Below are 57048 nucleotides of genomic sequence, written 5' to 3' on the forward strand. Positions count from 1 at the left end.
GCTCCTCCAAGACACCGGTGCCGTAAAACAGGATGTTGCCTTCCGGCCGCGTCAGCAGATAGGCGTGCGAGGTGACGCCGTGGAACGGATGTTCCGTCTGCGTCTGCCAGAGGTCAGGGAAGAGCTGCTGCATGGTTCAAGTTTCCGAAGTCAAGATCGTCGCCCCGCGTCGCGGCGTCGCGTGGGCCGCAGCGAGCGCGTCTGTCGCTTGCGCGAAAGCGAACTCGCGGAATTCGGCAAAGTTCTGCGGCGCCCGGCGCGCCAGTTCGAACAGGTCGGCGATGTCGGACGCACGTTGCGCAGGCGTGCTCGCAAGCCAGCTATAGACGTTCAAACCCCTCAACGTCAGTTGCCGAACCGCCAGCGTGATCGTGGTGATCGCCGACGGGCGCGGGTCGAGGCCACCATAGTTCAGCAAGGTGCCGCCATCGGCGAGCACGTTCAGCAGCTGGGCGCTCATCTCGCCGCCGATCGGATCGATCGCCACGGCCGGCGCCTGCCCGCCTGCGGCGGTCACCTTGGCCGCCCATCCGTCGTGCTCCGAGCTGACGACGACAACGCCGGGAACGCTGGGCGCCAGGATCGCTGCACCGGCGTCGCTGCGCACCAGCGCAATGGCCTGGGCACCGTGCATCTGCGCCAGCGCGATCAGGTTGCGGCCGACGCCGGAGCCGGCGGCCGTGACCAGCAACGGCGCACCGCCGGAGGCAGCCAGTGCCGCACGCATGAGCACGATTGCGGTGATGCCGTTGATGGCAATCTGGCACGCGGTCGTATCGCTGACATCATCCGGGACGGGAATGACGGCCATGGCGGGTGCAACCACGCGCTCCGACCACGTACCGTTCGCCGGGAAGAGCATCACTCGCTGACCCGGCTTGATGCGGGTGGCAGGATCGACGTCCGCGCCCACCTGTTCAACGACACCGACACCATCGCCGCCGGGAATAATTCCCTCGGCAGGGATCGGCGAGGGAATATAGCCGCGCACCATCAAGTCGTCGATCGGATGCACCATGCGCTTGGTGACGCGGACTATGACTTCATTGGGGCCAGGTTGTGCCGGGGCGGCGATGTCTTCGAAGCCGAGCACTTCGGTCGGCTCGCCGTTTCGGCGGTACACATGGGCTTTCATCGGGATTCCTTTGCGGTATTCAGAACGGCGATCACGCCTGGCACGACACCCGTCGTGCACGCAATGCAGTTTGGCGCGACGCGATCGGTCGCGGAAGGTGGATGCTCCCGGAAAATTGCCTAATCCTCCTGACCTTAGGCCAATCTTCTTGATGAAGGCAGAGCCTACTCTTACAGTGGGGCCCATGGACGACGACTTCGAGACAAATCGGCGCCGCTTGGCGGCGCGAATCGCGCGGTGGACTGGCGACGCGGAGCAGTACAGGCCCGCGATTGCAGGCCTGACCTTGCACCGGCACACACACGCCGATTCGCCCTTCGACTGCCTGATGGAACCCGCCATCGCGGTGCCGGTTCAGGGCGTGAAGCAAACGTGGCTGGGCTCCGATGCCTACGCCTACGACAGGCATCGCTTTTTGCTCACGTCGTTGGACTTGCCAGTGGCGATGCAGGTTGCGCAGGCTTCGCTCGACTTGCCGTTCCTGAGCGTGGTGTTGCGACTCGACTCGCGTGCGATCAGTAGCATAGTCGTGGAGACCGGCCTGCCGCCTCCTCGGGAGCGGGCGGCAAACGGTCCCGGCATCGTGTTGGGCAAGACGACGGCAGGGCTACTGTCTGCTTTGGATCGACTGATCGGGCTGTTGGACGAGCCCGAGTTATTGCCGGTACTAGCCCCACTGCTACAGCGCGAGATCGTTTATCGCCTACTTCGCAGCGACGTTAAGAACCACGTGTGGCAGATGGCTTCCACTGCCGATCAGAACCAGAGCATCGCTCGGGCCATCGACTGGCTGAAAAACCATTTTCGTGAGCCTCTGCGAATCGGTGAGCTAGCCTCCAGGGTGGGCATGAGCGTGTCCCGCTTCCACCACCACTTCAAGCGCCTCACATCGATGAGTCCGCTGCAGTTCCAGAAGTGGCTGCGTCTGACCGAGGCTCGAAGGTTGATGTTGGTCAAGGGCTTGAATGCGTCGACCGTTGCCTACGAGGTGGGCTATGAAAGTCCCTCCCAATTCAACCGGGAATATGCGAGGCAATTCGGCACGCCACCGCACCGCGATGGAATGAACCGATAGTTCGGCTTGCGCGGGGGATCGAGAGATATTCGCGAAGGATGCCGGTTAGCGCAGGGCGCGACAGATCGATGTTGCCAACGGACGCCCATCTGGGTGCGGCACTGCCCGCTTAGCGCAACACCGGATAGCCGTGCGCGCTCGCTTCATTCGCCATCTTTTCGATGTCCGCGTAGTCGTCGGCCGCCAGCCTGGCGAAGCCGCGGAGCCGCAGCGATTGCGAGCGACGCGGATCGATTGCGACCGCCTGGTCGAGTGCGTCGCGCAATGCGTGCAAGCGCGTTTTGTCCAGGGCATTCGAAGCGATGAATGGGGGCGCCGATGCGGCGGCCGTCATCCCAATGACCCGCACGCCGCGCATGAGTTCGGGGCAGCCGTCGCGCAATAGCGCGAACGTGACGCAATCGATCGCGGCGACGTCGGCACGTGCGTCGCACAACGCTTTTAACGATTCCGAATGCGAGCCGGTGAATAGGACCGAGGAGAAGAAGCGACCTTCGCACGCATGCGGCGCGACGGCATGGCGCAGCGCGTTCATTCCGCTGTGCGAATCGTCGCTGTTGCACGCGGCTCGCAGGCCGGAGCAAGCGGCCAGCTCCGTAGCACCGCGCGCCCATGCCGAGGTTGAAACGACGAGGACGCTCCGATAGCGCGGTCCGTCGCAGCCTTGCACGTCGAAGAGCGGGGTGGCGACGAGATGGACCGCATCGCGCAGACCCAACATGCGGTAGGGAAATCCGCATGTTTGCGACAGCAGCAGATCGTTGCGTCGCCAGAATGCCGGCAGCGGCTCGGGCGCTACCTCGAGCACGTCTACGTGTTTCGGCCCACCCGCGCGAGCGAAAGCGGCAAGCGTGTCGGCCAGCAGCGAACGCCATAGCCGACCGTGTTGCGGCGTCGCGTTGTACATCGGAAGGGCGGCGATCCAGCGGTTCATGGGCGCATTGTAGTCGTCAACCGCGAAACTGCGTGTGGGATCGGATGTCTTGCCGGCCCGATAAGCAAATTCGAATTTGTTGGTTCGCCGGGTAGGGCGCTTTCGGTATGGTGGGGTCGCGGCGTCGGTCCCGACCTGCCGCTCGAACCCGTTTTCGACGAACATGGCCCAATATTTCGATGCCGATCACGCCCGCGAGGTCGCCGCACTCCAAGCCGACTTCGCGGCGCGCACCGAGTGGCCCACCTGGATGCTGATTGCCGTCATCTACGGGGGTTGGTACAGCGTGTTGACGTCGCTGCGGGCAGGGTACCTGTCCATCGCCGTGGCAACGCCGTTGCTCGTTCTGCTCTGTACGTGGCATATGTCGTTGCAGCATGAACTCATACACGGACATCCGACCCGTCGCGCGAGGCTGAACATGCTGCTTGGCTGGCTGCCGCTCGCGGTGTGGTACCCCTACGCCCTCTATCGCGATAGCCATCTCGCGCATCATCGCGACGAGGCGCTGACAGTCCCCGGCATGGATCCGGAGACGAACTACGTGCGGGCCGAACACTGGGCGCGCCTGCCCGGCTGGAGAAGGTCGCTATGGCTTGCGCGCAAGACCTTGATCGGGCGCATCGTGCTTGGCCCGCCTACAAGCATCGTAGCGATGATCGCCGCGGAGGTAAGGGCGTTCGCTTGCGGCGATTGGCGTCGCGCGCCGATGTGGCTCGCGCATGGTACGGGCGTCGTGCTACTGCTGAGCTGGGTTCAGCGCTTCGCTGGCATGCCGTGGTGGTATTACCTCGTCATGGTCACATGGCCGGCGCTCGGGCTCGCCATGGTGCGCTCGCTGTACGAACATCGCGCAGCGCCGGATCCGAAGGCGCGCATTGCCATCAACGAGGCCGGGTTCGCCATGCGGCTATTGTTCCTGAACAATAACTTTCACCTCGTCCATCACGATCTGCCGGCGCTTCCCTGGTTTCACCTGCCGCGCGCCTACCGGATGCGCCGTCAAGCCTATCGAAAAAAGTGTCGGGGTTTCGTGATCGGCGGCTATGGCGCGCTCGTCCGGCAGTACGCGTGGCGTGCGACCGATGCGGCCGAGCATCCGTTTTCATGAAGCGCTACGACGATCGACGAGCTAGCCGGCAGCCAACCATGGCCGGCATAGTCCGGACCCCGGCTCGGAGCCGATCCGGACGTTCATGTCGCCGTCCGCAATTCATCGCTACTCCCTAGCAGCTAGGCTGCTGAAAAGTATGGTTTCGTCGAGGTATCCTTGCGCGGCAGCCCCATGATCTGGCGCGCTTCCGCAGGCGTCGCGATCTCATAGTCCATGTCTCGCAGAATCCGCACAGTGCGCTCTACCAGTTCGACATTGCGCGCGAGTTGCCCCTGGCGGTAATAGAGATTATCTTCAAGGCCCACGCGAATGATTTGTCCGCCGAGCAGCAGTGAGTTGACACCCGCAGGGAGTTGAGCAGGCCCGATGCCACTCACGCAGAAGATGCTGTCCTTCGGTAACAGATCGACCATGAACTGCAAGGACTTCGGGTTATAAGGCATCGCATTCTGAAAACCTCGATGCGCATTCATCACCAGATTGAATACATATGGTGGCTCGTCGAGCCCCATCTGGATCAAGGCGGTGGCGTCCTGAACGATATGCGTCGGGCTGAAAACTTCCCACTCGGGCTTGATTCCGCGCTTCTTCATTCCCTCGGCCAAGTACCGGCATCGCGACGGTGAGGTATTGAGCAGGACCTCCTTGCCCCCAAAGCTCGCCACGAATGTGCAGGCGTCGAGCGTACACATCTCGGCGCCGGCTTCCATGCCCTTTAGACGCTCCTCCCATACGGTATCCCACATCCCTCCGTCGATCTGCCGCACCATGTCGCCATGCACGCCACCGCCCGTCGAATTGTTGATCACGACGTCGCATTTGGCGCGAATCAATTCGTTGATGTTGCGATAGATGTCGGCGTTGCACGTCGCCGCGTCATCGGGCCGCCGTGCATGCACGGCCACGACGCTGGCGCCGGCGTTGTAGCAGTCGTACACGTCCCTTGCGATTTCGTCCGGCTGCGTAGGCAAGTATGGGTTCTGCGACTTGAATGCCATCCCTCCGGTCGGTGCGACGAGGACGATAACCTTGTTCGTAGCCATTTCAATGTCTCCGTGAAAAGTTGGATTGTTCCGGGTCGTCATGAGCCGCCGGTCGCGAGGCGTCCTTCGACTGCGTGGCCTCTTCACCCAGAAATAGCGAGAGGCGCTGGCGAAGATCATCTGGAATGGCGACCGATTCGCGCCGCTCGAGCGAGAACAGAACAATCGTCTGCCGGACGCGCACGCGTAGCGCGTCACCGGCGAATGCTGCGAGCGAAAGCACGATGGAACGCGTGCCGATCCGCTTCACGGCCAGCCGAAACTGCAGCGTGTCACCGATTTCGCTAGGCGCGACGAAGTCGACCTCCATGCGGACCGTCGGCACACCTAACTTCCGGATAGCGATGAAATCCGCGTAATTCACACGCAGTCCTTCGTTGAACCAGTCCTCGATCAGCTCGTGGAAAAGCACGAAGTACTGCGGATAGAAGACGATGCCAGCCGGGTCGCAATGTTGAAAGCGAACGAGCTTTGTCGATTCGAATGAGCGTGCGATGTTCATGTTGCTTTTCTCATCCGGCGCCCCCAACTCGCGAGGCGCCGGTTGTATGTCAGTCAAGTGCGCCTTCACGCTCGAGATCGCGTTCGAAATCGATCAGCGCTCGCTCGAGCCGTTCGACAAGATCGTCGATTTCCGGCTCCGTGATGATCAGCGGCGGCGCGATCAGCTGGATATCGCCGAACTGCCCGCGGTTGGCACGCCGGTTGTAAAGCGCGATGCCGTGCGCGAGCCCATAGTTCGTCAGGCGAGCCGGCGCATTCATCGCCGGCGGCAATTGACGTCGCGTCTCCTTGTCCGCAACGAGTTCGATCGCCATCAGCAAACCCTTGCCGCGCACGTCGCCGATGAGACGGCAGGTCTGCTGCAGATCGCGAAGTCGCCGCTCTAGATACTGTCCCATCGTCCCAGCGCGTTCGACGAGACCCTGTTCCACTACCTCGTCGATAACGGCTTCGGCAACGGCGCACGAAAACGGGTTCGAAAAGTAGGTGTGACCGTGAACAAAACCGCCTTGCGCGCCGATCGTCTCGACGATCCGGTTTGGCGCGAGCAGCGCTCCAAAAGGCGTATAGCCCGCGGCAAGACCTTTCGCCAACGTCACGATGTCCGGACGTGAGCCTTCCCAGTGGTGCGAGGACAGGAAAGCGCCCGTGCGCCCGGCACCGCACATGATCTCGTCGTGAATGAGCAGCACGCCGTGCCGGTCGCAGATCTCGCGCACCCGCCGGTAGTACGTCGGAGGCGACACGAGCGCACCGCTCGAGAGGCCGCCGACCGGTTCGATCATGAACGCGAGCACGGTGTCTGCGCCTTCCTCGACGATCCGTTGCTCGAGCGCTTCGGCACAAGCGGCGGCATGCGCCTCAGCCGTCACGCCGGGCGGCAACCGGTAGGCCAGCGGCGCGGGAATCTTGGGCATTTGCCGCATCATCGGGCCGTAGATCGACTCGGTGAACGAGTCGCCGGTGACGGCCATCGCGCCCAGTGTCGAACCGTGGTAGCTCGGATCGCGGGAGATCACCTTCCAGCGAGTGGCTTGCCCACGGGCCACGGCGTACTGCCTTGCAAGCTTCAGTGCTGCCTCGTTCGCCTCCGAGCCGCCCGAGACAAAGAACGCACGATCGAACCCCTCGCCGGCAAGCTCAGTGAGCTTACCGGCCAGCCGGACGTTCTGTTCGCTCTCGAAGAAGCGCGGATACGCAAAGGTGACGCGGTGTGCCTGTTCCGCCATCGCAGCGACGACGCGCCCATTGGCGTGCCCAAGGTTGCTCACGACCGCGCCCGAGGTGGCGTCGAGATAGCGGGTGCCATGCTCGTCGTAGAGGTGGATACCTTCGCCGCGCGCGATGCGCGGCGGTCGCGCCGCGCCTTTCGGGAGGTAGAAACTCATGACGCTTCCGCCGCGAGGCGTGTCTCCGACGAGACGTTTTTCAGCCGTATCTTCCATTCCAATGCTCCTTACCAAAACGCACTACCTTGTGCGGCGAAACCATTGCTTTCAGGCGAGGACGCTTGCATAGCGCTCGACGAACTCATTGAAGGCCGACAACAATCGCTCGATTTCCTTCTCGGCGATCGGCATGCTCAAAACGATGAAGCCACGGCGCGCGAGATAGATGCCGTGTTCGAGCATGTGAAAAAAGAAGAGATCTTTGACGCTATTGCCCTCTGGCAGCAGGTCTTCGATCGATCGAATGGCGTGCCTGCCGGCTTGCAGATTCATGAGGGACCCCCTTCCGGTGAATTGGAGAGGAACATTGCGCCGAACACAAATCGCGTTCAGTTGCTCGCGCAGGCGATCGCCGCGGGCGTTCATTTCCCGCGCGACGTTCGGGGTATATAGCCTCGACAGAGCTGCTATGCCGGCAGCCATACTCAGGACATTGTTGTTGAACGTGCCGGCATGCGGTGTCGCGCCGGGCTGGCGCGGATCGAATTGATCCATGATGGATGTCCGGCCGCCGAACGCACCGAAAGACATGCCGCCTCCGATGTACTTGCCGAGCGTCGTGAGGTCCGGCTCGATCGCCAACGCTTCCTGGAGCCCACCGGGTGCCAGCCGCGAAGTCATCACCTCGTCGAAAATCAGCAGCGCGCCGTGCTTCGACGCAAGCGAGCGCAACCCGGCCAGGAATTCGCGTTCGCCACAGATGCAACCGGCCGCGCCCTGCATCGGCTCGACAACGAGGGCGGCCACCTCGCCGGGATGCGATTCGCAAAGGCGCTGCGCGCTCCCCAGATCGTTGTATTCGGCGATCAACAGGTCGTGCGGGACGTTGACGGGGCTGTGGCCGTTCGCGAACGTCAGCACGCCGCCGTGGTACCCGCCCGCAAAGACGATGATCTTGTTACGGCGGGTATGGACCCGTGCAGCCGCGATCGCCATTAGATTCGCTTCCGTACCCGAGTTCGTGAACCGCACCGCGTCGACCGCCGGAAAGCGATCGCAAATCAGGCGCGCAAGCTCCGACTCCAGCAGGTTATGTCCGCTCAGATTGATGCCGGTATCGAGCGCACGATCGATGGCCTCCCGGATGACAGGGTTCGAGTGCCCATAGAGACCGGCCGTGAACTCCCCGATGAAGTCGATGTATTCGTGACCGTCCGCATCCCAGAGACGGCAGCCCTCGCCACGGGCGATGGCGAGCGGAAATGGCGTGTAAAAGAGCACCGACCGCGTATTGCCGCCAGGCATGACCCGGGCGGCCCGCTCGTGCTGAAGCGCGCTTCGTGGGTTGCGTTCGGTGAAACGCAGGGCCGCGCGATCGATCGCCTCGGCAAGCGTGGAAAGGGCTGATGTATTGGCGTGTTCCATCGAGATGTCCTCATACATGGCATCGCGGCCCCCGGGACGAAATCGAAATAGATCCGATTGGGACGACGAACTACAATTCATTGTACACCGTACAATTGAATGCGCAAGTTCCCCTATGTGTCGGGCGAAAACCGGGCAGTTAGGAGCCGCGCGCGCAAAAGGCGGCGGCTCGATTGCCCGGTCTACAATGACGCCTTGTTCAGCACACAACCGCATTCAGGCGACGAACCGGCAAATGACCACATCAGCTCGCAAGACGACCCGCGCGGAGAAAACGGGCACCGTCGGAAAGAGCCGCAGCACGGGCGAAGGTAATGGTCGAACTCGCGAGAGCGGGACTTCCCCGGCAGGGCGCACGCGCACGAAGAAAGAGGGGACTTCCGGTTCCGGGCTCAGCAAGGAAAGAATCGTGGCTGCCGCGATCGAGCAGATCGATCGCAACGGGCTCATGGGATTTAGCTTGCGCGATGTGGCGCGATCGCTGGGCGTCTATCCGTCCGCCGTGTATTGGCACGTTGCGACGCGCGACGACCTGCTCGCGTCGGTTGTCGAAGCCACGATGGCCGATGTTGCCCCCGAACCCGGCGACCTGTCGTGGCAAGACTGGCTCAGGCAGTTGTTTTCCCGGTGCCGCGAGGTGATCCGTCGACACCCGAACGTAGCGCCGCTGCTCGGCGGGCACCTCGTCGCGAACGCAAGCTTGAGCCCCGGCATGATCGACAGAATTCTTACGGTGCTTGTTACGGCTGGGTTCAAGGAGGATCGAATTGTCGATATGTATAACGTCGTTATCGCCACGATGGTCGGCTTTTCGACGCTCGAATTCGCAGCGATGCCGACGGACGATCCTGCGGGATGGGCGGCGCAGTTGCAGGAGAAGGTGAGTTCGATCCGGGCGCTCGAGTTTCCGACGCTGGCGAGGTACCTCCCGGCGATGGCCAACAGGGCGTTTATCGTTCGCTGGCAGAACGGCACGGACGCAGCGATGGACGCAAGCTTCAGGGCATACGTCGAAACTGCTATTGCTGGTATGGAGCGGGCGTTGGCGAGCGACTGATGAGTGCCAACCGGGCAAGCGCCTGAGGCTGGCGAGCGCTGGGGCCCGGGGGCGCACGCCCGGTGACGAGCGAAAGTGGAAATCCGTCTTGCATTATTCGATATTTCGAATATCATCGAAACATGGAAACGAAACACGTGGTCCGCGCGCTGAGCGCGTTGGCGCAAGAATCGAGGCTCGCCGTCTTCCGGCTCCTTGTTCAGGCGGGTCCCGCGGGGATGCCCGCCGGTCGAATTGCCGAGCAGTTGGGCATTGCGCCGTCCTCCTTGTCTTTTCACATGAAAGAACTCGCGCATGCCGAGCTGGTGACGGTTCTGCAGCAGGGCCGCTTCATGATCTATTCGGCAAATTACTCGGCGATGAACGAACTGCTGGGATTTCTGACCGAGAACTGCTGTGGCGGCCATCCATGTACTCCCGTGCGCGGCCGGGCTCGCAAGCAACTTCCGGAAAATCAATCTTGAAACGTCTGCCTGTCGATGCGGCCGTTGCGGATCTGGCCGCACGGGTTCGTCCGCGCTGAAGACACGGCTCGCTGTCGCACTTTTTCGAAACACAATGGATGCACCCGATTACATCATGACTAAGACCGTTCTCGTGCTCTGCACCGGCAACTCATGCCGCTCCCAGATGGGCCAGGCCATCCTCAACCACGAACTGAGCGGTCAGGTTCGAGCGATTTCGGCCGGGACTTCCCCCCAACCGAAAGTGGCCGACGGCGCGATCGAGGCACTGAAGCTGGCTGGCCTGCAAACCGAGGACCTCTTTCCCAAAACCGTCGACGCGGTGATCGACGAACCGATCGACTTGGTCGTCAGCGTGTGCGACAACGCGAAGGAAAGCTGTCCCGTCTTTCCGCGTCCGGTAAAGCGTATTCACGTCGCATTCCATGACCCGCACGGCGAATCGCTCGACAGTTTCATCGCCGTCCGAGACGATATCCGCGCGCGTTTAGTGCCGGCCGTTCGCGAAGCGCTTGGACTGTGAGGCGAGCGATGTCCGTTCAATGCGAAAACACCGGCAAGCAGGCCGCTAAAGCAACGATGAGCGTCTTCGAGCGTTATCTATCGGTTTGGGTGCTGATATGCATCGTCGCAGGTATCGTGGCCGGGCAAGCTGCGCCGGGCGTGTTTCATGTCGTAGGTCACATCGCCGTGGCACAGGTGAATCTGCCGGTCGGGCTACTCATCTGGGTGATGATTATCCCGATGCTCGTGAAGGTGGACTTCGGCGCGCTTCATGAAATCGGGCAACACGTGCGCGGCATCGGCGTAACCTTGTTCGTCAACTGGCTGGTGAAGCCGTTTTCCATGACGTTCCTCGGCTGGCTGTTCATCCGCCATGTATTTGCCCCGTTGCTGCCGGCCAATCAGCTCGACAGCTATGTCGCCGGGCTTATCCTGCTGGCCGCCGCGCCCTGTACCGCGATGGTGTTCGTCTGGAGCAAGCTGTCGAATGGCGACCCGCTGTTTACGCTATCGCAGGTGGCGTTGAACGACACGGTCATGGTGTTCGCGTTTGCGCCGCTCGTGGGCATGTTGCTGGGCGTATCGGCGATTTCGGTGCCCTGGGCGACGCTGGTCACATCGGTTGTGCTGTATATCGCGATCCCTGTGGCGCTCGCTCAGGTTTGGCGACGAACACTGCTATCGAAGGGGCAAGCGGCCTTCGATGCCGCGATGACAAAAATTGGCCCATGGTCGATCTCGGCACTGCTGGCCACTCTGGTGCTGCTATTTGCATTCCAGGGTGATGCCATTCTCAAGCAGCCGTTGGTCATCGCACTGCTTGCGGTGCCGATTCTGATTCAAGTGTTGTTCAATTCCGCGCTGGCGTACTGGCTCAATCGCACTGTCGGCGAGAAGCATAATGTAGCTTGCCCGTCGGCGTTGATCGGTGCGTCCAATTTCTTCGAACTGGCCGTGGCGGCCGCTATTAGCTTGTTCGGCTTCGAGTCCGGGGCGGCGTTGGCTACCGTAGTCGGCGTTCTCATCGAAGTGCCCGTCATGCTGCTGGTCGTGAAAATCGTCAATGCGTCCAAGGGGTGGTATGAACGAGGCTGACTGCACAATTCGACAGGCAACTGTCGCTGATTTCGGGGGTATCCGAGCCTTGCTGGCGGCCTGCGGGCTTCCCGCTAGCGACCTGACCGAGGGAAGTTTACGCGCGTTCCATGTCGCGATGGAGGGCGGTGAGATCGTGGGCGTTGCCGGCCTAGAACTGGTTGGCGATATGGCGCTACTGCGTTCGGTCGCGGTTCATCCGCGATTACGCGGATCGGGGTTGGGTTCCCGTCTTGTCGACACGTCGCTGGCGCTAGCGCAAAGTCGGTCCGTCCGGGCACTGTATCTCATTCCCAACGATGAATCGGCGTATGTTTTTTTTGCGCGCCGTGGGTTCACTGATATCGAGCGGAGCCGTGTTCCCCAATCGATGCGCAGTCTGCCGGAATTGACGCATCTCTGTCCGCAAACGCATCCGTGCTTGTGGCGATCCCTGGCTACTGCTGGATCTCGCGAGAAATAGGACGCGTGCAAGCGAAGCAGAAAAAAAGGCCGGCAGCGCGGTCGCAATTGGGCTCCGCTCAAGGGGGCTTGCCTGTTCGCCATGTCCGCGTCGCTAATTGGTGCCCTCTATGGAGCGGCGGCAGCCATGCAGTGGCTCCCGACTATCCGGACAGTGACGACACCGGTCCTGAACTATGCGGCTGCGCATACGTGGCCAGGGCTCGGTGCTAACCGATTCTTCGCTGAACTGGCAAACTCGACGCCGTCGCCAAGTGCGTCGGCCGGCGCGGAATCGCCAGCCGATACTCGCCGGGCCGTACAACGATTCCTGATTGCGCATGGGTATCTACGTGGTCGCGCCGACGGCAATTTCGGGACCCTCACGACTGCGGCGATCGCCCGCTATGAGCGACAGCAAAGACTGGGTCGGTCGACTTCGCTTCCAGATCTGCTCGCGCACATGCGGGCAAGTGACGGCGTCACTCCTGCTGCTTACGGGGTGTCCAATCCAACCCTCCAGGCACCCAACGAGCACCCGAATCGAATGCCGGCACGGCCTATCGTTGCACTTCGGCCGGCCAACCCTGAGCTGCCGAGCGCAGCGGTGGCAGCGGACACGACGAATAATGCCGGCGGCATTGCCTGCAAAGACGATGGAACGTTCTTCGGCAAGATCGTATGTCAGCGTCCCGATGTGGCGGGAAGCTACCAACGCGAACTCGGGGAATATCAAGCGGCTCAACGGCGACTGGGGGGTGTCGATACCGGGATTCGGCTCGAGCAAGAGCGCTGGCTCGAATCCGTTGTGCATGATTGCGTGAACGCGCAATGCCTCGAATCCGCCTTCGATAAGCGGGCCGCGGAACTCCGTGTGCGATATCGCGGCGGCTAGCTGTCGCAGTGGACCGATGCCGGTCATCGATCGCTGTGGCGTCTTTCGGGCTACCCATACATCAATGTGAACATCATGTGCATCGATGACTTCGACTTGAACGAAGCCTTGAATGCGCCTATTTCATACGCCAACGGGCTGGCGAACGACTGGGGCAACGCGCCCCTCGAAACGCGGCATCTTTGAGCGTTTCGCGCGCAAGAAGCGGTGTCGTTTCAGGGGACTCTTCCGGTGTGTTGGGCGACCCCGCGCTCACGGGCGTCCAACTGGTGACGTGCAGGGTACAGGGTATGCCCACCGCCGTTGAGAGAGGGCTGGCGGTATCGAGGAACGATCGATTGCGGACGGGAAAGCATAGCGGTCGCCCAAGAGCGGGGCAGGGGGAAATATAGGCGGATATCGCTAAAGCAGACGTAAGCCGCAGCCATGATCTTCTACGGTAATGGATAGCCCGACGGTCCTGTTCGAGAAGATTTCCTCGCCGCCGGTTCAACAATCGGACTCCATACTAACGGGGCATGCCGTCTGGCATTTCGATCGCTACACGTTGCACGTGCTCTATAGCAACATCGACAATCGGCTCCTCCGAATCAAGCTGATCGCGCGGAGCGCATGCGAATAAGCTCGATTCGTAAAATGACTGCCGGAGTCGCGGGCGTTCGCACAAGGGATTATCTTCCCCGATCCGGCTCGCAAAACTAAACCGAATCGCCGGAGCCGATATTCAGCTCACCGAGGCCTAAGCCCAAGCCCGGCGGCCTTCTGGCAGCCCGTCACCACCTGAAACCGATGCCATTCGTCGTACTCAACTACAGTCCCGTGGAAAATCCGCACACGCGTTTCAGGATAATCCTACAAGATATTGCTGAGTATCGCCCTTGAGATCTCAATCGGGTTTGCCGATTATTCGGTCATGCGCAATCGTAGTCGATTGCCCTGCGTTGATTGCTTAAGAAAATATCGACTGGATCCTTCGGATTGCGATATTAGGCTCGGGCAAAAACGCGGCATGCGGCGCGGTATGCATTTGCCGTCGCGCGCATAGACCATGAACGATCCGAGACAGCCCAGGTAATCGATGCTCAAGACAGACGTCAACCCCCTCGTACACGTGGCGCGCCCTGCGCGCTCGTGGCCGCGAGCGGCAAATTGGGTGCCGATGGCAGCCTGGGTGGCGGTCATCGTCGGCCTTGCGCCGTTCGTCTTCATCAAGCTCGATCTGCGCGCGCAGTTCCCATTGGCCTTTGCCGTCGTTGCCGCGATGCTCGTGCTAAGACAGTGGGCGCGGCTCGAAGGTGCTCGCCACGAGCGCACGCGTTTGTTTTTCCTACTGTGCTCGGCGTTTCTCACGCTGCGCTACCTTTACTGGCGCACGACGGAAACGCTCGGCTACAACGGTTTAGCCGATGCCGTCTTTATGTTTCTGCTGTACGGGGCCGAACTGTATGGCATCGTCGTCACGCTGCTCGGCCTTTTCGTCAATAGCCGTCCGCTCGAGCGCGCGAGCGCGCCGCTTATTCCCGGTGCTGTACTGCCGCGCGTCGACGTCTTCATTCCAACTTACAACGAGGAGCCCGAGCTGCTCGAAGTCACGCTGCGCGCCGCGCTGAATATGCGCTATCCGCGTGAGCGCTTGAACGTCTATCTGCTCGACGATGGCGGCACCGAACAGAAGTGCACGCAGCCCGACGCCCAGAAAGCCGCCGCGGCACGCGAACGCGCTAGCGCGCTGCGCAAGCTTGCCGAGCGCCATGGCGGTGTGTATTTGACCCGGGCGCGCAACGAACACGCCAAAGCCGGCAACATCAATGCGGCGATGACGCACACGCATGGCGATCTGATCACGATCTTCGACGCGGACCATGTACCGACCGTCGATTTCCTCGAGAAGACCGTCGGCTTCTTCCAGCGGGACGACAAGCTCTTCCTCGTGCAGACGCCGCACTTCTTCATCAATCCCGATCCGCTCGAGAAAAACCTCGGCATGTTCGGCAAAATGCCGCCCGAGAACGAAATGTTTTACTCGGCGGTGCAAAAGGGGCTCGATTTCTGGAACGCGGCGTTCTTTTGCGGCTCCGCAGCCGTGCTGCGACGGCGCTGCCTCGAGGAAATCGGCGGGGTGTCCGGCACGTCGATCACCGAAGACGCGGAGACGGCCCTTGCGCTGCACGCGCGCGGCTATCGTAGCGTCTATCTGAACGAAGCGCTTATTTCGGGGCTGCAACCGGAAACGTTCGCGAGTTTCATCGTCCAGCGCGCACGCTGGGCGCAGGGCATGATCCAGATCTTCCTGCTGCGCAACCCGCTGCGGCTGAAAGGCCTATCGCTGCCGCAGCGCCTTTGCTATTTCTCGAATGCGTTCTTCTGGTTCTTTTGCTACGCGCGCCTGGTTTTCCTGTTCGCGCCCGTGATGTATCTCGTGTTCGGCCTGCAGTTCTATAACGCAACCATTCCGCAATTCTTTGCCTACGGCCTGCCGCAACTCGTTGCGTCCATCCTGACCAGCGATTTTCTGTTCGGCCGTTACCGCTGGACGCTGATCTCCGAAGTCTACGAGCTGCTGCAGTCCATGTTCTCGCTGCGTGCCGTGATCTCGGTTGTCCTGAATCCGCGTGCGCCGAGCTTCAAAGTGACGCCAAAGGGCGAACGTATCGAGGAAGACACGATCTCGGAACTGGCCGGGCCGTTTTACGTCGTCTATGCTTTCATCGTCATGGGGGCGATCGTCGGTATCTGGCGTCTCCTGCATCACGATCCGCATGCGGATGTCGTCACGTCTTCGCTCTGCTGGATCGCGTTGAATCTGCTTCAACTGAACGCATGCATTGGTGTGCTCAACGAGCGCAAGCAACGGCGCAACGTGCCGCGCGTGCCCGTTAGTCTCGCCGCGCAGATCGAAGCCGGCGACGGTCGCCCCGCATTAGCGTGCGAAATCGTCGATATGTCGGCGGGCGGCGTCAAGCTCGTCGTCAAGGAGGGCGACGCGGTGAAGCCGACACCGGGCAGCATCGTGACCATCGAAGTGTTCGCGCTAGCCCTTGCGCGCAAGTGCCGTGTTCCGCTCGTCGTGCGCAATGTGCTGCCCGCGACCGATGGGGCGTTCGCGCTCGGCACGCAGTTCTGCGACGACAGTGTGGCCGGTCGTGCGGAACAAGTCGCGCTCGTGTTCGGCGACAGCAGTCGTTGGCGCGATTTCCGTGCGAGCCGTAACCGGCGCATCGGCATCCTGCGCAGTTTGGCGATGGTTGCTTCGCTCGGTACGGTCCACGCGTGGGTCCACTCGCGGCTTTTCTTTTCCGGTGTCAAGCGCCACCTGCGCGCGCCGTTATTCTTCTCCGCGCGTCTTTATGCGCGCGTCTTTCGGGGGCTGCCAAGCCAGTGATGAACGCTGTCCAACTTCTGTGCGCGGTGCGCCGCGCAAGTTTGCCGCTGATCGCGTGCTGCGCCGTCTGGGCGCCCGGCGCGTCCGCGGCCGCACTACCGGCCACCCAAACGCACGCCGCGCCGATAGCGGCCGCATCGTCCGTCGCCGCCTTAGGTGAAGCGATCGTTGGCAAGGCGCCGATCTCGCTCGCCACGCTCGATAACCTGTCGGGACCGTTGCGGCTCGCCGGCGCGCACGCCACTACTTCGATCAGCCTGCCGCTTTCGGCGCGCGAGCAGGCGGAAAGTGCGACGCTGCACCTCGTCGTCACCAATTCCGTTTCGCTATTGGCCGATCGATCGCAACTGGCTGTCCGGGTGAACGGCACAACGGTCGCGCAGCTTGCCTTGTCGCCCAAGCAGCCCGAAACGACGGCCGATATCCGCATCCCGCCCGAGCTGCTGCGTCCCGGCTACAACACGCTAGCCTTTGCGGCCGCGCAGCATGCGACCGAGAACTGCGAAGACCCGCACGCCCCCGAACTGTGGACGGAAGTCGACACGAGCGCTTCGACGCTGCGCATGCAAACCGCGCTCATGCCGCTTGCCAACCCGCGCCTGTCCGATCTCGACGATCTGATCGATCCGAAGCAGTGGGGGACGCGCTCGTTCGAGATCGTCGACGCGTCGCACCCGGTCAACGATGTGCAGTTGGCAACGGGCGGTCTCATCGCCCAGGGCATTGCGCTGCGCCTGCGGTATCTGAGCGCGCCGGCGCGTGTGCTCGATGCGCAAGCCGGCACCGGCGGTGGCGTCGCGCCAGGGCTCGCGCTCGGCAAGCTGGATGGCGCGGATGTCTTTTTGATCGGCACTCGCGAGCAGTTGCGTCCCTATCTGGATCCGCAAGTGCTTGCCAAGGTCTCGGGGGCCTTTCTCGGTCTCTATCCGAAGCCCGGCGATCCGCATCGGTTCCTCTTGGTCGTGACCGGCCGCGACGATGCTGAAGTGGAACGCGCCGCGCGGGTTTTCGCGCACCGCGAACTGCCGTTGCCGCACTCGGGCGAGCTTGCTGTCGATGCGCTCGACGAGGGCGCCGCCGCCCCCTGGTCGACATCGCGCGTGCTGGCGGGAACCGCACCGCGCACGTTCCGCTCGTTCGATTTCCATTCGCGCACGCTCGGTCCCGACGATCGCGCCGAGATGCGCATCGATTTGCCGGCCGACATCTATGCGCCCGAGGACGCCCAAGTTTCGATCGATTTGAACTTTACCGCCGGTGCGAAGATGCGCGGCGATTCGGTCCTCAATCTTTATCTAAACGATCGCTTCGAACAGGTGATCGCGCTCGATCACAGCGAAGGGGGCGTCATTCGGCACTATCGCGTGAATATCCCGCTGCGCAGCTTCCGCGCCGGCGAGAACACGCTCTCGTTGCGCCCGGTGCTGGTGCCCCTGATCTCGGACCGCTGTACGCTGCCGGAGACGGGAAACTTGCTGCTCACGATCTTCGACGATTCGACGATCAAGCTGCCGCCGGCTTCGCATTTCACGACGCTGCCCGACCTCGCGCGGTTTGCCGAAAGCGGGTTTCCGTATACCGCGCGTCCCGACGGCGGCGATTTGGCGCTGACCGTTGCGGGGCGCGACGACGATACGCTTGCCGCTGCCTGGGCGCTGACCGGTAAGTTGGCGCAGCAGGCCGGGGGGCCGCTTGCTCGCGCGCAGATCACGTTCGGCGCGCCGGCGGCGGCGCGTCAGACGATCGTCATGGGTGCGGCGCCGGCGCTCCCGGCGCAAGCGCTCGTCGGTGCACCGTGGAAGCCGGGACGTAGCGAACGCTTTGCCGATTCGCTCGTGCCCGGCGAGGCTCATGCCGAGAGCTGGCTACCGTGGGATCTGGTCGGCCGGGCCGACGCAGCGCCGCGCGGTACCGCGTCGGGCGAGGTGGCGTTGCGCGGCGTGTTGCCGCTCGCGGGGCAAGTGCTCGTCATGCAGTACCGCGATTCGTCGGGGAGGGCGACGACCCTGTTTACTGCGGCGAGCGCGTCGGACCTGGCGCAGGGCGTCGATCGCCTTGTCGAACCGGGGCTGTGGAGCGGCCTCGAAGGCGATGTCTCGCTGCTCGATGTCGGACAGGGAAAATGGTGGACGGCCCGTGTCGGCTCCACGTTCGAATTCGGCAGTACCGGTGTGTGGGATCACCTCGGCTTCCTGGTCTCGAACCATCCTTGGTTCGGCTACGTTGCGCTCGTCGTGCTGCTTGCGGCGCTGGCCGCGACCACGGCGCTCTTGCTAAGGCGACAAAATTTGAAACGGCACCGTGACGCGCGCAAGTAAGGCACTGGCCTGTTACGCCGCGCTCGCAGCGCTGTTGCTTGCATCGCCGATGCGCGTGCTGGGCGCGCAGGCGAATCTCGTCGACGTGACGCGGCGACCGCGCGCGGCTGCCGAGCAGGCGTGGCCGACGCGTCAAGACGTCGTGCGAGGGGCGCAGCGCGACCTCGCTAGCCACCGTTCGGCGCTCGGCCTCGCACGTGTGACGCACGCTCCGCAGCGCAATCTGGTGGCGGACGATGTCGTGATCGCGCCCGCATCGGCCTCGTCGGCGGCCGCGCCAGCATCGGCCTTGGCTCCCGCGCCTCTCGTGACTTCGGTCGGCGCGGATACCGCGACCGCGCCGGACGACCGGCCGCTATGGCAACTGCTGCAAGCAAACCGGCTCGAGGACTACAGACAGACGCTGGCCGCATTGAAACGCCGATTCCCGGATTGGCACCCGGCACCGGCACTGGCCGCGGACTACGCGCTGCGCGAGCGCGACGCGCGCGTTGCGGGGGGGCTTGCCGGCGGCGATGCCGAGGCGATCGCCCGCTTGCTCGCGCAGGACCCCGACGCGTTTGGCTGTGCCCACGTCGATCGCGTTTGGCGAGCGGGCGCGGTGCTTGCCGCTGCGGGGCGGATCGGCGAAGCGGCCTCGCTCTATCGTTCGATCGTGCCGGCTTGCACGCCCGATGGCAATCGCATCGCGACGCTCTACCGCGCCGAGCACGAGCTGCCTGCTCGGGAGGCGGAGGCGCTGATTGCGCTTGAAGCGGCGTCGGGTAAGCGCGACGCCGAGAGCGAGGCGGCGTTCGAGAAGCTGCGCTACGACCGTGCCGTCACCGAACTGGCCGCTGTGCCGACCGATAGCGAGGCGGCAGCGCGGCAACTCGCTGCGCTTGCTCCGACGATCCGGGCCCGGCATGACGCCGGCACGGCGACGCTCGCCGGGTGGATCTCGCTTGCGCATCGTGCGACCGATGCCGCGGGCGATTGGTTCGAAACCGCACTCGCGTTCGACCCGAATGCAACCGACGCTACGTTCGGCCTTGCCGATGTCCGCATCGAGCAGCGCGCCTACGATGAAGCGAGCGCATTGCTCGCCGCGCAAGCGCTGCGCGACGATCCACGCGCGCGCGCGGCCCGAGCACGAATCGCGTTGGCCCAGGCGAACGAAGCCTATCGGCGAGGCCGCTACGCGCAAAGCCTTGCATGGCTCGATACGGCGGAACGCGAAGGCCTGCAGCCAGCCGATACCGAACTGCCGCGCGGGTGGGCGCTGTATGCGCTCGGGCGGTATCGGGATGCGGCCGCACAGTTCTCTGCGCGCTACGCTCGCCGGCACGACGAGGACAGCGCCGAAGGGCTGGCCCTCGCGATGCAGGCGGCTGGTGCCCACGCGCGCCCGGCGGCCGGCGATGCGGGACCGCTTCGCCGCTACGTGGCCGCGCTGGACGCCGAACGCGATTTCTACAGCAAACAGTTTGTCGAATCGGGCGCGGCATTGCAGACGGCGCTCGACGGTCCTGTCGACGCACAACGCGTGCTGCGCCGAGTGCCTGCGGATCTGACCGGTATCGGCGCGGCGTCGGTCTCGGCGGGCCTCGCTTGGAGCGATCACATCGGTGCTGCCGCACAGGGCCGGCTCGATGTGCTTGCGCCGACAGTGCGCGGCGAGTGGATCGACGGGACGCGGCAGTTCGAGTTGCGGTACCGAACGCTCTTTCTCGATGCGGGAAGCGCTTCGCTCGACGAGACGGTGCCGGGCCTCGCAGCGATGGCCGACCAAGGCGCCACGAAGGACTTCGTGCAGCGCAAGACGCTGGGCGGCACGGTGCGGGCCGACGAGCTGCAGGCCTTGGTCTCCGATACGGTGCGTCTCGGGGCGGAGCAGCGGCTGAATGTCGAGCTTGCCGGCGGTGCGGTGCAAGGCGGCCCTGGCGGGCTCACGCCCAATGTCCGCGCGGCAGTCGGTCAGGACGCGCGATGGGGCGCCTGGTCGGCCTTTTTCGGGACTGGCGAACCCGTGCGCGATTCGCTGCTATCGTGGCGGGGCATGAGATTGCCGGACGGCTCGTCCTGGGGGGCGGTGCAGCGCACGGAAATCGGCACACGGGCCCGCTGGCAGGTCGCGCCGCGCTGGAACGTCAGCGCGGGTGCGCAACTGCAATGGTTGACGGGCATGAACGTCGTGCGTAACTTCGGCGGCTCGGCCGACGCTTCGGCCGCTTACGATCTGAAATTGCGGCACTTCGATTACTTCAGTATCGGCCCGGCATTCCATTACCTCGGGTACGTTCGCAACGAGAACTTTTATACGTGGGGGCAGGGCGGCTACTATAGTCCGCAGTCTTCCCTGAGCGGCGGCGTTGCGCTGCAGTGGCTATCGCAGGAAGGGCGGCGTTGGCAATGGCAGGGCAATGTCGAAACGGGATGGAACGTGTCGCACCAGAACAGCGTGCCGTGTTTCCCCCGTTCGCTCCCGGATGGGTTGGCGAATGCGGCGCAAGCGGCCTTCGCCAACGCAAGCCGCCTCGTCTGTACCGGCAGTCAAGATCAGGGGCCTTACGCCCACTTGCGGCTTGCGGCGACGTTCCGGCTCTCGTCGCGGTGGCAAGCGGGGGTGCTTGGCGACGCCAATGTGACACCGGGCCGCGACAAGCAGTTCGCCGCGCTGGCATTCGTGCGTTATTTCCTGTCGCCGCGCGCGGCGGTTTTCAGTCGCGACGTGGCCCGCAGCCCACGCGACTTTTATCTGCGACTCGATGACGATCACGACTAATCGGTCTTTTCCCGTTGCGCGCGCCATGTGGATGGCGCTGAATGCGTTTGCTGTTGCGCCGCTACGCTTGCCGGGCCTGCGGTTTAAACGCCTTGTCGGCGTCGCCTCGTGTCTCGCATGCACGACGTCGCTGGCCGTCGCGCAAACGAGGTGGCCGGCGTGGGATGCGTTCGTGAAGACGCAGGTTCAGGCGGACGGTCGGGTCGTCGATCGCACCACCTCGATTTACCAGAGCACGTCGGAGGGGCAATCCTACGCGCTGTTCTTTGCACTGGTCGCCAACGATCGCAAGACGTTCGATACCGTCCTCAAATGGACGGCCGACAATCTATGCGCGGGCAAACTCGACGCACAGCTGCCGGCGTGGCAGTGGGGGCGCAAATCGGATGGCGGCTATGGCGTGATCGATGCCAATTCCGCAGCCGATGCCGACGCCTGGATCGCGTACACGCTATTCGAAGCCGGGCGGCTCTGGCAGGCGCCGCAATACACGAACACGGCGCGTGCGGTGTTGGCGCATATGCGCAGTGCGGAAACCGCCGAGCTGCCGGGGCTGGGCCCCATGCTCCTGCCGGGAGGGCACGGCTTCGCCACGGACGATGGCGCATGGCGCCTCAATCTGAGCTATTTGCCGTTGCCGCTTTTGCGACGGTTCGAGGTCGCAGATGCCGGCGGCCCTTGGCCGGACATCGCGGCCAATACGGTTCGGCTCGCCGCTGCCGCGTCAGCGCGAGGCTTTGCGCCAGACTGGCTCGCATGGCGGGCGCCGGGCAACGCGGGCATCGATCCCGTGAAAGGCGACATCGGCAGCTACGATGCGATACGTACGTACCTATGGGCGGGACTGACTTCGCCGCGCGATCCGCTCGCGAAACCTTTGCTGGCGGCGCTTGACGGAATGCGCCGGGCAGTGAAGTTGGCCGCTGTGCCGCCCGAACGTGTCGCGACGCAAACGGGCGAGACGGCCGGTACGGGGCCGGTGGGTTTTTCGGCGGCCTTGGTGCCGTATCTGATCGCACTTGGCGACGAAACCGACGCCGCCGCACAGGCGCAGCGAATCGCGGCCATGCGGGCCGCGGCCAACGATGCGAGGCAGCCGCTCGCCTACTACGACCAGGTACTCGTCCTGTTCGGCGTTGGGTGGGCACAGCACCGGTATCGGTTCGATGAACACGGGCGTTTGATGCCGAGCTGGAGTGCGGATTGAGCGCTTGCAAAGACTGCGCGCGCGGCTTGAACGATTCGAAAAGAAAGAATGATAAAACCGGATAAATCGTTTGACGTCACTTCACGTGTGGCTGACACCAATAATTAAAATTAGGGTGCGACACAACATTGACCTGTCAGATTTGACAGTTACTTCTTCTGCTCTGCAAAGTTGTAATGGCATCACCAAAATACAAATCGATAGCTGAAAAAGCTTCAGTAGCAAGAAGACCTGCATTCATTGCGCATACGGCCTAGCTGAATAGGGCTCGCGCTAAGTGGCCGATTCCGCGGGCAATCTCGGAACGCACATGGGGACGCCTGATGGCAAATCGGATCGAGTTGCAGCAACGGGGCATCGCACGCTGCCACGTAATCGATACATCACCCGAATTCAGTGTTTATTCCATATTCGGCGTACCCCCGGGGTAATCCAACGTTCGATAGGCGGCACGTCAGATTGCGACGGTCGCCCAGCACCCGACATCCCGACATTCCGACACCGTAGCGAGTTTCGCAAGCGGCGGGGGTGAGCGCGCTATCGGCCCGCCGCGGCGGGCCCATCCAGCAGTCATCGCAATAAGGAGCGGCAATGCAATCGTTCAGACTTTGGCGCCATCTCGCACTGGCGGGTCGCCCGCTCGCCGGTCCCGCGCCGCGCGCGCTGACCGCCGGGCGTGCTCCCGGCCCCGTTCAATCGTGGCTTCCGGGCGAGTTTGCGCCGCGCGATTACGTGACCTATCTGCTATCCGTCGATGCCGAAATCGAGCATTGCTTGATGGTGCAGTACCTCTATGCGGGCTATTCATTAGGCGGCCCGCAGGTCCCGCCTCAGTTTCACGACGCGGTGCGCCGCTGGCAAGAAGCGATACTCGGCATTGCCAAGGAAGAGATGGGCCATTTGATCACCGTGCAGAACGTATTGCGTTTGATCGGCGCGCCCCTGCATTTCGAGCGCAACGATTATCCGTGGGACACGCCGTTCTATCCGTTCCCCTTCATGCTCGAACCGTTGACCCTGGATTCGCTGGCGAAATATGTCTACACGGAAGCGCCGCGCGATTGGACTGGGGGCGCGTTGGGCGATGAAATCCGCGCACGCGTGCATGCGCAAACGCCCAATCCGCACCAAGTCGCGGAATTGTTCGATACGCTGATTCCGCTCGTCGAGGATCCGGACTATCTTCCCGACGAGGTATTTCAAGCCGACACCTACCCCTGCCAGGCGGATTTCGCGGAATGGGGACGCGGCTATCGCGGCGGCAAGCGCGGCAACAGCGGTCACGCATCGCTTAACGGGACGCCGGACGTGCTGGTGAAGCCCGCCACGTCGCGCGACGACGCGGTCAATGCACTGAAGGCGATTGCAAAGCAAGGCGAGGCGACGCATGGCACGCATCCCTCGCATTTCGTGCGCTTCTTGCAGATTTACGTCGAAATGCGCGCGGCGCTGGAACGCAAACTGTGCAGCGGCCCCGATTGGCACGACGCGCGCCCGGACGATTTTCTCGAAGAGGCGTGGGGCGAGGCCTATCCGGCAGCGGCGGCCGCGTTGCACGCGGGCGCCGCGGTGTTAGCTACTTCGCACGGTACCTGGCGGCCCGCTCGTCCGGTCGCGGTGAACCCGTATGTATCGCTCGATACCGATCTCGAGCCGGAGCAGGGCGGCATGCCGGTGACGGCCATTACCGAGCCGGTAACGGCATTGTGGGCGGCCCTGTCCAACCTGCGCTACCGCATGTTGCTGCAATACCTGATCCACAGCTTCGCGCTCTACGGGGGACTCAATACGGCGGGCGCGGTGACGCCGCGCGGGGCGATCGTCAACGCCGCGTTCGGCGAGATGTACAACTTGCGCGCGCTGTCCGAGATTCTGATGCGCTCGCGTGTATCGGATGCATTGGACGCGCCGTTCGCGGGGCCGCCGTTCCAAGTGCCCTATACGCTCGCTATCCCGTTCGGCGAGGCGAACCGGTGGCGCGCTCACCTCGATCTGCTCGACGCATCGGAGCGTCTGGTGGACGTGTTGCTGGCCAGATCCGACACCATGCACCATCCGTACTTGCTCAGCTTGCGCGAAGCCGACAGAAACACGGTCGCCCTTGCCAAGCGCATCTTGTCGGGCAACGTCGACACCGCATTGCTGTAGTGCCCTAAGGAGCCAAACATGCCCATATTGGAACTCCGCATTCTTCCGCCTATCGCGGTCGGAAGGCTGGGTGCGGCGGCGACGCCACTGGAAGCGTTCGAACTTGCCGTCGATCCGGACAAGCCGCTCGACTTCCGTCGCATCGTTCCGCGCACCACGCTCGAGGTGGATCAGGAAACCGGTGAAATCGCGAGGGCCTACGTGCCCGAGCGGATCCGTTTCAAAGACGAAAACAAGAAGGTGCGGCCGGTCGCGCCATTCCTTGAAGTCTATGCGCGCACGAGCGAGGCACCGCATATGCTGCAGCCGCTGACACTCGCGCTCTTAGCGGCGGAACAGCTCGGCATCGATGCCCTGCATTGGAACGTCGAACTCGGCAACATCAAAATATATCGGCGCACCGGCAACGCGAGCGACAAGATTCACGCACACTTGTCCGGCCTCAAGGATCATAAGCGGCACGCCATGGAAGGCCATTGCGAGAACTTTCATCATGGCCGACATCTTCCGCTCGGGCACGTCCAGTTCATCAAACCGACGCAAGCCTTTCCCGAGATCCGCCTCAGGTACACCCCCGCAGCCGGCCTCGTGTACGGGACGCGCATGAAACGCCGCAAGTCGGAGCACGACGTGAAGCTGGAGGACGATCCGATCATCGATCGCGAAGACCTGGTGCTCTACGACGAAAAGCGCGGCGATTGGCTCGGCTATACCGAAAGCGCCGGCCCCACGCTGACCAATCCCGCGCAGATCTACGCGGGCTATGCCGGCAAGGATGGCAATCAGGTCAGTTGGGGTTACCTCGACGACGAATGCGACGGCCATGTTCAAGTAGTGCTGACGAGAAGGGACGGCCCCACGTTGCGCGCGCATGGGTACATCGGCGCGGGGCCGCCCGCGTATGCGCCCGATACGTTACCGGTGCGCGTCGTCTCCGACGAGATCGAGCAGATACTGTACGGTCCCGATGTCGGGCAAGAACGGGTATCCATCGACGAAGCTACCGAGATCGTTCTTCGTGCGCTGGAAACGGTGCGCTTGATGAACACGGCCGTCATGAACGGCAACCCGGTCAACGGGCGGCTCAACGTCGCGAGCACGATGGTGCGACAGAACACGGCCGATTTCGAGCGCTACTACGAGCCGATCGCGGCGGAATCGATCGTCGATAACCTGGCCCTGCGCGCGCTGCACGAGCGTGTGTTCAGCACCTTGTCGGCGGGCGGTGCGCCATGGTTCGCCAAGGTGCTGCGCCGGCCCGAAGAGATCGGCGACCTAACAGCGGAAGGCCTGCGCAAAATGCCGGCCTTGATGCGCGGTGCCGATGGACGGAGCCTCACGCTCACGCGCCGCCACATCGACCTAGTGATCAAGGCGGCGCACGATGCGATGTTTGGACAACCCGATCCGACGGGAGACGACAATGTCCGCTAACGGTACTGATACGACTAACGCTGCCCACCAACCGCACGACAAGACGAAAACGGGCGATCGGGACATCCGGGCTGCCAATCTGACGGCACAGATCCACCATCGCGGCGTCGGCAATCCGGCATCGGTCCTGCCGCGTAGCGCGATTTCGAATTGTTTTCCCGGCCTCGAATTCGATTTCCGCAACCTTTGGCGGCGTGCGTTCGAAGGCATCACATTGGTCGAGAACAACAACTATGTCGTCGATGCCGAGCCGCGCTTCGCGCATCTCAAGACGCGCCGTCTTCTGCGGTTTGCCGGGCTGGACGTCGGCACGATGGTGGTCACGAAGGGCCCGGTGATGCCGGATGGGGATCCCGTCACGCTCGCGAGTACACCCAATCCGAATGCGGTCTCGTTCATGGAGTGGTCCAATTCCATCGCTCGCATCGTTCATTTGCAAGGACAGCCGGTCGAATGCGAGTTCACGGCTTACCAGAATGCGACGGATGAAGTGTTGGTCGAATCGCAAAGGGAAACCTTCAAAGAGCATCTTGTCCTGCGGCGCTTTTTCGATGGCGACACGGCCAGCTTCAATCGCCAGTTGCTCGAGCCGGGCGAACTGACGCAGGGCTTGTGTTCGCCCTGGCAGAACGATTACCGCGAATGCGCCTGCTACTACTGGGCTGCCTCGCGTCCCGACTTCGTCAACGTCGAAGCGGGCGACGACGGGCTGGCGCGTGGCGACATGTGGTTGGCGAAGCGCCGCACCGGGACGTACATTCCCGATAATCGGGTCGACTCGCGGCTATGGTCCTACGATGATCTGTTCAAATCCTGGCAGGAGGATCTTCGGTTCATCATCCGCGGCAAGGATGCCGATGAAAGCTGATTCGACAATCGATCTGCCCGCGACGGACGAGGCGATGCCGGTCCCGGATGCAGGCACGCGGCTGGGCGCCATGGCGTCCTCGATGGCGGCGCGCATCGTGGGCGAATCGCGTCCGCGACATCCGAATCTCCACATGATCGACGATGCGTCGGGGGCGCACCTGTTGCTCGTGGACGGAAGCCGGCTATTCCACGTGCCGCCCGATCTGCGTCGCGAGTTTAGGGCGGCGCTAGAGAGCGGGGAGCAAGGGCGAGTCGACGCGCTGATTGCGCGCTATGGCTTGACGCAACCGCCCGCCATCGACGACGAGCCGTTGGCCGCGATGCCGACGCATGCGTTGTCGCTTGCCATCGCGCAGAAGTGCAACCTCGGCTGCACTTACTGCTATGCGCAGCAGGGCCAATTCGGCGGCAAAGCGAAGGACATGCCGCTCGAAACCGCGATCGCGGCGGTCGACTTGCTGATCGACGAGGCTAGCGAAGGCGGGAAGATCAATCTCGCATTCATGGGAGGCGAGCCGCTTGCCAATCGCGCGGTGCTGCGCGCCGCGACTGCCCACGCGCGCGAGCGTGCGACTTCGCGGGGGATACGCTGCCATTTCTCGGTGACCACCAACGGCAGCCTCCTGCGGCAAGACGACGCCGATTTCTTCGAGGCGTACGGCTTCGCGGTCACCGTGAGTCTCGACGGGCCCGCGCCTGTGCATGACCGGTTGCGCCCGTTCAAGGGGGGAAGCGGATCGTTCGATCGAATCGTCGAGCGCGTCTCGCCGTTGCTTGCACGTCAACGGCAGATGCAGGTATCGGCGCGCGTGACGGTCACGCCGTTCAATCTCGACTTGCCACTGACGCTCGACACGTTCATCGATATGGGTTTTCACAGCGTCGGATTTTCGCCGCTGCTGCGCGCGTCGAATGGACGGGCGGAAATGGGGCCCGGCGACATGGCTCAGATGCTGCAAGGGATGATCGCTTGTGGGCTGGCCTTCGAGCAAAAGACGATGCGTGGCGAGCGTTACCCGTTCCTGAACATGCAGAACGCCTTGCGCGAAATCGAGCGAGGCACGCACCGTCCCTATCCGTGCGGTGCCGGTGCGGGGTACCTTGGCGTGTCCGCGGACGGCGAGCTGTCGGCTTGCCATCGCTTCGTGGGAGACGAGGCCGGTGTCATGGGCCACCTATCGACGGGCGTCGATCGCGAACGTCAAACGATCTGGCTCGCCGAGCGTCACGTGCACCGACAACAACCTTGCCAGACATGCTGGGCGCGGTATCTGTGCGGTGGGGGATGCCATCATGAAGTGCTCGAGCGTGGACGCAGCGCTTGCGATTACATCCGTGGGTGGCTGCACTATGTGCTGGGTGCGCACGGCAGGCTGAAACGGTATGCACCCGATTGGTTTGCCGGTGCGCGCAATCGTTCGGCCGGCGGCGCGGGCAGCGCATGACGCGCCGATTCGACATGCTCGTGATCGGTGCCGGGCCGGCCGGCCTCACCGCCGCGCTGCGCTTGAACCAACTCGGACATCGCGTGCTGCTTATCGATCGGAGCGGCCGATGGCCCCGGCAGCAGATTGGGGAGGCGCTGACGCCCGGCGTATTGAACATCATCGATTATCTCGACGCGCGCGCGGTGCTCGATAAGGTACCGCTTCTGGCGGGCAACCCCACGCGGGTGCACTGGACGAGCGACGAGATCCAGACGGTGGCACATGATGGCGCCGTCGTCGATCGCGCTGCGTTCGACGACGCGCTATTGCGTCTCGCCCAATCGCGGGGCGTGCAGGTGCTGCTGCCGGCGAGCTTGACGCATGTCGAGGGCGAGCCGGGTGCATGGCGGGCGCAAGTCGCAACGTCGGCAGGCCTGGAGCACGTCGACGTCCAGGCATTGCTCGACGCGAACGGCCGGCAGAGCCGACGTGAACCGCACCACTTGCGCGCGCCTCGCCTATCGACGATGTGGGCCGAGATCGACGTCGCGATGCCGGCGCGGGGCGCCGATCGATCGACCCGTGTGCAAGCGCTGCCAGACGGCTGGCTGTGGGGCGCTGCATTGCCGGACGGCCGCTACCGCATCATGTTCACCTTCGATCCAGCCGTGCGCGACGACGCATGGACGCATGAGCACGAAACGCGCTTGAGGCATGCTTGTGCACGAAGCGTGCTGTTCAAGGATTTGAGGGATTTGCCATGGTCCGATTCGCTGCGCATGTGCGTATCGACGCCGTATGTCGACGCGCTTTCGTGGCAAGACGCACGGGTCAAGCTCGGGGACGCAGCCTTCGCGCTAGACCCGATCTCGTCGTCGGGGGTCGAGAAGGCGATGCGATTCTCGCTCCAGGCGGCTGTCGCGCTCAATACGTGGTGCCGGACGAGCGATGCTGCCGAGCGTGCGTTGGCGCGGCGCTTTTTCGAATCCCGACTGGTGGAGACTGCGGCGCGCCACCTCATGTGGACGGCAGGCTACTATCGTCAATCGTTGTACCGGCAGGCGCCGTTTTGGCAACAGCGCTCGGCACCGTCTTTGACGCACGACGTGCTCGCTCCGTCTTCGGCTGATGAAGCGGTGGCGGCGCGGGTGAGCGAGATGACGCGCGCGCTGCACGCCGAATGGGCGCGAGCGTCATCGGTTCGATCGGAGCCGGTCGAAGCCGTGCCGCCGTTCTCGTTGCGCGATCCGATCCGGTTCGCTCGGGATGCCGAAGTCGTCTCGATGCCTTGCGCGACCGGCGATCGAGTGACCGCGCAACCGGCCTTACAGCATCCGAGCCTCGATCGCCCCATCGCGTTCTGGGGGGAAGTCGCGCTTTTTCCGATGCTCGATCGATTGCATAGCGCGGTGCGTCCGCTCGAACTGATCCCGTTCCTCGGCACGTCGATGGGAACGGATCGGGCACACCATCTTCTGAAATGGCTATGGCAGCGGGGCGTGCTCGAGGTGGCGATGTGAGGCGATGCTCGTCGCGTCACCCCCACTGCGCAAGCGGCATCCAATTGTCGTCCCGGCTGCGCACGTCGAGCCGCTTGAACTCGGTGTGTATCGCCGTGCCGACGAGGATTTGCAGTTTCGCCGGGAGGACATCCGACCTCGTGCGTACCGCCCGAAAGTCCGCCATGTCTTGCTCGAGACCGATCACGTCGGCACGGCGCACCCGTAGCACGACGATCGAAGAGGGGTTGCGAAGCTTGGTGTAGTCCTTGTATCCGCCTTCGAAAATCAGCCGTTCCAGTGCTGTGTTCAGGAAGTACACGTGACACGCCGTGATCGCGGCCTCGATGCCGAAGTCATAGTTCGCCGATTGCGTGGCCAGCCGGGTCAGGTAGTGATCGGGATTGCCGAGAAGCGTATTGCAGAGCGAGACGGTGCCGGGCTTCTTCGCCAGGCCGACCGTGCCTTTCGGCTTCAGCTTGAAATCGGGACCTTGGACTTGCCTGCCGAACCGCAGCAATGCGGCATCTTCTAACGTACTCAAGGACATGTAGTCGTCGTTACTTCCCGTTGCCGCATGCGCGAAGGGCGTGTAGGCCATCACGGCATCTCGCCACGCATCGCCGGTGTCCGCGTTGGCTAGACAGATCACCAGATATTTCGTGATGCGCGACGCAATCGTACCGTTGATTCGGTTCACTCGATCGAGCGCGAACGAGCCGTTCGGGTCTGGGGCGATGCTGCCCGTCCGTCGAAATGCCGATCGAAGGCCTTGTCTTTTGATCGAACGGGCGATCGTCATGTTCGTCACGTGATAGAGCCAATCCGTTTCGACGAACGGTGCGACCACGACGGGCGGCGGGATCACGTCGCGTGGGAGCGTGCGCACGATTGTCCTGCAATACGGACACGCGCGCGGTACGCGTGCAGCGGCGAAAATGGAAACCTTCATGCACGAAAAGCACTTGTAAAGAAGCATCGGCTCGCGCGTCGTGCTGGTGCAGTAAGGGCACGAATACCGCTCGGCGTTCTGGATGTTCGGGACCGTCGTGTAGCGGTTGCACTTGGGACAGGTGGTGGTCGGCATGGGCGGGTCTCGTTTTCGTGCGCGCAGAGCGATCCGACCGGCGGTCGTCGGCGCGGATTGGCCGCCCGATTGTGGACGATCCGATTCGTTCTGTCGAATGTAGGTAGACTTTCGCTTTGTATTCAACCTAATCCGCCGTTTCGAAAGCGGCGCATCTCGAAAGAGAGGAGTGGAAATGCTGCTATCTCTGTCTACGTGGGCGGAAATCGATCGATACCTGCAACGCAGTCGTTCGATCGTCGTGCCGATCGGTTCGAACGAACAGCATGGTCCGACCGGGCTGCTGGGCACCGACTGGCTCTGTCCGGAAATCATCGCGCACGAAGCGCACAAACATGCGGATATTCTGATTGCGCCCACCTTCAACATCGGCATGGCGCAACATCATCTAGGCTTCGCGGGTACGATTTCGCTGCGCCCGTCGACGTTTATCGCCGCGATCGGAGACTGGGTTCGCTCGCTGGCGGTCCATGGATTCGAGAAGATTCTGTTTCTGAACGGTCACGGCGGGAACATCGCATCGATCGAAGCGGCGTTTTCCGAGATTTACGCCGAGGCGAGTTTCGCGAAGCAGCGTCTGGGATACGCGATGAAGCTTTGCAACTGGTGGGACCTCGAAGGGGTGGGCGAATTGGCGCGCACGCAGTTTCCCGAAGGCCACGGTTCGCACGCGACGCCCTCCGAGATCGCCATTACGCAATGGGCGTTTCCCGAGTCCGTCAAGACGGCCGATTACGCCCCACGCGTGGCACCGACGGGGCCGATTCGCGAGGCACTCGATTTTCGTGCACGTTTTGCCGATGGGCGAATGGGCTCCGACCCGGCGCAGGCGTCGAGGGAGAAAGGCGGCGCGCTGGTGGAATTGGCGGCGCGCAGCCTCGTTCGCGAGTTGGACGCGTTCAGCCGCGAGATCGTGCCGAGCTAGAGAGTCCAGACGGGGCGGCAAGACGACGATCGCCTCTCACTAGCGCCTGCCGTATCGCCGTGCGAACCGGGACGAAGCAGCGCTCTTGAAACAGCAGGGCGGCGATGATTGTCGCGATGAGGTAGATCGGGTAGGACGCCATCGACGGATGAATCGCCTTCGCGCTTGCGGCGCACACCGAGAAATGGGCGACGCAGCGCGATATCGACTCGTGGGTGGCCATCAACTTTAGCCCGTCCATCGATAGTTCGAATAGCGCGACGTGAATGCCGAAGATCGACAGCGCGGCGTTTCCGAGCCGGGAGACGCTCTTGTGGGCCCATTGCGGGACGTACGCGTTGGCGCACAATGCCACGAGCACGAGTTCGGCGGGCAGCAACGCCCCGTTGTGCACGATGTAAAGCACTGCGAGCGGCCCGCTTGCGATCAGGCGCGACGCTAGGACGAACGAGGCCGAAACGAACGCCGCCGCTGCCGCCTTGCGCCAACGAGCGCCAAGCATCCAACTCAAGCGTCCGGACGAATAAAGGCTATAGAGCAAGATGCCGCTCAAAAACTCGGGGATGCGCAGGATCGGGTTATGTTCGATCATGCCGACAGGCACCGGCGTATATGCCTGCCTCAGTACGATCGTGAGGGGAGGGACTAAATACAGCAGCCACAGAACGACGAGCGCGAGCGCTCTGCGGCGCAGGCGCGCGAACCGGGGGGCGACGATCGGAAAGCACAGATAGAAAAACAGCAGACAACCCAAGGTCCACGACGGCGCGTTGATCGACGAATAGCGTGGGTCCCAGACCTGCAGCATGAGGACGTTGAGCAGCCAGTTGAATGCCGCCGGGGCGGTAGTCAGTTGAATCGTCTGCTGAAAACCCCTGCCCATCGAGGGAACGAGAAAGGCGTCGAAGGATCGATGGCTGACCGATAAAACAATGGCGAATAAAAACAGCCCGACGAAGTTGATGGGATAGATTTCGGAAAGGCGTTTGACCAGAAAATTGCGCGTCCCGCCGCGCAACGCGATGCCCCGGTCGATATAGACGTGCGTGAGAATGAATCCGGATAGGATGAAGAACGTACTCGTAGCGAACCCGCCTAGATCCGTGAGCCACATCAAGGGCAGGCTCTCGGCTTGCGGGTAGGCATGGATGGTATGGAACACCATGAGATAAACGGCAAGGACGAAGCGCATGGCGTCAAGACCGACGATTGTTTTTCTCATATTGCTTCCGTTGGGTGAGAGTCGGACTAAGTTGAGGTTCTACAGCGGATGGTCGAGGGGCCGAACGTGCGTTGGCCGTGAATCCGCTGCGCGAAGCCGCGCCGTGCAAACTCGGTCGCATCGATTTTTGTGGCGGCAGGCATCGGGCGGATCCCCCTAGGACAGCCGGTTCGGATGCACATCGGGGAGCTTCGACCGATGCGGGCGGCTAGATCGATGCGTATCGGGGAGGGCGCTCGATGCCGCCGGTCAGGAAAGACACGGCGCCGGCAGAGGGTGGAAGGTGTGTGACGACGCGCGTGGCCTCTGGCGCGATGGCGAGAATGGGATCGACCGGCAAAGCGATTGCGATGCAGCAGGACGCGCACGTCGCACAGGAATGCGCGTGACAAGTTTCGCAGGGGCGACGACCGTGATCGGCTGGCTGCGCTAGCGCGCCGTACGTTGCGAGTTCGTCCGCTAACGGGTCATGCTCGGCATACCCGAGCGGCGCTTGCGCGGCGTCGGCGTCTGCGATGGCGCACTTCATCGAGACGGACGCGAACGACTGAGCCGGCAGGCTCAGCGCAAGCAGTACGACAATGAAGAATTTGCGCCAATACTTCATGGTTTCGACCCCGGCATGCGCCCGCTTCGAGGGGCAAGATCTAGACCGCGGTTAATCGTTGGCTGTATCGCGCGGGTCTAGTCTGTCGGCCGGATGCTGTTCGTCTCTGGTCTGTCGGCCGATTGCCGTTCATCGTATAGCGAAATCGCCGGGCCGAGCCGCGCGTTCTTTGCCAAAATATCCGCGTTCTGCGCCATTCGGGGCCCCGCGCTCGACGGCGATGGGGGGCGTATTTCTCGCCGCCGATCGTGGGCGTGGGGATACTAGGGGAAACCATATCGGGCGGGCGCACGCGGTGCTTCGTTCCGGCGGGCGGCGCGTCAATCGCGGGTCGATACCTTCGGCCGCAGGCGGACAGGCAACGGGCTAATTCGCGGAAGGACGTTCTCCGACTTCATCAGCCAATGGGCGACGGCCCCGAGTACATGCAGACCGACCAGTGCGGCCAGCCCATAGGCGGCCAGCGCGTGCAGTTCGCCGAACCACTGCGACAGCGCGCGGCTTTTCTGCACGAGGGTGGGCAGCGAGAAAACGCCGAAGCAATTGGCGACGTGGCCCGCGGCATTGGTCTTCAGCCAGCCAAGGATCGGAATGGTGAGCATGAGAACGAGGAGAAGATGGTGGACGGCTTTCTCGGTGAAGTAGCTCAGCGAGCGGGGCGCGTTGATCGAAGTGGGCAAGCTGCGCCGCAAGCGCAGCCGATTCGCTATACGGATCGATGCGAGGCCCAAAATGGCGATCCCGATCGATTTGTGCAGTGCGATCAACTCCTCGTGATCGTCAAGCAGCCAACCGATGGCCAGATTGCCGACTAGCGCGACGGCGAGCAGCCAATGAAGCAGGCTGATCGAAAGCGGGTAGCGGGGCGCATGCCTCATTGGACGTTACTCCGAAGGGTAAAGAAGGGGCCAACCGTCTAATTGAGCAGGTCGTGGTAATGCTTTCTGGTGGCGTTGATGGTGCGCAGCGCTTGCTTGGCTGCGGCCATATCGTTCGCGCGGATGGCTTCGTCTGTCGCAGCCAATTGCAGCTTCAGCTTTTGCATGCCTTCGTCGTAGGTGGCCTGGTCGTCACGGTAGGGCTGCCGGCTCGCTTGATCGGCGTCTTTTTCCAATTGGGCGACGTAGCGGCTCAATTCCGGCATCGAGGTACTGGCCATCGCGCCTTGCATCGCGCGCTTCATATCTTTCATGTCGACCTTGATCTCGCTGGCGTGCGCTGCTTGGGCGCCAACGACGAGCGGTGCGCATAAGAGCAGCGCCTGGAGGTAAACATGGGGTAAGCGCTTGGACATGGGAAACAATGAGAGCGGAGGTCGGGTGCTGCAAGACTAGCCCGCCGAGCCTTAACGCCAGCTTAAGGGGCACTGGCGATCGGACCGGGTGGTTGGCGATGAGCTTAAGATGCCCTCTTCACAGAGACAACCCGGGGGCAGCGTGGAAAAAATGCCGGCATTCGGCGGTTCCGGGTGCTTCCGAAGCAGATCGCGGTTATTCCGAATCGTCGTCTGTAATAATCCATGCTTAGGCTCAATAGCGAATAGCTCGATCCGGCTGTCCATGTGGCGGGCGCAACGCCGTTCGTATCAGGTCGACGGCAATGACCGAACCCACCCATCGATCGAATTGCGTCCGCTCAACTCAACCATTGGTACGTATGCGATTGAACTCACAAGAAAAACCGCCGCGCTTTTACGGCATATCGATTCTGATTGGGATCGTCAACATCGCGATCTTCGTCCTAATGTGGTGGCCCATTCGAGGCCAGGGCCTGACCAATGAGCGGCTGTTGGCCTGGGGCGCGAACTTCGCGCCGCTCACGTTGACGGGCCAGCCTTGGCGGTTGCTCACCGGCGCGTTCCTGCATGGCGGTTGGACACACCTGTTCATGAACATGTACATGCTGGCGGTGCTGGGCCCGCTGCTGGAGCGGACGATCGGCGCGTTGCGTTTCATCGTGGTCTATCTATTGTCGGCGCTCGGCGCCAGCCTCTTGAGCGCGTATTGGTTCGGCCATCACCAAGTCGGCAGCTTCACCACAGCCTTGGGCGTTGTCGTGCCCGCTCAGGGCATCCACCCGGTCGTCAGCGTCGGTGCGTCGGGCGCGTTGATGGGGCTCGCGGCGGCCGCGGCCGCCGTTTGCTTGAGACACGCATTCATCCGTCGCCAGACGCAAGAGGCACCCGTGCCGATCAGCGGCAGCGCGATCGGACAAGTCATCGCGATCAATCTCTTGTCCGGCTTTTTCGTGTCCGGTATCGACCAAGCGGCACACGTCGGCGGCGTGATCGTCGGATTCGTCGTCGGGCTGATCGTGAATCGCCCGCGGCGGTCCGGTCCTCGGGCGTGGCGACAAGTGGGGGTGCTAACGTTGGGCGCCGCCGGCACGCTGGCGATCGTCGCGGCGGCGTTGCACGGTTCGAGTCCCGAACTGCGGCAGTGGCGGGTTGCCTTCGAGAAACAACTGGCTCAGAACCGGCTGAAAGCCGAGCGCGAACAGCAAGCGCAGGCAATGGCGGAGCAGGCCAAGTTCGATGCGCAGCACCGTCCGCCCTTCGTTTCGGCAGCGGTCGCCGCCGGCACGACGCTACCAGTCGGCAAGTCACCGTATGCCATGGTATTGGGGCCGACCGGCAAACGCTTGTACGTCACCAGCATGGATGACAACGAACTCACCGTGCTGGATCTGGAACAGCGCGCCGTCCTCCGTACGATACGAGGCGAGCCGTTTTCGACCGGTCTGGACGGCTGCCCCGGCAATATGTGCCGCGGCCGCGGCGCGGCGGGTGTCGTCGTCAGCCCGGACGAGCGTTACGCCTACGTGGCGTCGATGCGGGAGAACGGTGTCGTGCGCATCGATCTTGCTCAAGGTTCGATCGTCGACAGCGCCAAGGTGGGCGTCTTTCCTAGAACCCTGATCGCCTCGCCCGCGCACGACACGCTCTATGTCTTCAATGGCGTGGACGATACGATTTCGGTCATCAGTCTCTCGCAATGGCCGAAGGTCGTGGCGACGTTGAATCTCGGCGGCAGCGCGCAAGCGGCCAACATGCCGTTCGGTCGCCCGCTTTCGATGTGGCTCTCGCACGATGGCAGCAAGTTGTACGCGTACGCGGTGGCGCGCAATGCCATCGTCGCATTCGATACTTCGTCGAATACCGTGGTGCGAACCTACCCGGTCGGTTCCGACTTTTTCAGTGCCGTCCCGGCTCCATCGGGATCGGGTGTCTGGCTCTATTCGCAGGCGTCGCTGGATTGGGCCGATCCCACGACGCTGGCCGCGAACAAACAGAGCGCCATCTGCCAGAATTCCATGTACAACGTCGATACGAGCGACGACGGCAAGTACCTCGCCGTGTCGGACTACAACCGTTCATCGGTTCAGGTGATCAAGACCGCGACGCACAGCACGGTCGGCGAGTACCCGGCCCCCAGTGCCTTGGTTCAAACGATTTTCGCGCCCGACCACCGTACGCTCTACGCGCTGGGAGTGGACGGCACGGTATCGATCATCGATCGGGAAAAGTCGGTCGACTATACCGAGGACGGCGCCGACAAAGCGTTCTTTTGCCCGGCGTCGCAAGAATCGAGCGAAGACGACAGTTGAGCCTGGCCGGTCCGATCGCGCGCGCACGGTCGAGTCGGTCCGGCGCAGCAGTCGGTGGCCTCAACTAGCGCGAGGCGCTACCGATCCGCGCGAAAAATGCTTGGCGCCCGCCACGCAAAGGACGACCGCGACGGCCACGGCGATCATCGCGGGGGGGACTTGCTCATGCAGCAGCGCGGCTGCCAGCACCAGCCCGAAAAACGGCTGCAACAGCTGCAGTTGGCCGACGCCCGCAATGCCGCCCAGCGCCAGCCCTCGGTACCAGAACATGAATCCGATCAGCATGCTGAACAGCGATACGTACGCCAGCCCCCAAAGCGGGGCGTAGCCGACACCCTCGAACGTTGCCGGTCGGGTCCACCATGAAAGCGGCAGCATGATCGGCAGCGAGAGGACGAGGGCCCAAGAGATCACCTGCCAGCCGCCGAGCCGTCGCGATAGACGTGCGCCTTCGGCATAGCCTAAACCGCACACCACGATGGCCGAGAGCATCAGCAGATCGCCGATCGGAGACGCGTGAACGCCGTTGCGGATCGCAAACGCGACGACTGCGCCGCTGCCGAGCGCGGAAAAGACCCAAAACGCCGCGTGCGGACGTTCGCCGCCGCGCAGCACGCCGAAGATGGCGGTCGCGAGGGGCAGGAGCCCAATAAAGACGATCGCGTGCGCTGACGTGATATGGCGCAATGCGAGCGCCGTCAGTAACGGAAATCCGAGTACGACGCCGAGCGCGACGAGCGCCAGCGGCAAGAGGTCGCCACGCTCGGGCCGCGCTTGGCGGTAGGCGACGAGCAGCAGCAATCCGAGCCCCCCGGCGATCGTCGCCCGGACACAGGTGACGAAGATCGGATCGAGCCCCTGCACGGCAAGACGCGTGGCGGGAAGCGATCCGCTGAAGATCAATACGCCCAGCAGGCCGCTGAGCCATCCGTCGGTCGTCTTTTTCATGCTGCTTGCTCGAGTCGATAAGCCGGTCATCATCGATCGATCGGCGATAAAGAGTAAGCTACGGATCGGCACAATTTTGTCGAACTGTACTTAACAAATATCAGTACAGTGGCGGGAGCGAGAGGGATGGCCGAGATCGAAGCGAAAGGGGTGTCGCGCACGCGTGTGGGCGCGGTGATGGACGTGCTGTATGAGCGGATCGCCAACCGCTCGCTGATGCACGGCGCGCGCGTGCCGTCGATTCGCATGATGGCCGACGCGTTGGGCGTGTCCAAGTCCACGGTCGTCGAGGCCTACGATCGGTTGGCCGGCGAAGGCGTGCTGGTCGCACGGCGCGGGGCGGGGTTTTTTGTGGCCGGCCATACCGCGCCGCTGGCGTTGGCGGACATCGGCCCGAGGCTCGACCGCGAAGTCGATCCGCTGTGGCTCACTCGCCAGTCGCTGGAAACGACCGGCCAAGCGCTCCGGCCGGGCTGCGGGTGGCTGCCGCCGTCATGGCTGCCGCAGGACAATATGCGTCGCGCCTTGCGCGCCGTCGCGCGCGACCCGCACAGCGCTGTTGTCGAATATGCCACGCCGTCGGGGTTACTCGCGTTGCGGCAACATTTGACGTTGCGTCTGGCTCAGCAAGGAATCGATGTCGAGCCGTCGCAAATCGTGCTGACGGACGGCGGCACGCATGCGCTCGACCTCGTTTGCCGATTCCTGCTCGAGCCCGGGGACACCGTCCTCTTGGACGATCCGTGCTACTTCAATTTCCGCGCACTGTTGCTGGCGCACCGCGTGTCGATCGTCAACGTGCCGTACACGCCCAACGGGCCCGATCTTGCTGGCTTCGAGCGCGCGTTGATCGAACATCGCCCGCGTCTTTATATCTCGAACTCGGCGATTCACAACCCCACCGGCGCGACGCTGACACCCACCGTGGCGCATCGTTTGTTGAAACTGGCGGGCGAACACGATCTCCTGATCGTCGAAGACGATATCTTCTCCGATTTCGAATCGGAGCCGTCGCTGCGCCTTGCTGCCCTCGACGGGTTGGCACGCGTGGTATCGATCGGTAGTTTCTCGAAGACGCTGTCCGCTGCCATGCGCTGCGGCTACATCGTGACTCGCCAAGCATGGGTCGACCCTTTGATCGATCTGAAGCTCGCGACGTCGTTCGGCAGCGGGCAAGTTGCGGCCGGCGTCGTGCATCGTCTATTGGTGGATGGCACGTATCGGCGGCATCTGGACGGTTTGCGCGCGCAACTGGCCGACGCGATGAGCGAAACCGTTAGGCGGCTCGCGCAGGCCGGGCTGGAAATATGGACGCGCCCGCGCGCCGGCATGTTCCTGTGGGCCAGGCTACCGGATGGGCTCGATGCGGCACGCGTCGCTCGTCATGCATTGGCCGAAAACGTGATTTTGGCGCCGGGCAATGTGTTCAGCGTGTCCGAGCGAGCGACGCAATTCATGCGATTTAATGTATCGCAGTGCAAGGGGCCCAAAGTCTATGAAACGTTGAGACGCGCGATGGACGCGGCAAGCTTAACGTCGGTTTGAGGGGAGGGCGCCGAGCGAATGCTTCGCGAAGGGGCGACGCGCTTCGGGCGCCCATTGCTTCAGGTGCCATCGGAAGGCGTTTCGGTCTTGTGCGTCACGACATGATGATGCGCTTTCGTTTTCGCCGCCTTACCCACGCGGTGAGACCTTGCGCTAGTCGAATCGGTATCGGCCGTGCGATCCGCTTGCGTGTCGGAACGGTCCTCTGCGCGAGCGAGCCCCTTGTCGCGATCGCCGGACAGTGGGCCATTGGCGTTCTTGGTGCCTTCCGCGCTCATGTGGCTTGCCGATAGGCCGCCGACGTTGCCTTTGGCGCTGCCCGTCCCGCCGCCCATCCCTGCGCCGTGCCCGCCACCCGCGCCGCTTCCGCCGCCCGCACCGCCACCGCCACCACCGCCACCGCCACCGCCACCAGCGGCGAACGAAACCGATGAAAAGGCCAAGGCAATGCTAGTGGCAGCGAGAAGTGCCCAACGTTTCGTATGCATAGCGTTCTCCGGATCGAGTGCGAGTGGTCGCATTGTCGGAGAAATCCAGGCGCAATCATTGTCGCGTCGTTACCGTTTGTATCCGGATACGACGAAGGGGAGAGTGTGCGGCACCTCCCGCTTTCCCTTGCGCGACGGCCTGACGGCCGCGCCTATGCCATCCGACGTCGCGGACAGGCGATAGCGTATTCGATACAAGAATTTTGCGTCGCAACAGCCGAAAACAGTGTCTCGGCCTCACGAATCGAGAACGAATCAGCGCGTCAGCGCCGTTGGAAATGCGGCCGCGACGCGCTTGTCGTCGCCCGCTCGTCCTTGTGCCGATAGTTGATGCGACCTTTGCTCAGGTCGTACAACGACAGCTCGAGCCTCACGCGATCGCCCGCCAGGATGCGGATGTGATTCTTGCGCAGGCGGCCGGAGGCATAGGCCGCGACGACCGCCCCGTTTTCCAGCGTCACGCGATATCGGCTGTCGGGCAGCACTTCGTCGACGACGCCATCCAGTTCCAACAACTCTTCCTTGGCCAAATTGATTTCTCCGATCGGTGCTTGGGTTGAACGACGGAACGCGCGCGGCGGGCCGTGTAAGGCTAGCTGCCGACGAGAGACAATCGTCACGCGCGGCGGCAATATTCGATGAACCGGGAGTGCTTTGCGGAAGAGGCCGGCGATGCACGAATGCGCCGGCCGATGCAAGCCGATCGCGGCGTTGCCGCGTATCGGCTTCGTGATGCGCAAGGCGGTAGACGCCGAGGCGGATCAGAGGGGCTTGATGTTCGAGGCTTGCAGACCCTTGGGGCCTTGCTTCGTTTCGAAGCTGACGCGTTGGCCTTCGACGAGCGTGCGGAAGCCGTCCGCACGAATTTCGGAGAAGTGGGCGAACAGGTCATCCTTGCCGTTGTCCGGCGAGATGAAACCAAAGCCCTTGCTGTCGTTGAACCACTTGACGATACCGGTATCCATTGAAAAATCCTTTGATGTTTGGACGAACGAATTGATGCACCCGTGATCGGGCACGAATAAGAATCAAGGAGGGAGAGGACAACGAATACCGCTACTGTCGCGGTCAGTGATGAGCAGCAATCGCGCTTCTTGGAGACTTGAGTCGGCCACTGTACGTGCCGCGGAAGGATTGGTCAAGCGATTTCGCGTGCGCCACCGCGGCGGCTCGGCCAGCTACCCCGCCCTTGCGGACGGGGGGCAGGTCGGCGGCCGCCGGTCATAGAGGGGGCATCGGGCTCGGGCATCGGGCTCGGGCTCGCGAAGCGAAGGCGACGAGGACGCCCCATGACCGGTCGGCCCACTACCACTGATGATGAACGTACGGAGCGATCGTCTCCACGTACAGCGCGCGCAAAGCGGTCATGGCCGAGTCGGTGAGCGGCGCCAAATCGCTTGCCGCATTGTTGGCTTTTGCTTGCTCCGCGTTCTTGGCACCGGGAATGACGGTCGTCACCCCTTGGTTCATCAAGATCCAGCGCAGCGCGAACTGCGCCATGCTCGCCCCTTCGGGAACCAAGGGGCGAATACGGTCGATCGCTTCGAGCGCGACCGCGTAGGGAACCCCGGCGAACGTCTCGCCCTTATCGAACGCTTGGCCTTCGCGATTGAAATGGCGATGGTCGTCCGCGGCGAACTGCGTTTCGGCGGTCATCTTCCCGGTCAGCAAACCCGATGCAAGCGGTACGCGCACGATGACGGCCACCCCTCGGTTTCGAGCTTCCCGCATGAAGAGTTCGGCCGGCCGTTGCCTGAAGATGTTGTAGATCACTTGCACGGATTTCACGCCGGGATATTCGATGGCCTTCAGGCCTTCCTCGGCCTTTTCGACCGAGACCCCATAGTGCCGAATCTTCCCCGATGCGACCATGCCCTCCATCGCCTCGAACACGTCCGGCCGGTAGTAGACCTCGGTCGGCGGGCAATGAAGCTGGACGAGATCGAGACAGTCGGTATCGAGATTCTTCCGCGATCGATCGACGAACGCATTCAAGTTGGCGGCGGTATAGCCCTGCGCCACGTGCGGGGCGAGCCGACGGCCCGCCTTGGTGGCCACGAACGGCCGCGGGCCGCCTCGCTCGTTCAGGACGGCCGCGACGATTCGCTCGGAACGTCCGTCGCCATACACGTCGGCTGTATCGATAAACGTCGTGCCCGTGTCCAGCGCCGCATGCAAGGCTGCCTTCGCATCGGATTCGGAGACATCGCCCCACGATCCGCCGATGGCCCATGCACCGAACCCGATTTCCGACACCGTTCGACCGGTTTGCCCAAATGGCCGCTGATTCATGTTGTTTCCTCTTTCGTTTTCTTCATTCAAGGCATCCATTGCCCGCCGTTCACTTCGATGATCTGCCCGGTGATGTAGCCCGACAGGGTAGGCGAGGCCAGAAACAGAAATGCGCCGACGCATTCTTCCGGCAGACCCGCTCGGCCCATCGGGATCGCCGCGGCTTGCGCGGCGAGAATGTCCGGCGGCGTGTATTTGTCGTGGAACGGCGTTTGGATGAGTCCCGGCGCCACGGCGTTGACGCGAATGCCGTCGGCGACGAATTCCTTCGCGTGGCCACGCGTCAAGCTGCTGACGAAACTTTTCGTGGCGGCATAGAGCACCGCTCCCGCGCCGCCGCCAGTGCGGGCGGCGATCGACGAGGTGTTGACGACATATCCGCCCGTTTGCTTCAGGAACGGGTGGGCGGCGAGCGTTGCATCCCATACCGAGCGGGCGTTGAGATCGACGACGCGGTCGAAATGGCCCGGCGGCATATCCACGGTTTTGATGCGGCCGAGCATACCGCCGGCATTGTTGATCAGTCCGTCGAGTCCTCCGAGCTTGTCGGCCGCCGCTCGAACGAGGCGAACGGCGCTGCCGGCTTCGCTCAGATCGGCTTGAACAAGACTGATCCGATCGGGGCATTCGGCGGATAGCGCGCGCGCCTGCGCCTCGCTCTCGTTGTAATGCGCCACGACGTGCGCCCCCTGCGCGGCGAAGGCGCGAACGACGGCCGCACCGATGCCGGTCGATCCGCCCGTGACGAGAACCTTCGTTCCCGCGAGATCGCTGATACGCATGTGTTCGAAACTGGGCATGACTTCCCCCGTTGAAAGGCCGAATGGCTTTGGCTGGTGGCGCCGACGTATCGCGCGCATCGGCCTGATCGCCATGATTGCACGGTATAGAATGAACGGCATTCATCGAGCTACTGAAGCGCACTCATCATGCCAAAGACGGACCGGATCGACTTCGCCGACCTCAAATCGTTCTTGACGATCGTCAGGTGCCGTAGCTTCACGCTGGCTGCGATCGAATTGGGGCAAACGCCGTCCGCGCTCAGCCATGCCATGCGCCGACTCGAAGATCGACTCGGGGCGAAGCTGTTGAATCGGTCGAGCCGGGCGGTTTCCGCCACCGCGGTCGGCGCCGATTTAGCGGCCCGGCTGGAAAACGGGTTCAACGAAATCGGCTCGGCCCTCGAGACGTTCGACGCGCCGGGCACCGCGCGCCTCGGAGAGATTCGCTTGAACGTCTTCGCCGATGCCGCGCATTTGCTGATTGCGCCTGCGCTGCCGGAATTCGCCCGTCAATGTCCCGATGCGCGGCTCACGGTCGTCGTCGAAAACAGGCCGATCGATATTGTGGCCGAGGGCTACGATGCCGGGATTCGTTACGGGCATTACGTGCCTGAGGATATGGTCGCGGTTCCACTGTCGGGGCCGCAGCGTTGGGTTCTCGCGGCTGCGCCTGCCTATCTCGATCGCCATGGCTCGCCGCGCGTGCTCGATGAACTCTCCAATCACACGGGCCTTCAGCTCCTGCTGGGCGATAATTCGAGCTATCGCTGGGAGTTAAAAGAGAAAGGGCAAGCGCGCCGTCTGCGCGTTCCGGGTCTGCTGACCATCAACGATACGGCCACGACGATTAGCGCTTGTAAAGCCGGCTTAGGTATCGCTTACGTGCTCGAGGCCCGAATTGCCGACGAATTGGCACGGGGCGAACTGCGGATCGTATTGGAAAAGCATGCTTATCCGGAGGACCCGTTTCACATTTATTACAGCAGTCGCCGGTTTAAACATCCGGCGCTGTTGACGTTGATCGATATCATTCGGCAGCAGCACGCGCTTCCTAAGCTCGCGACGCGAGGCCGGGGGCGCGCGACGCGCCCCATAGCGATATAATGCCGTCGCTCCGTTTAGGAGCTGCGCGTGAGAGTCGCGCAGGTATATCGGTTTGCCACCGAAGACATTGAACGTAACGCGCTGCATCGAAAGCAGGCCACACATGAATCGCGGCCTGAGATGAAACCGCGATGCAGGCGGCATCCTGCATCGATAACGATGTCATGCGCCACTGGAGAAGAAAAATGCAAGCTTTTGGTATATGGTACGGGGTGTTGGTCGTCGTCATGATGATCGTGATGCTTTATCCGCAAGTCCGGATCATCCGCCGTGCAGGCTATTCGGGATGGTGGTTTCTGACGATGTTCGTGCCGATCGTCAATCTCATCATGATCTGGGTCTTCGCTTTTGCGAAATGGCCGGCACTCGATCGCGCCAAGCAATAAGCGCCGTGCGTATCGACGCTTGAAGAAAATGCCCGCGCGAGCGGGCATTTTCGTATGCGGTGGGGGAGTGGTGTGAGCGCCGCCTGTCGCTGCGGAGCGCTTCATTTTTCGAGGGAATAGATCTGATACAAACGGCCATGTTTTGCATTCGATTCGGCGGTCAGCAAGCGTAGCCCGCGCTTTCCCATCAAATTCGCCAACCGTTCGCCGAAAAACGCGCGCTGGGTGAAATGAAAACGGGCCGAGCGGCACTGGTCGGGCGTTTCTCGCGTTACCGATAGCGACGCCGCAAATACGTCTAACGGGGTTTGCAGCGGCTGCACCCGTGCCTGCCGTGTCCATGTTGCGTCGTCCGACGACCAAGTCGTTTCGCCTTCGAAATAGGAAGTCGAATGGATCGATTCGGCATCGTAGGCATCGATCAATACTCGGGCGCGATCGGTACGCGCGAGGCAGCCGGCGAGCGAAGCGGCGGCGCGTTCGACCGAGTCGTCGTCGAGCAGATAAGCCGTCACGGCACCGAGCACGACGATCGTGTCGAATGTCCCGCAAAAGGGCAATTGGCGGATATCCGCTTGTACGGTGTGGGCGTCCGGCAAGACGCGCCGCCCAATGTCCAACATATCGCGGTCCACGTCCGCAAGCGTCCACGACGCGTTCGCCCACGGCTCGGCCAGCGAGAAATAGCTGCCGACCCATAGGACGTTCGATGCGCGAGCGAGCACATTCTTTAGGGGGCGGGTATCGATCCACTGCTGCGACCACGCTCCGTAGTACGCCTGTAAAAGGGCTGCATCGCTCGACGGCAGGGTGTTATCGGTCATGTGCTTTACAAAAGCCGCAAGTCGCGAATTTTTCCGATCTGCGGCGAGCGGCTCAGAATCAGCTTCGTGATGAATTCGGGGAGCAGCGCCCGCGGGATGTCGTCCGGGACGTTGTCGACGAGCTGACACGGGACATGCACGATAAAGTCGTCCGGTGCGCTCTTCAGACTGTGCTCGTAGGTGACGTGATAGTTCATGTTTTCGGTGGCGGCGGAGAGTTCGCGATTCGCGACGTTCGAGACGTTCGCCAAGAGAAAGATACTCGCAGGACGAACGTCATGGCTAGTGTCAGCGAATACCCCCAAGCGCCCCGCCGCCGCGCGAGATCGCACGGCGATCCCGCACGTGTGCCGCTTAGACCCGGTACGCGAAGGTCGTCATCATGCCCGTTTCCATGTGGTAGAGATGATGGCAATGCAACGGCCACTGCCCCACATTGTCGGCATCCACCGCGATCGTGACGGCGCGTTGCGGCGGCACGAGCACGGTGTCGCGCACGGCGCCTGGAAAGCGCCGTCCGTCGATCGCCACGACCTGGAAGTGATGACCGTGCAGGTGCATCGGGTGCGCCATCATCGTCGTGTTGCGCAGCGTGACCTCGACGCGATTGCCGCGATCGACCGTCAATCGCGGTCGGGTCTCGAGCCCCCAACGGTAGGTCGCCATGTCGCCCGTCAACGCCATGTCGAATGCTTTGTCGGCACGTCGTTGCGCAAGCGGGGTCAGCGCGCGAAGGCGCGACTCGAGCCCGAGACCCAGGACCGGCCCCGACGCCGCGCCGGTCGAGGCCAGCTTGGCAATCGCCGCGCCGGTCGTGCGGAGCACGATCCCGGTGCGTTCACGCGCACCCTCGCGCAACGCAAGAATCGGGAACGCGCCGCCACTGTTGGGCAGCCGTAGCAGTACGTCGATTCGTTGCGCCATGGAAAGCGGAAAGCGCCGGCCCGTCACGGGCCGGATCGGCTGGCCGTCGACCGCGATCAGCGTGCCGTCGAGCGCACCGAGGTCAAGCGTGAAGGCCGTTGCAGCCGCCGCGTTGATCACGCGCACGCGCACGCGGCCGCCCCGTTCGACTTGCACGATCTGCGGATCGGCGAGCGTCCGGTCGTTCGCGAGATAGGCGTCGTAGTCGAAATCGTTCAGATCGGGCGCCATCGCAGAGTCCATTGGCATGCCCTTCATCGAGCCGTGCCCGGACCCCGACATGTCCATGCCGGCCATATTCATCCCCGACATGTCGTGCGTGTCCATGGACATGCCGCTCATCGCGCCGTGATTCATGCGACTGCCCGCATGCGTGTTCTTCGTGAGCCCAGCGAGGATGTCCTCGGGCGATTTGAACGAAAAGTCGTGCAGCAGGATCACCACCTCTTGTTCGTCGCGCCGCTCGGCGTCTTTTTCTGCGACGATCAGCGGCGCGGCGAGCAGCTGCTGCTCTTGCAAGGAGTGCGCGTGCATCCAATAGGTCCCTGCGCGCCCGACCGGAAAATCGAACGACCGAGAGGCGCCGGCGGCGATGGGGGGAAGCGGCGCGCCGGGCATGCCGTCGCTCGGCCATGGGGGCGTGAGGCCGTGCCAGTGCACGCTGGTCGCTTCCGCAATCGCGTTTTGCAGGACCACATCGAATGCATCGCCTTCGCGCAGCCTGATGCCTGGCGTGCCGTCGGGCTGCTCGATACCGTAGACGTTCGCCGCACGGCCGTTCACCTCGATGGTTCGACGCACGACGGCGAGCCGTACGGCGCCTGTGGCGGTTGTCGATGAAGCGGCCGGCGAACCGGCGGCCGGCGATCCAGCGGCCCGAGCTGACGGCAAGGCAAGGGGGCCCAAGGCAACCGCGGCCGCGCTCGCCGCAACGCCCTTTAGGAATGAACGGCGGTTTGCCGCGTGCGTATCCGGCGCCGTGGCGATCGGCGCATCGTCGAAGTTAAGCATGTGATTTCCTCGTTAGTCGCTAACCGGACAGCCCTCGGCTGCCGGGTCGTTCGTCCGGCCGCACGAGCGTAGTACGGCGGCAGGATCGATCAAACGAGGGCGGGGCGCGGCGGGCGATCGACGCCGTCCGTTAGAAAGGGCGAAGCCGGATCCGATACCACGCGAATGACGAATAGCATGGACAGGGCTGGAGCATCGATCCGCGGCTGCGCGGCCGGCAATGCGCCGCCGCAGCAGGGCGCGTTCATGCCGCATTGCCCCGAAGGATGGCGATCGGTCATCGATCCTCTACAGGCGTGGCTACGCTCGCCGGGGGCCATGATCGCGACAGCGCTCGGCGTTGCTTGCGTGTGCGCTTTCATCGCATGATGCGTTTGCTCCAATACGGTGGCGGCCGCGCCCGCCGAGGCGGCGTGGCAAGGCATCTGCGCCGCCTCGGCGAACCGGAACGGCAACCCGAGAACGAGCACGATAGCGAGGATCAGCGTGCGCCAACGAAGCATGAGGCATCGAGCGTTGAGGAATGGCGCCATTCTCGACTCTCCCACCATGGGAAGGTCAAGCACTATTTGGTGCGAGGCGCCGTTCGCCATGCCGTCGTCGCACGCGCGCGGAGCATGGCCGTCTTCGTTCATCGAGGCCGTCCGTCGTCAATCCAGGCCTGGGTCGTACTCATCGTCAGACGATAGCGCGCGCAATTGAACACTTCGAGCGCGGCCAGCTCTTCATCGAGCAGCGTGCGGAAACCCGAGTCGGCTTGCGTGCCGAGTCCCAGTTCCGCGATCACGGCATCCAATGTTTTGCGTTCGCGTACCACGAGGGCGATCGCGTCGTTGAGCGCTTGCCGGTAGCGCAGGCGGAGCGGATCGGGTGCGCCCATCGCTTCGAGTACGACGGCGTACTTCTTGATCGAGCGACGATAGATCCATTCGAAAAAATCGACGGCAATGGAAACGTCGCGATATTCGTAGACGCCCATCATCGCAGTCGCGTAGTCGTTTTGATCGACGTCGAGGAACGATAGGGGGGCGCAGTTGTAGAGCATCAACGGAATGTTGGCGGCTAGGCGGCTCGTACGCTTGTTACCGTCCTCGAAAGGTTGTAGGTACGCGAGATTCACCCAAAGAAAAAACGCTGCCTCAACGGGATTGCGGATCGACTTCGCCTTATCGACGATATGCGCAAACATCTCTTGAAGAACCGACGGAGCTTGCGCGGGCAGATAAACGGTGTCGCTGATGTTCACGATCTTTTTTCGGATCGTACCGAGCGCGTGGACATCCACGAGCAGATCGCGCATGAGCACCGCGTGTACATTTCGGATGAGCCCGGACGAGAGCCCTTCCTCCGGTACGGCGTCGACGAGAAACTCGATCGCGCTTTTATGGTTGAGCAGCATGATGGCATCGAAATCGCCATCGGTCGCGCCGCTTTCGAAAAGACGCTTGGTATCGAGCAGCGAATACCGGTTTCCCTCCAACCGCGACGACGACCACGACAGATCGATCAGCAATTGCTCGAGCACTTTGCGCGCATAGGTGCCTGCGCTCTGGCGACCTTGCATGCGTCCCTCGCGTGCGAGGTCCATGGCCAGCGTCTCGGGAAGGAGCCAACTCCGGTTGGGTTCATAGCGGTCGACGAATTCGCGCTTGTACGACACCGGCTCCCGTGCGGCCAAAGGCACGGCGAGCTGCGCTTTAATCGACATGCTCTGAGCGGTCCATTTCGGTTCAGCCTGGACCGTTGCGATCGGTGCAGGGACCGCAACGGAGCCGGCCGGCTCGGCCAGCGTGTAGTGCGTCGCCCGGGCGCTGCCGTGCCGAATGACACGCCCACTGGCGATCAGTTTTTCGAGCGCGCGTTTGACCGTTGCCGGGCTTTTACCGGATGCCGCGGCGAGGCGGGCGGAGGTGGCAGGCAACGGACTCTCGGCACTCAACGTGGCAAGCGCGCGCAAGATCTCCGCGTCTGGAAGAGATGCGTTCATGAAATCGGCTCACAATCGGCTCATGGGTGAGCTGATTGTGAGCCGATATGAGCCGATACGCAAGCATCTGAGCGGATTGTGAGCCGATTGCGAGCCGATTTCAGCCTAGTGAGCCGATGTGAGCCAGTTTCGCCCGGACCCTGAGCCGATAATGAGCCGATAATGAGCCGATAGTGAGCCGATAGTGAGCCGATTCCGCTCCGATCAATAGTGAACGACGGTGCGAATCGATTTGCCTTCGTGCATGAGGTCGAACGCCTCGTTGATCTCGGCCAGCGTTTTCGTGTGGGTCACGAACTGCGCCAACTGGATCTTTCCGGCCATGGCGTCTTCCACCATGCCGGGCAATTGCGAGCGTCCCTTCACGCCGCCGAATGCGGTGCCGAGCCAACGGCGTCCGGTGACGAGCTGGAACGGCCGCGTGGAAATCTCTTGCCCCGCGCCCGCCACACCGATGATCACCGATTGGCCCCAGCCGCGGTGGGCGCATTCCAGCGCTGCGCGCATGACATTCACGTTGCCGATGCATTCGAAGCTGTGATCGACGCCCCAGCCCGTCATCTCGACGATCACTTGCTGGATCGGCTTTTCGTGATCTTTCGGGTTTACGCAATCGGTCGCGCCGAACACGCGCGCCAGGTCGAATTTGCCGGGGTTGGTATCGATCGCGATGATGCGGCCGGCCTTGGCCAGCTTGGCGCCTTGAATGACGGCCAAGCCGATGCCGCCTAGGCCGAACACGGCCACCGAATCGCCTTCCTGCACCTTGGCGGTGTTCTTGACCGCGCCTAACCCCGTGGTCACGCCGCAGCCGAGCAGGCAGACCTGTTCGGGGTTGGCATCGGGATCGATCTTCGCCAGCGAAACTTCGGCCACGACCGTGTATTCGCTGAAGGTGGAGCAGCCCATGTAGTGATAGATCGGCTGGCCGTTGTAGCTGAACCGGGTAGTGCCGTCGGGCATGACGCCTTTGCCCTGAGTGGCGCGCACCGCCACGCACAGATTGGTCTTGCCGCTCTTGCAGAACAGGCACTCGCCGCATTCCGCGGTGTAGAGGGGAATCACGTGATCGCCCGGCTTCACGCTGGTCACGCCTTCGCCGACTTCGACGACGATGCCCGCCCCTTCGTGACCGAGCACGGCGGGGAATAGCCCCTCCGGGTCGTCGCCGGACAGCGTGAAGGCGTCGGTGTGGCACACGCCCGTGTGCGTGATTTTGACGAGCACTTCGCCTTTACGAGGCGGCTCGACGTCGATCTCGACGATTTCGAGGGGTTTGCCGGGCCCGAACGCAACGGCAGCACGTGATTTCATATCAATCCTTGGGGCAAAAGAGGCGAAGTACGATCGACGCGTTCAAGACAGGGCCGATCGACGGAATCAACGAAGGTAGGAACGCACGAGGGAGACGACATCGTCGATCGACCCTTGCTGCGCGCCGTTCGCTTGCGCGACATGCGAAAACTCTTCTCGTAAATGACTTTCGAGCACCCCGGCCATCAAGCCGTTGATGGCGCCGCGCACGGCCGCGATCTGCTGAAGAATCGGACCGCAATCGGCGCCTTCCTCGAGCGCGCGCTCGAGCGCGTCGATCTGTCCTTTGACGCGACGGACGCGAGCTAGAACGCGCTTTTTCTCTTCTGCGGTATGCGGCATGCCGGGGTTCAAGATACTGGGGGAGAGTATAAGCTAGCACACCGCCTGGTAGTATGCAAAGCCCGTTTCCACGCATATGACGCTTCGATATGAGAACCCGCGATTGGCCGAGCAATGGCGCATACCGCTTGTTGATTGGTTTCGGGCTTGCGTGGCGACTCGCGCTCGGCGGTCTTTTCTCTTCGCTCGGGGTGGACGGTTTGACCGAGGCCACGAGGTTGGTGCAAGCGCGGGGGTGGCCGGTGATCGAAGCCAAGCTCGATCGTTGCGAGGTGTGGATCGAGCCAGGCCGGCGCAGCCGCTATTGGGAGGTGTCGGCCGCTTGGCGTTATGGAGAGGGTGAGCGTCGCAGCTACAACGAACAGTGGTCGGCCGACAAGGCGCCGAGCGAGGACGACGCGAGTGCGGGCGAACGGGCGGCGGCCAAGGCGCGGTACTGCGGCGCGCCGGGCGTGACGCAACTGCGCGTGTCGCCCACGAATCCTCAGCTTGCGGTGCGCAACGATGCTGTCCTGGATACGAGCGGATGGAGCTTTGTCTTTCCCGCGCTGTTGCTGATAGGCGGCGTTTTCTGCTTGCTCTGGTTGGGATGGGGTATCGTCGACCTATTCAAGTGGCGAATGCGCTCGAGGGCGTTGCTCGCTATGACGAAGACGCCGCATCGTCGCAAGAACAAGTCGTAACCCCCGGTATATCGATCTAGCGATCTACATCTAGCGTGCGCCGCCCGTCGTCTGTCCCACACCCGGAGAGAGCACCGGCGCCGGCCGCACGGTTTGCAGCGCGCCGTCCGTCACGAAAGGAATGAGGCCCAACGCGTCGGTCTGCTCGATGCTCGAGCGCGCGCAGGCGTCGTCGTCGGGCGCGCAATAGTCGATGGCGATCACGGGCAGCTTGTACTGCGAGCGCACGATGCGCGCCTGGCTCAGCAGCCACGCGCGGTCGGCCTCGGGCACCGGCACGTAGCGCTGATGGCCCTGATCCCAGCCGTTGAACAGCGATTCGAAGGCGATCGCGTCGACATCGGCATGCACCTGCGGCAACAGTTCGAACCCCCGGTTAAGGATCAGTTGCGCGTGCGGATAACGCATCTTGATCGCGTGGATGACGCGCACCAGGCCATCGCGCTGCAGCGCGCGCGCCGTATCGCTCTTCACCGCGAGCTGGTACGAATCGAGGGTATCGAGAAAGAAGCCGCGATACCCGATATTCCATAGCGGATCGATCACATGTCGCACAAAAAAGGCGGGCCAGCCGGGCTTGCTTTGATCGACGATATGCGAATTCCAATCGGTATTGCGGCCGATGAACCAGTCGGCGGGGATGTCGCGGTAGTAGCTGCGCTGCGGCCCGATCTCGCCGACGCTCGCATAGGCGAACCAACGCGTTTGCGGCTCGGGATGTTCGCGCGGCAAGAAGCCGCTGTCCGGTTCGAGCACCGCGATATCGTAGCTGGCCAGCACATCGACGGGCGGCGTCGCGCCATAGTAGAACGCGACCGTCGGCGTCCGATCGGACTGTGTCGCCTCGGCCCAGGCCGGCACCGCGCCGAAGAATGCGCGAAGCGCGAGCGCCAACGCCCCCACCGCAAAAAAACGCAGCGGCTTCTTCGCACGGCCGTCGCACTGCTCCCGGCGAGGGCCGCGCGCCAGGCGCGAGTTGACCGATCGTCTCATTCCATTCCCCTACCCATCACGCGCGCAGCATATACGTTTCATATTCGAGCGATGCGAACTTCGCGTCGAGCATCCGCACGGCGGCGATCACGACGATCACGAGTGCCGCCGCAAAACCGTAGCCATAAGTGCTCGGGCCGAGCCACAACGAGAAGCCCGTGAACGCACCGTTCAGCACGACGAAGGCGGTCGTCAGGCGCAACACGGCCATGCGCGCGTCGAGATAGAAGAACACGTTGAGCAGCCCGAGAAACAGCACCTGAAGGCTGGCGGAGATGACGTCGACGAGCAGTAGGGGCAGGTACAGCGTCGAGATGCCGAGGGCCGAGAGCAGGGGCGCGCCGAACGAGACGACCAGCAGCAACACGACCGTCTGCACCTTGATGATTTCGTAAAGCCCGGTGCGCACGCTGCGCACCATCATGTCGCGCATGTCGTTGATCCGCCGGAGCGTTGCGCCGGTGCGCACGGCATCGTAAAACGCGTCGTAGTACTCCGCGAAATCGGCTTCGATGCGCACGAGGAACGTCGCCATTGCCGGCATCACGCACACGTAGGCGATGAATACGGGGATGTCGTAAATGATCGACGCGTGAAACCAGCCGATCACGCGGCTGCCCGTGCCGGGGGCGTACCAGAAGATGATCTTGTCGATCCAAATACCGAGGTTGAACTGCAAGCCGACGAAGGCGAGACTCGGATAGGCCAAGCGCCGATGGAACACCTCGAACGACATGAAACGTTCGCTGCGGTAATGCCGATGCACCAATGCCGACAAGCACAGCAGCAACACCCAATGGCCCGCCACGAAGCCGCCGAGCAGCCCGGTCAGCCCGTAGTGGGCGAAGGACAGCGCAAGCGCAACCACGAAGCCATAGCCGATGGCGAACGAGGCGAGGATCTGCCAGTATTGCTTGACGCTGGACAAAAAGATCACCGCGATCCAAATGTTGCTGACGATGACGAAGCCCGCCACCATCAATATCCGGTAGTGCAGCGACTGATCGCGAAAGCCCAGCAGCATCACGATCGTGGCTAACGTCCCGGCCGCCAGCGTCGTCACGAGCAGCACCGCGTGATAGTTCGGCAGCACAAGGTCGTCGCGCTTTTCGAACAGGCGGTCCGACACGAATCGCGTAAACCAAAGCTGGACCGGGCCCGTGAGAATCAGGCTGAACGCGATCATATAAGTGACCGACACCTGGAATTGGGTGATCAGCACGGTCGGTACCACCACCGTCAGCGTCAGCAGACCGATGATGAGGATCCCGAAGATCGACAGAATCAACGGACCGGAGCTGATCAGGGCGGCGTAGACATAAGCGCGCGTGACACCGGTCAGGGTGTCGCGCCGCATGATCTTGCGCAGTTCGAATCCGATGCCGGCCATCAGCGGCTCCTGAACGAGAGGCGGCGCGGGGCGAGGTTCGCGCGCTCTTGGTGGAACGGGCAGCGCGCGCCGGCATCGCCGGCGCCCGTGTCGGCATCGGGCTGCGCCGCGGCATGCTCGTAAATCGTGCGGAATCGGTCGATCATCTGATGCTTCGCGTAATAGCGTTGCACGCGCTCGAGGCCGGCACGTTGCGCGGCATGCCAGAGCGCGTCGTCGCCGAGCAGCGTCAGCGCCGCCTGCGAGAAGGCGCCCGGGTTGGCGATCGGCACGACCGCGCCGGCGGCGCCGAGCGCGCGATCCTCGGCGCTGAAGCCTTCGATCAACTCGCGGCATGCGCCGACGTCGGTCGTGATGGCGGGCACGCCCGCGGCAAATCCTTCGAGCACGACGAGCGGCAAGGCCTCGCTGATCGAACTCAGTGCGACGAGGTCGATTTTCGGCAGCACGTCGGGTATCCGCTGGAATCCGAGGAAACGCACGTTCGTATCGAGCCCGAGGCTTTGCGTGAGTGCGCGGCATTCGCGCGCGTAGGTCGGATCTTCTTCCTCGGGACCGACGATCCAGCCTTCGATGTCGGGCATCGTGCGCGTCGCGATAAAGATCGCGCGAATGAATGTCTTGATGTCCTTGATCGGCACCACGCGGCCGATGAGCGCGACCACGCGCCGCGGCCGCTCGCGCTCGCGAAGGGCGAGCAGCGGACGCAAGCCATCGACGTCGATCCCGTTGGGAATCGTGCAAGTCAGCTCGGGGCGGGCACCGTCCGTGACCTGGCGCAGCCGATTGCCTTCGTAAAGCGCGGTGATCTGCGCGGCTGCGCCGTATGCAAGCGCACCGAGCGCCTCGAAAAAGCGCACCCACAGCTCGCGGAAGTAGCTCACGTTCGAGACATCGCGTTCGAATAGGCCGCGGTTGTCGCGAATCCAGCGGCTTTGCAGCAGATCGATCTTGCGTTCCTTGGTGTAGATCCCGTGCTCGCTGACGATCAGCGGGCGGCCGGTGCGGTAGTGCATGAGCGCACCGAGATAGCCCGCGTAGCCGGTGGAGACGGTGTGATACACGCGTGCGCGCAATGTCTGCGCGGCCACGCGCGCGAGTTGCCACAGCGGTTTGTGCATGATCCGCACCGTCCAGAAATAGTCCGTGAACGAGGGGTCGGTGCAGTGCTGCGAATATTGTTCTTCGATGAAGCGCCAGGCCTCGCGGCTGTGCAGGAACTGCGCTTCGCTGAGCGCCCCGTCTGTGCCGAGCATGGGGAGCAGCTCCGACATCATCTTGCCGATGTCGGCATGCGAGCGGGCGCCGCGCAGCGCTTCGTGAAACTGTGCGGAGCGTGCGAATGCCGCGGCGTCGCCGGCGATTTCCCGTGGCGGGAGCGCATCGGCGGGCGCGCTTTCGTACAAGTAGTGCGCCTCGAAATGGACGACGTTGTCCGGCAGCGCATAGGCGGCGCCCGAGTAGTCTTCTTCGCGGCTACCGATAAACACGATGCCGAAGCGCGTGTTCGGATAGGCGCGGATCATTTCGTTGACCCAACTCGACACCCCACCGCGCACGAACGGAAAAGTCCCTTCGAGCAGCAGGCAGACGTCCGCATCGGCGGCGCGACGGTTCAGCGACGTATTCATCAAGATGTCCAGTAATCCACGACGCTCTTGAGCGGCGGCGCGGCGGCGCCTTGCGCGAGCGCCGCGACGAACTCGGCGGCACGTGCATGTTGGCCCTGTAAGAAGGCGACTTCCGCCAGCCACGGCAGCAACCGCTCGCGCGGAAAGCCGAGTTCGTTGGCGCGCTCGAGCAGCGGGGCGGCATCGGTGGGCCGATGCTGCGCGAGCGCGAGCCGGGCGCGCAGCACCCACAGTGCGGCGTCGTGTTCGCCCCCGGGGAGCGCTTGCGCGCGTTGCGCGTGTTCGTCGGCTTGCTTGAGCGTATGTTGGTAGACGTCGCCTTGCGCAAGCTGCTGATACACCAGTTCGAAGTGCAGCTCGGCAAGCCGGCGGTGCAAGGCGCGGCGCTCGTCGTCGCTCAGTGCGACGACGAGCGCATCCTTGCTGTCGGAAATCTTGTGCACGATTTCGTTCTCGGCCTGATCGAGCGTGCCATAGGCCAGCAGACGCAGATCGTCCACCGGATCGCCGAGCAAATCGCGCAATAGGGCGCCCGTGGTGTGGGTCGGCAATCCCTGAATGGCGACCAGCGCCGCGAGCCGATCGTTCGTGGCCGCGCGCGTGTTTGCCAGGCGCGACTGGACCCGTGCGCCGCCGCCGTGCGCCACGCGCGAGACGAGGTAGCTGACGAATTCCGGGCGACCGACCACCCCGGCGTCGCGCAAGCCGCGCCGCATCGGGACCCACTTGCCCCAGGTCGCCGCGAGGACTTCGATGAGTCCGCCCACGCAGGGCACGAGCATGCAGGCGAGCCACAAATGCAGCAGCACCGTGCGTCGCGGCTCGCGCAACTCG

50 protein-coding genes and 2 pseudogenes (1 of these 52 only partly in view) are annotated in these 57048 nt (G+C 62.9%); 24 read left to right on the top strand and 28 right to left on the bottom strand.

The window, feature by feature from the left end; all coding sequences use genetic code 11:
• Positions 1–136: 136 nt before the first annotated feature.
• On the bottom strand, positions 137–1321 hold the full coding sequence (locus tag ACTHN9_RS07500; RefSeq protein WP_440536129.1) for an alcohol dehydrogenase catalytic domain-containing protein: 1185 nt from the start codon (positions 1319–1321) through the stop codon (positions 137–139).
• On the opposite strand from ACTHN9_RS07500, the gene ACTHN9_RS07505 reads away from it, so the two are divergent.
• A complete protein-coding gene (locus ACTHN9_RS07505; RefSeq protein ID WP_440536130.1) occupies positions 1320–2210 on the top strand; it encodes an AraC family transcriptional regulator N-terminal domain-containing protein in 891 nt (296 codons plus the stop codon). The genes ACTHN9_RS07500 and ACTHN9_RS07505 overlap by 2 nt on opposite strands.
• Positions 2211–2319: 109 nt before the next feature.
• On the opposite strand, the gene ACTHN9_RS07510 is transcribed toward ACTHN9_RS07505, so the two are convergent.
• Positions 2320–3144 carry a phosphate/phosphite/phosphonate ABC transporter substrate-binding protein gene (locus ACTHN9_RS07510; RefSeq protein ID WP_440536131.1) on the bottom strand — a complete coding sequence of 275 codons (825 nt, stop codon included), beginning with the start codon at positions 3142–3144 and terminating at the stop codon, positions 2320–2322.
• 163 nt (positions 3145–3307) lie between these two features.
• On the opposite strand from ACTHN9_RS07510, the pseudogene ACTHN9_RS07515 reads away from it, so the two are divergent.
• Positions 3308–4252, top strand: a pseudogene (locus ACTHN9_RS07515) (fatty acid desaturase); the annotation flags it as partial.
• 125 nt (positions 4253–4377) lie between these two features.
• Here ACTHN9_RS07515 and ACTHN9_RS07520 read toward each other — a convergent pair.
• The 4 genes from ACTHN9_RS07520 to ACTHN9_RS07535 are packed head-to-tail and all read right to left on the bottom strand — an operon-like array spanning position 4378 to position 8618.
• A complete protein-coding gene (locus tag ACTHN9_RS07520; protein ID WP_440536205.1) occupies positions 4378–5301 on the bottom strand; it encodes a 3-keto-5-aminohexanoate cleavage protein in 924 nt (307 codons plus the stop codon).
• A 1-nt stretch (position 5302) separates the two neighbouring features.
• On the bottom strand, positions 5303–5803 hold the full coding sequence (locus ACTHN9_RS07525) for an acyl-CoA thioesterase (protein WP_440536132.1): 501 nt from the start codon (positions 5801–5803) through the stop codon (positions 5303–5305).
• A 49-nt stretch (positions 5804–5852) separates the two neighbouring features.
• Positions 5853–7250, bottom strand: a complete 1398-nt coding sequence (locus ACTHN9_RS07530; RefSeq protein WP_440536133.1) for an aminotransferase family protein — start codon at positions 7248–7250, stop codon at positions 5853–5855.
• 51 nt (positions 7251–7301) lie between these two features.
• On the bottom strand, positions 7302–8618 hold the full coding sequence (locus ACTHN9_RS07535; protein WP_440536134.1) for an aspartate aminotransferase family protein: 1317 nt from the start codon (positions 8616–8618) through the stop codon (positions 7302–7304).
• A 235-nt stretch (positions 8619–8853) separates the two neighbouring features.
• Between ACTHN9_RS07535 and ACTHN9_RS07540 the strand changes: the two genes are divergently transcribed.
• The 16 genes and pseudogenes from ACTHN9_RS07540 to qhpG all read left to right on the top strand — a co-directional run bounded on the left by ACTHN9_RS07540 (position 8854) and on the right by qhpG (position 30144).
• The gene (locus ACTHN9_RS07540) at positions 8854–9675 is read left to right on the top strand and encodes a TetR/AcrR family transcriptional regulator (RefSeq protein ID WP_440536135.1); all 822 of its coding nucleotides are present in this window, start codon (positions 8854–8856) and stop codon (positions 9673–9675) included.
• A gap of 122 nt (positions 9676–9797) precedes the next feature.
• Positions 9798–10139, top strand: a complete 342-nt coding sequence (locus tag ACTHN9_RS07545; protein ID WP_440536136.1) for an ArsR/SmtB family transcription factor — start codon at positions 9798–9800, stop codon at positions 10137–10139.
• Positions 10140–10254: 115 nt separating this feature from the next.
• On the top strand, positions 10255–10662 hold the full coding sequence (locus ACTHN9_RS07550) for an arsenate reductase ArsC (protein WP_440536137.1): 408 nt from the start codon (positions 10255–10257) through the stop codon (positions 10660–10662).
• Positions 10663–10670: 8 nt separating this feature from the next.
• Positions 10671–11738, top strand: coding sequence for an ACR3 family arsenite efflux transporter (gene arsB / locus ACTHN9_RS07555; RefSeq protein WP_440536138.1), 1068 nt, complete (start codon positions 10671–10673; stop codon positions 11736–11738).
• Positions 11725–12201: a GNAT family N-acetyltransferase gene (locus tag ACTHN9_RS07560; protein WP_440536139.1), complete on the top strand. Its 477-nt coding sequence runs from the start codon at positions 11725–11727 to the stop codon at positions 12199–12201. Before arsB ends, ACTHN9_RS07560 begins: the two co-directional genes overlap by 14 nt.
• A gap of 126 nt (positions 12202–12327) precedes the next feature.
• Positions 12328–12594, top strand: a pseudogene (locus ACTHN9_RS07565) (peptidoglycan-binding domain-containing protein); the annotation flags it as partial.
• A 132-nt stretch (positions 12595–12726) separates the two neighbouring features.
• The gene (locus ACTHN9_RS07570) at positions 12727–13074 is read left to right on the top strand and encodes a hypothetical protein (RefSeq protein ID WP_440536208.1); all 348 of its coding nucleotides are present in this window, start codon (positions 12727–12729) and stop codon (positions 13072–13074) included.
• 1078 nt (positions 13075–14152) lie between these two features.
• Positions 14153–16456 (top strand): UDP-forming cellulose synthase catalytic subunit, encoded by a 2304-nt coding sequence (gene bcsA / locus ACTHN9_RS07575; protein WP_440536140.1) that lies wholly within the window; start codon positions 14153–14155, stop codon positions 16454–16456.
• Positions 16456–18774, top strand: coding sequence for a cellulose biosynthesis cyclic di-GMP-binding regulatory protein BcsB (locus ACTHN9_RS07580; protein ID WP_440536141.1), 2319 nt, complete (start codon positions 16456–16458; stop codon positions 18772–18774). Before bcsA ends, ACTHN9_RS07580 begins: the two co-directional genes overlap by 1 nt.
• Complete coding sequence (locus ACTHN9_RS07585) at positions 18758–21538, top strand: cellulose synthase subunit BcsC-related outer membrane protein (protein WP_440536142.1); 2781 nt, start codon at positions 18758–18760, stop codon at positions 21536–21538. Before ACTHN9_RS07580 ends, ACTHN9_RS07585 begins: the two co-directional genes overlap by 17 nt.
• Complete coding sequence (bcsZ, locus tag ACTHN9_RS07590; protein ID WP_440536143.1) at positions 21522–22745, top strand: cellulose synthase complex periplasmic endoglucanase BcsZ; 1224 nt, start codon at positions 21522–21524, stop codon at positions 22743–22745. The genes ACTHN9_RS07585 and bcsZ overlap by 17 nt, the downstream gene beginning before the upstream one ends.
• A gap of 591 nt (positions 22746–23336) precedes the next feature.
• On the top strand, positions 23337–24893 hold the full coding sequence (locus tag ACTHN9_RS07595; protein WP_440536144.1) for a ferritin-like domain-containing protein: 1557 nt from the start codon (positions 23337–23339) through the stop codon (positions 24891–24893).
• Positions 24894–24911: 18 nt separating this feature from the next.
• A complete protein-coding gene (locus ACTHN9_RS07600) occupies positions 24912–26327 on the top strand; it encodes a hypothetical protein (RefSeq protein ID WP_440536145.1) in 1416 nt (471 codons plus the stop codon).
• Entirely contained in the window at positions 26317–27195 is an 879-nt protein-coding gene (locus ACTHN9_RS07605; protein ID WP_440536146.1) for a hypothetical protein, read from the top strand. The genes ACTHN9_RS07600 and ACTHN9_RS07605 overlap by 11 nt, the downstream gene beginning before the upstream one ends.
• Positions 27185–28642 carry a radical SAM protein gene (locus ACTHN9_RS07610; RefSeq protein WP_440536147.1) on the top strand — a complete coding sequence of 486 codons (1458 nt, stop codon included), beginning with the start codon at positions 27185–27187 and terminating at the stop codon, positions 28640–28642. Before ACTHN9_RS07605 ends, ACTHN9_RS07610 begins: the two co-directional genes overlap by 11 nt.
• Positions 28639–30144: a flavin-dependent monooxygenase QhpG gene (gene qhpG, locus ACTHN9_RS07615; RefSeq protein WP_440536148.1), complete on the top strand. Its 1506-nt coding sequence runs from the start codon at positions 28639–28641 to the stop codon at positions 30142–30144. The genes ACTHN9_RS07610 and qhpG overlap by 4 nt, the downstream gene beginning before the upstream one ends.
• 16 nt (positions 30145–30160) lie before the next feature.
• On the opposite strand, the gene ACTHN9_RS07620 is transcribed toward qhpG, so the two are convergent.
• Complete coding sequence (locus tag ACTHN9_RS07620) at positions 30161–31210, bottom strand: hypothetical protein (protein WP_440536149.1); 1050 nt, start codon at positions 31208–31210, stop codon at positions 30161–30163.
• Between the two features lie 175 nt (positions 31211–31385).
• On the opposite strand from ACTHN9_RS07620, the gene ACTHN9_RS07625 reads away from it, so the two are divergent.
• Complete coding sequence (locus tag ACTHN9_RS07625; RefSeq protein WP_440536150.1) at positions 31386–32135, top strand: creatininase family protein; 750 nt, start codon at positions 31386–31388, stop codon at positions 32133–32135.
• Here the strand turns inward: ACTHN9_RS07625 and ACTHN9_RS07630 are convergent.
• The 4 genes from ACTHN9_RS07630 to ACTHN9_RS07645 form a co-directional block, all read right to left on the bottom strand.
• Positions 32110–33357 (bottom strand): acyltransferase family protein, encoded by a 1248-nt coding sequence (locus ACTHN9_RS07630; protein WP_440536151.1) that lies wholly within the window; start codon positions 33355–33357, stop codon positions 32110–32112. The two genes, ACTHN9_RS07625 and ACTHN9_RS07630, sit on opposite strands and share 26 nt — an antisense overlap.
• A 208-nt stretch (positions 33358–33565) precedes the next feature.
• Positions 33566–33964 (bottom strand): hypothetical protein, encoded by a 399-nt coding sequence (locus ACTHN9_RS07635; protein ID WP_440536152.1) that lies wholly within the window; start codon positions 33962–33964, stop codon positions 33566–33568.
• 320 nt (positions 33965–34284) lie between these two features.
• Positions 34285–34842 (bottom strand): cytochrome b, encoded by a 558-nt coding sequence (locus ACTHN9_RS07640; RefSeq protein ID WP_440536153.1) that lies wholly within the window; start codon positions 34840–34842, stop codon positions 34285–34287.
• A 38-nt stretch (positions 34843–34880) separates the two neighbouring features.
• Positions 34881–35258, bottom strand: coding sequence for a cytochrome b562 (locus tag ACTHN9_RS07645; RefSeq protein WP_440536154.1), 378 nt, complete (start codon positions 35256–35258; stop codon positions 34881–34883).
• Positions 35259–35620: 362 nt separating this feature from the next.
• On the opposite strand from ACTHN9_RS07645, the gene ACTHN9_RS07650 reads away from it, so the two are divergent.
• Complete coding sequence (locus ACTHN9_RS07650) at positions 35621–37570, top strand: rhomboid family intramembrane serine protease (protein ID WP_440536155.1); 1950 nt, start codon at positions 35621–35623, stop codon at positions 37568–37570.
• 60 nt (positions 37571–37630) lie between these two features.
• Here the strand turns inward: ACTHN9_RS07650 and ACTHN9_RS07655 are convergent, their stop codons facing one another.
• Complete coding sequence (locus ACTHN9_RS07655; RefSeq protein ID WP_440536156.1) at positions 37631–38518, bottom strand: DMT family transporter; 888 nt, start codon at positions 38516–38518, stop codon at positions 37631–37633.
• Positions 38519–38644: 126 nt separating this feature from the next.
• Between ACTHN9_RS07655 and ACTHN9_RS07660 the strand changes: the two genes are divergently transcribed.
• Positions 38645–40063, top strand: a complete 1419-nt coding sequence (locus tag ACTHN9_RS07660) for a PLP-dependent aminotransferase family protein (RefSeq protein WP_440536157.1) — start codon at positions 38645–38647, stop codon at positions 40061–40063.
• Positions 40064–40122: 59 nt separating this feature from the next.
• On the opposite strand, the gene ACTHN9_RS07665 is transcribed toward ACTHN9_RS07660, so the two are convergent.
• The 5 genes from ACTHN9_RS07665 to ACTHN9_RS07685 all read right to left on the bottom strand — a co-directional run bounded on the left by ACTHN9_RS07665 (position 40123) and on the right by ACTHN9_RS07685 (position 43643).
• On the bottom strand, positions 40123–40551 hold the full coding sequence (locus tag ACTHN9_RS07665; protein WP_440536158.1) for a hypothetical protein: 429 nt from the start codon (positions 40549–40551) through the stop codon (positions 40123–40125).
• Between the two features lie 263 nt (positions 40552–40814).
• Complete coding sequence (infA, locus tag ACTHN9_RS07670; protein WP_440536159.1) at positions 40815–41081, bottom strand: translation initiation factor IF-1; 267 nt, start codon at positions 41079–41081, stop codon at positions 40815–40817.
• Between the two features lie 231 nt (positions 41082–41312).
• On the bottom strand, positions 41313–41516 hold the full coding sequence (locus ACTHN9_RS07675; RefSeq protein ID WP_102645870.1) for a cold-shock protein: 204 nt from the start codon (positions 41514–41516) through the stop codon (positions 41313–41315).
• 340 nt (positions 41517–41856) lie between these two features.
• Positions 41857–42843 carry an aldo/keto reductase gene (locus ACTHN9_RS07680; protein ID WP_440536160.1) on the bottom strand — a complete coding sequence of 329 codons (987 nt, stop codon included), beginning with the start codon at positions 42841–42843 and terminating at the stop codon, positions 41857–41859.
• A 26-nt stretch (positions 42844–42869) separates the two neighbouring features.
• Entirely contained in the window at positions 42870–43643 is a 774-nt protein-coding gene (locus tag ACTHN9_RS07685; RefSeq protein ID WP_440536161.1) for an SDR family NAD(P)-dependent oxidoreductase, read from the bottom strand.
• A gap of 129 nt (positions 43644–43772) precedes the next feature.
• Between ACTHN9_RS07685 and ACTHN9_RS07690 the strand changes: the two genes are divergently transcribed.
• Positions 43773–44729 carry a LysR family transcriptional regulator gene (locus ACTHN9_RS07690; protein WP_440536162.1) on the top strand — a complete coding sequence of 319 codons (957 nt, stop codon included), beginning with the start codon at positions 43773–43775 and terminating at the stop codon, positions 44727–44729.
• A gap of 185 nt (positions 44730–44914) precedes the next feature.
• Positions 44915–45115 carry a hypothetical protein gene (locus tag ACTHN9_RS07695; RefSeq protein ID WP_440536209.1) on the top strand — a complete coding sequence of 67 codons (201 nt, stop codon included), beginning with the start codon at positions 44915–44917 and terminating at the stop codon, positions 45113–45115.
• 101 nt (positions 45116–45216) lie between these two features.
• On the opposite strand, the gene ACTHN9_RS07700 is transcribed toward ACTHN9_RS07695, so the two are convergent.
• From ACTHN9_RS07700 to frmR, 7 genes are all read right to left on the bottom strand, one after another.
• The gene (locus ACTHN9_RS07700) at positions 45217–45939 is read right to left on the bottom strand and encodes a class I SAM-dependent methyltransferase (protein ID WP_440536163.1); all 723 of its coding nucleotides are present in this window, start codon (positions 45937–45939) and stop codon (positions 45217–45219) included.
• A gap of 5 nt (positions 45940–45944) precedes the next feature.
• Complete coding sequence (locus tag ACTHN9_RS07705; RefSeq protein ID WP_440536206.1) at positions 45945–46136, bottom strand: hypothetical protein; 192 nt, start codon at positions 46134–46136, stop codon at positions 45945–45947.
• Positions 46137–46293: 157 nt separating this feature from the next.
• Positions 46294–47874 carry a multicopper oxidase family protein gene (locus ACTHN9_RS07710; RefSeq protein ID WP_440536164.1) on the bottom strand — a complete coding sequence of 527 codons (1581 nt, stop codon included), beginning with the start codon at positions 47872–47874 and terminating at the stop codon, positions 46294–46296.
• A gap of 89 nt (positions 47875–47963) precedes the next feature.
• Entirely contained in the window at positions 47964–48377 is a 414-nt protein-coding gene (locus ACTHN9_RS07715; RefSeq protein WP_440536165.1) for a hypothetical protein, read from the bottom strand.
• Positions 48378–48505: 128 nt separating this feature from the next.
• Positions 48506–49861: a Fic family protein gene (locus ACTHN9_RS07720; RefSeq protein WP_440536166.1), complete on the bottom strand. Its 1356-nt coding sequence runs from the start codon at positions 49859–49861 to the stop codon at positions 48506–48508.
• Between the two features lie 204 nt (positions 49862–50065).
• Positions 50066–51175 carry an S-(hydroxymethyl)glutathione dehydrogenase/class III alcohol dehydrogenase gene (locus ACTHN9_RS07725; protein ID WP_440536167.1) on the bottom strand — a complete coding sequence of 370 codons (1110 nt, stop codon included), beginning with the start codon at positions 51173–51175 and terminating at the stop codon, positions 50066–50068.
• Between the two features lie 66 nt (positions 51176–51241).
• The gene (gene frmR, locus ACTHN9_RS07730; protein WP_440536168.1) at positions 51242–51517 is read right to left on the bottom strand and encodes a formaldehyde-responsive transcriptional repressor FrmR; all 276 of its coding nucleotides are present in this window, start codon (positions 51515–51517) and stop codon (positions 51242–51244) included.
• Positions 51518–51606: 89 nt separating this feature from the next.
• On the opposite strand from frmR, the gene ACTHN9_RS07735 reads away from it, so the two are divergent.
• Positions 51607–52200, top strand: coding sequence for a hypothetical protein (locus ACTHN9_RS07735; RefSeq protein WP_440536169.1), 594 nt, complete (start codon positions 51607–51609; stop codon positions 52198–52200).
• 30 nt (positions 52201–52230) lie between these two features.
• Here the strand turns inward: ACTHN9_RS07735 and ACTHN9_RS07740 are convergent, their stop codons facing one another.
• The 4 genes in view from ACTHN9_RS07740 to ACTHN9_RS07755 are tightly spaced (at most 16 nt apart) and all read right to left on the bottom strand, a layout consistent with a single transcriptional unit that may run on beyond the window.
• Positions 52231–53193 (bottom strand): endo alpha-1,4 polygalactosaminidase, encoded by a 963-nt coding sequence (locus ACTHN9_RS07740; RefSeq protein WP_440536170.1) that lies wholly within the window; start codon positions 53191–53193, stop codon positions 52231–52233.
• A 16-nt stretch (positions 53194–53209) separates the two neighbouring features.
• Positions 53210–54583, bottom strand: a complete 1374-nt coding sequence (gene pelG / locus ACTHN9_RS07745) for an exopolysaccharide Pel transporter PelG (RefSeq protein WP_440536171.1) — start codon at positions 54581–54583, stop codon at positions 53210–53212.
• Positions 54583–56214: a GT4 family glycosyltransferase PelF gene (gene pelF, locus ACTHN9_RS07750; protein WP_440536172.1), complete on the bottom strand. Its 1632-nt coding sequence runs from the start codon at positions 56212–56214 to the stop codon at positions 54583–54585. The genes pelG and pelF overlap by 1 nt, the downstream gene beginning before the upstream one ends.
• Positions 56214–57048, bottom strand: the 3' portion of a protein-coding gene (locus tag ACTHN9_RS07755) for a hypothetical protein (protein ID WP_440536173.1). Its footprint extends 185 nt past the window's final position; the window shows 835 of its 1020 coding nt (coding positions 186–1020); its start codon lies beyond the right edge, outside the window; the stop codon is at positions 56214–56216. Before ACTHN9_RS07755 ends, pelF begins: the two co-directional genes overlap by 1 nt.

It is taken from the genome of Trinickia sp., assembly GCF_051953405.1.
Taxonomy (GTDB): domain Bacteria; phylum Pseudomonadota; class Gammaproteobacteria; order Burkholderiales; family Burkholderiaceae; genus Trinickia.

What these genes read in the sequence shown, in the direction of transcription:
- ACTHN9_RS07505 (WP_440536130.1), top strand. Translation starts at nt 1,320, where the DNA reads ATGGACGACGACTTCGAGACAAATCGGCGCCGCTTGGCGGCGCGAATC.
- ACTHN9_RS07500 (WP_440536129.1), bottom strand. Translation starts at nt 1,321, where the DNA reads ATGGGCCCCACTGTAAGAGTAGGCTCTGCCTTCATCAAGAAGATTGGC.
- ACTHN9_RS07510 (WP_440536131.1), bottom strand. Translation starts at nt 3,144, where the DNA reads ATGAACCGCTGGATCGCCGCCCTTCCGATGTACAACGCGACGCCGCAA.
- ACTHN9_RS07520 (WP_440536205.1), bottom strand. Translation starts at nt 5,301, where the DNA reads ATGGCTACGAACAAGGTTATCGTCCTCGTCGCACCGACCGGAGGGATG.
- ACTHN9_RS07525 (WP_440536132.1), bottom strand. Translation starts at nt 5,803, where the DNA reads ATGAACATCGCACGCTCATTCGAATCGACAAAGCTCGTTCGCTTTCAA.
- ACTHN9_RS07530 (WP_440536133.1), bottom strand. Translation starts at nt 7,250, where the DNA reads ATGGAAGATACGGCTGAAAAACGTCTCGTCGGAGACACGCCTCGCGGC.
- ACTHN9_RS07535 (WP_440536134.1), bottom strand. Translation starts at nt 8,618, where the DNA reads ATGGAACACGCCAATACATCAGCCCTTTCCACGCTTGCCGAGGCGATC.
- ACTHN9_RS07540 (WP_440536135.1), top strand. Translation starts at nt 8,854, where the DNA reads ATGACCACATCAGCTCGCAAGACGACCCGCGCGGAGAAAACGGGCACC.
- ACTHN9_RS07545 (WP_440536136.1), top strand. Translation starts at nt 9,798, where the DNA reads ATGGAAACGAAACACGTGGTCCGCGCGCTGAGCGCGTTGGCGCAAGAA.
- ACTHN9_RS07550 (WP_440536137.1), top strand. Translation starts at nt 10,255, where the DNA reads ATGACTAAGACCGTTCTCGTGCTCTGCACCGGCAACTCATGCCGCTCC.
- arsB (WP_440536138.1), top strand. Translation starts at nt 10,671, where the DNA reads ATGTCCGTTCAATGCGAAAACACCGGCAAGCAGGCCGCTAAAGCAACG.
- ACTHN9_RS07560 (WP_440536139.1), top strand. Translation starts at nt 11,725, where the DNA reads ATGAACGAGGCTGACTGCACAATTCGACAGGCAACTGTCGCTGATTTC.
- ACTHN9_RS07570 (WP_440536208.1), top strand. Translation starts at nt 12,727, where the DNA reads ATGCCGGCACGGCCTATCGTTGCACTTCGGCCGGCCAACCCTGAGCTG.
- bcsA (WP_440536140.1), top strand. Translation starts at nt 14,153, where the DNA reads ATGCTCAAGACAGACGTCAACCCCCTCGTACACGTGGCGCGCCCTGCG.
- ACTHN9_RS07580 (WP_440536141.1), top strand. Translation starts at nt 16,456, where the DNA reads ATGAACGCTGTCCAACTTCTGTGCGCGGTGCGCCGCGCAAGTTTGCCG.
- bcsZ (WP_440536143.1), top strand. Translation starts at nt 21,522, where the DNA reads ATGACGATCACGACTAATCGGTCTTTTCCCGTTGCGCGCGCCATGTGG.
- ACTHN9_RS07595 (WP_440536144.1), top strand. Translation starts at nt 23,337, where the DNA reads ATGCAATCGTTCAGACTTTGGCGCCATCTCGCACTGGCGGGTCGCCCG.
- ACTHN9_RS07600 (WP_440536145.1), top strand. Translation starts at nt 24,912, where the DNA reads ATGCCCATATTGGAACTCCGCATTCTTCCGCCTATCGCGGTCGGAAGG.
- ACTHN9_RS07605 (WP_440536146.1), top strand. Translation starts at nt 26,317, where the DNA reads ATGTCCGCTAACGGTACTGATACGACTAACGCTGCCCACCAACCGCAC.
- ACTHN9_RS07610 (WP_440536147.1), top strand. Translation starts at nt 27,185, where the DNA reads ATGAAAGCTGATTCGACAATCGATCTGCCCGCGACGGACGAGGCGATG.
- qhpG (WP_440536148.1), top strand. Translation starts at nt 28,639, where the DNA reads ATGACGCGCCGATTCGACATGCTCGTGATCGGTGCCGGGCCGGCCGGC.
- ACTHN9_RS07620 (WP_440536149.1), bottom strand. Translation starts at nt 31,210, where the DNA reads ATGCCGACCACCACCTGTCCCAAGTGCAACCGCTACACGACGGTCCCG.
- ACTHN9_RS07625 (WP_440536150.1), top strand. Translation starts at nt 31,386, where the DNA reads ATGCTGCTATCTCTGTCTACGTGGGCGGAAATCGATCGATACCTGCAA.
- ACTHN9_RS07630 (WP_440536151.1), bottom strand. Translation starts at nt 33,357, where the DNA reads ATGAGAAAAACAATCGTCGGTCTTGACGCCATGCGCTTCGTCCTTGCC.
- ACTHN9_RS07635 (WP_440536152.1), bottom strand. Translation starts at nt 33,964, where the DNA reads ATGAAGTATTGGCGCAAATTCTTCATTGTCGTACTGCTTGCGCTGAGC.
- ACTHN9_RS07640 (WP_440536153.1), bottom strand. Translation starts at nt 34,842, where the DNA reads ATGAGGCATGCGCCCCGCTACCCGCTTTCGATCAGCCTGCTTCATTGG.
- ACTHN9_RS07645 (WP_440536154.1), bottom strand. Translation starts at nt 35,258, where the DNA reads ATGTCCAAGCGCTTACCCCATGTTTACCTCCAGGCGCTGCTCTTATGC.
- ACTHN9_RS07650 (WP_440536155.1), top strand. Translation starts at nt 35,621, where the DNA reads ATGCGATTGAACTCACAAGAAAAACCGCCGCGCTTTTACGGCATATCG.
- ACTHN9_RS07655 (WP_440536156.1), bottom strand. Translation starts at nt 38,518, where the DNA reads ATGAAAAAGACGACCGACGGATGGCTCAGCGGCCTGCTGGGCGTATTG.
- ACTHN9_RS07660 (WP_440536157.1), top strand. Translation starts at nt 38,645, where the DNA reads ATGGCCGAGATCGAAGCGAAAGGGGTGTCGCGCACGCGTGTGGGCGCG.
- ACTHN9_RS07665 (WP_440536158.1), bottom strand. Translation starts at nt 40,551, where the DNA reads ATGCATACGAAACGTTGGGCACTTCTCGCTGCCACTAGCATTGCCTTG.
- ACTHN9_RS07675 (WP_102645870.1), bottom strand. Translation starts at nt 41,516, where the DNA reads ATGGATACCGGTATCGTCAAGTGGTTCAACGACAGCAAGGGCTTTGGT.
- ACTHN9_RS07680 (WP_440536160.1), bottom strand. Translation starts at nt 42,843, where the DNA reads ATGAATCAGCGGCCATTTGGGCAAACCGGTCGAACGGTGTCGGAAATC.
- ACTHN9_RS07685 (WP_440536161.1), bottom strand. Translation starts at nt 43,643, where the DNA reads ATGCCCAGTTTCGAACACATGCGTATCAGCGATCTCGCGGGAACGAAG.
- ACTHN9_RS07690 (WP_440536162.1), top strand. Translation starts at nt 43,773, where the DNA reads ATGCCAAAGACGGACCGGATCGACTTCGCCGACCTCAAATCGTTCTTG.
- ACTHN9_RS07695 (WP_440536209.1), top strand. Translation starts at nt 44,915, where the DNA reads ATGCAAGCTTTTGGTATATGGTACGGGGTGTTGGTCGTCGTCATGATG.
- ACTHN9_RS07700 (WP_440536163.1), bottom strand. Translation starts at nt 45,939, where the DNA reads ATGACCGATAACACCCTGCCGTCGAGCGATGCAGCCCTTTTACAGGCG.
- ACTHN9_RS07705 (WP_440536206.1), bottom strand. Translation starts at nt 46,136, where the DNA reads ATGAACTATCACGTCACCTACGAGCACAGTCTGAAGAGCGCACCGGAC.
- ACTHN9_RS07710 (WP_440536164.1), bottom strand. Translation starts at nt 47,874, where the DNA reads ATGCTTAACTTCGACGATGCGCCGATCGCCACGGCGCCGGATACGCAC.
- ACTHN9_RS07715 (WP_440536165.1), bottom strand. Translation starts at nt 48,377, where the DNA reads ATGCTTCGTTGGCGCACGCTGATCCTCGCTATCGTGCTCGTTCTCGGG.
- ACTHN9_RS07720 (WP_440536166.1), bottom strand. Translation starts at nt 49,861, where the DNA reads ATGAACGCATCTCTTCCAGACGCGGAGATCTTGCGCGCGCTTGCCACG.
- ACTHN9_RS07725 (WP_440536167.1), bottom strand. Translation starts at nt 51,175, where the DNA reads ATGAAATCACGTGCTGCCGTTGCGTTCGGGCCCGGCAAACCCCTCGAA.
- frmR (WP_440536168.1), bottom strand. Translation starts at nt 51,517, where the DNA reads ATGCCGCATACCGCAGAAGAGAAAAAGCGCGTTCTAGCTCGCGTCCGT.
- ACTHN9_RS07735 (WP_440536169.1), top strand. Translation starts at nt 51,607, where the DNA reads ATGAGAACCCGCGATTGGCCGAGCAATGGCGCATACCGCTTGTTGATT.
- ACTHN9_RS07740 (WP_440536170.1), bottom strand. Translation starts at nt 53,193, where the DNA reads ATGAGACGATCGGTCAACTCGCGCCTGGCGCGCGGCCCTCGCCGGGAG.
- pelG (WP_440536171.1), bottom strand. Translation starts at nt 54,583, where the DNA reads ATGGCCGGCATCGGATTCGAACTGCGCAAGATCATGCGGCGCGACACC.
- pelF (WP_440536172.1), bottom strand. Translation starts at nt 56,214, where the DNA reads ATGAATACGTCGCTGAACCGTCGCGCCGCCGATGCGGACGTCTGCCTG.